This is a genomic window from Vibrio sp. AIC-3 (assembly GCF_013114515.1).
Classification (GTDB): Bacteria; Pseudomonadota; Gammaproteobacteria; order Enterobacterales; family Vibrionaceae; genus Vibrio; species Vibrio crassostreae_C.
The window spans coordinates 1-57,671 of the sequence record NZ_VTXG01000002.1 but is presented as its reverse complement, the minus strand read 5'-3'; the positions used below and the strand labels follow the sequence as shown (position 1 = coordinate 57,671).

The 57,671-nt window shown below is 43.1% G+C and carries 46 protein-coding genes and 4 pseudogenes; 29 read left to right on the top strand and 21 right to left on the bottom strand.

All coding sequences use genetic code 11. The features are described 5' to 3' along the window. Nucleotides 1-55 precede the first annotated feature (55 nt). Together hrpA and F0229_RS01905 are read left to right on the top strand one after the other, a co-directional pair. Entirely contained in the window at nucleotides 56-4,099 is a 4,044-nt protein-coding gene (gene hrpA, locus F0229_RS01910) for an ATP-dependent RNA helicase HrpA (RefSeq protein WP_171732125.1), read from the top strand. Nucleotides 4,100-4,242: 143 nt separating this feature from the next. Further along, nucleotides 4,243-4,737, top strand: coding sequence for an outer membrane beta-barrel protein (locus F0229_RS01905; protein WP_017065440.1), 495 nt, complete (start codon nucleotides 4,243-4,245; stop codon nucleotides 4,735-4,737). Nucleotides 4,738-4,892: 155 nt separating this feature from the next. On the opposite strand, the gene F0229_RS01900 is transcribed toward F0229_RS01905, so the two are convergent. Next, nucleotides 4,893-5,660, bottom strand: coding sequence for a hypothetical protein (locus F0229_RS01900; RefSeq protein WP_171732213.1), 768 nt, complete (start codon nucleotides 5,658-5,660; stop codon nucleotides 4,893-4,895). Beyond that, nucleotides 5,581-6,372: a hypothetical protein gene (locus F0229_RS01895; RefSeq protein WP_102321034.1), complete on the bottom strand. Its 792-nt coding sequence runs from the start codon at nucleotides 6,370-6,372 to the stop codon at nucleotides 5,581-5,583. Before F0229_RS01895 ends, F0229_RS01900 begins: the two co-directional genes overlap by 80 nt. A gap of 545 nt (nucleotides 6,373-6,917) precedes the next feature. On the opposite strand from F0229_RS01895, the gene F0229_RS01890 reads away from it, so the two are divergent. From F0229_RS01890 to F0229_RS01835, 12 genes and pseudogenes are all read left to right on the top strand, one after another. Continuing rightward, nucleotides 6,918-7,703, top strand: a complete 786-nt coding sequence (locus F0229_RS01890) for a TetR/AcrR family transcriptional regulator (protein WP_004741595.1) — start codon at nucleotides 6,918-6,920, stop codon at nucleotides 7,701-7,703. A 171-nt stretch (nucleotides 7,704-7,874) separates the two neighbouring features. Then, complete coding sequence (locus F0229_RS01885; protein ID WP_253820959.1) at nucleotides 7,875-10,337, top strand: RND family transporter; 2,463 nt, start codon at nucleotides 7,875-7,877, stop codon at nucleotides 10,335-10,337. 44 nt (nucleotides 10,338-10,381) lie between these two features. Then, nucleotides 10,382-11,188 carry an outer membrane lipoprotein-sorting protein gene (locus F0229_RS01880; protein ID WP_017060448.1) on the top strand — a complete coding sequence of 269 codons (807 nt, stop codon included), beginning with the start codon at nucleotides 10,382-10,384 and terminating at the stop codon, nucleotides 11,186-11,188. A gap of 9 nt (nucleotides 11,189-11,197) precedes the next feature. After that, the gene (locus tag F0229_RS01875) at nucleotides 11,198-12,406 is read left to right on the top strand and encodes a hypothetical protein (protein ID WP_017060449.1); all 1,209 of its coding nucleotides are present in this window, start codon (nucleotides 11,198-11,200) and stop codon (nucleotides 12,404-12,406) included. A 202-nt stretch (nucleotides 12,407-12,608) separates the two neighbouring features. After that, a complete protein-coding gene (locus F0229_RS01870) occupies nucleotides 12,609-13,718 on the top strand; it encodes a GGDEF domain-containing protein (protein WP_029235308.1) in 1,110 nt (369 codons plus the stop codon). Nucleotides 13,719-13,936: 218 nt separating this feature from the next. Continuing rightward, nucleotides 13,937-14,920, top strand: a complete 984-nt coding sequence (gene pheS, locus F0229_RS01865) for a phenylalanine--tRNA ligase subunit alpha (RefSeq protein ID WP_004734764.1) — start codon at nucleotides 13,937-13,939, stop codon at nucleotides 14,918-14,920. An 18-nt stretch (nucleotides 14,921-14,938) separates the two neighbouring features. Then, a complete protein-coding gene (gene pheT, locus F0229_RS01860; RefSeq protein ID WP_171732123.1) occupies nucleotides 14,939-17,326 on the top strand; it encodes a phenylalanine--tRNA ligase subunit beta in 2,388 nt (795 codons plus the stop codon). A 372-nt stretch (nucleotides 17,327-17,698) separates the two neighbouring features. Further along, nucleotides 17,699-18,313, top strand: a complete 615-nt coding sequence (locus F0229_RS01855; RefSeq protein WP_171732122.1) for an SLATT domain-containing protein — start codon at nucleotides 17,699-17,701, stop codon at nucleotides 18,311-18,313. Beyond that, nucleotides 18,307-19,548: an antiviral reverse transcriptase Drt3a gene (gene drt3a / locus F0229_RS01850; protein WP_171732121.1), complete on the top strand. Its 1,242-nt coding sequence runs from the start codon at nucleotides 18,307-18,309 to the stop codon at nucleotides 19,546-19,548. Before F0229_RS01855 ends, drt3a begins: the two co-directional genes overlap by 7 nt. Continuing rightward, on the top strand, nucleotides 19,545-21,524 hold the full coding sequence (drt3b, locus tag F0229_RS01845) for an antiviral reverse transcriptase Drt3b (protein WP_171732120.1): 1,980 nt from the start codon (nucleotides 19,545-19,547) through the stop codon (nucleotides 21,522-21,524). The genes drt3a and drt3b overlap by 4 nt, the downstream gene beginning before the upstream one ends. Nucleotides 21,525-21,835: 311 nt before the next feature. Then, nucleotides 21,836-22,039: pseudogene (locus F0229_RS01840) on the top strand (hypothetical protein); the annotation flags it as partial. A 325-nt stretch (nucleotides 22,040-22,364) separates the two neighbouring features. Next, nucleotides 22,365-23,291: a hypothetical protein gene (locus tag F0229_RS01835; RefSeq protein WP_171732118.1), complete on the top strand. Its 927-nt coding sequence runs from the start codon at nucleotides 22,365-22,367 to the stop codon at nucleotides 23,289-23,291. A gap of 121 nt (nucleotides 23,292-23,412) precedes the next feature. On the opposite strand, the gene F0229_RS01830 is transcribed toward F0229_RS01835, so the two are convergent. Beyond that, nucleotides 23,413-23,793 carry a hypothetical protein gene (locus F0229_RS01830; RefSeq protein ID WP_171732117.1) on the bottom strand — a complete coding sequence of 127 codons (381 nt, stop codon included), beginning with the start codon at nucleotides 23,791-23,793 and terminating at the stop codon, nucleotides 23,413-23,415. 607 nt (nucleotides 23,794-24,400) lie between these two features. On the opposite strand from F0229_RS01830, the gene F0229_RS01825 reads away from it, so the two are divergent. The 3 genes from F0229_RS01825 to F0229_RS01815 all read left to right on the top strand — a co-directional run bounded on the left by F0229_RS01825 (nucleotide 24,401) and on the right by F0229_RS01815 (nucleotide 26,539). Then, the gene (locus F0229_RS01825) at nucleotides 24,401-24,544 is read left to right on the top strand and encodes a hypothetical protein (protein WP_157938615.1); all 144 of its coding nucleotides are present in this window, start codon (nucleotides 24,401-24,403) and stop codon (nucleotides 24,542-24,544) included. Nucleotides 24,545-24,619: 75 nt separating this feature from the next. Then, entirely contained in the window at nucleotides 24,620-25,351 is a 732-nt protein-coding gene (locus F0229_RS01820; RefSeq protein ID WP_065583531.1) for a GTPase, read from the top strand. Nucleotides 25,352-25,396: 45 nt separating this feature from the next. Then, nucleotides 25,397-26,539, top strand: coding sequence for an MFS transporter (locus F0229_RS01815; protein ID WP_171732116.1), 1,143 nt, complete (start codon nucleotides 25,397-25,399; stop codon nucleotides 26,537-26,539). Nucleotides 26,540-26,635: 96 nt separating this feature from the next. On the opposite strand, the gene F0229_RS01810 is transcribed toward F0229_RS01815, so the two are convergent. Continuing rightward, nucleotides 26,636-28,144 carry a DUF3360 domain-containing protein gene (locus F0229_RS01810; RefSeq protein WP_171732115.1) on the bottom strand — a complete coding sequence of 503 codons (1,509 nt, stop codon included), beginning with the start codon at nucleotides 28,142-28,144 and terminating at the stop codon, nucleotides 26,636-26,638. Nucleotides 28,145-28,461: 317 nt separating this feature from the next. On the opposite strand from F0229_RS01810, the gene F0229_RS01805 reads away from it, so the two are divergent. The 3 genes from F0229_RS01805 (at nucleotide 28,462) to F0229_RS01795 (ending at nucleotide 30,140) form a co-directional block, all read left to right on the top strand. Beyond that, nucleotides 28,462-28,800 (top strand): hypothetical protein, encoded by a 339-nt coding sequence (locus tag F0229_RS01805; protein ID WP_017059071.1) that lies wholly within the window; start codon nucleotides 28,462-28,464, stop codon nucleotides 28,798-28,800. A gap of 83 nt (nucleotides 28,801-28,883) precedes the next feature. After that, complete coding sequence (locus F0229_RS01800) at nucleotides 28,884-29,756, top strand: patatin-like phospholipase family protein (protein WP_017070388.1); 873 nt, start codon at nucleotides 28,884-28,886, stop codon at nucleotides 29,754-29,756. A gap of 15 nt (nucleotides 29,757-29,771) precedes the next feature. Next, the gene (locus tag F0229_RS01795) at nucleotides 29,772-30,140 is read left to right on the top strand and encodes a hypothetical protein (protein ID WP_171732114.1); all 369 of its coding nucleotides are present in this window, start codon (nucleotides 29,772-29,774) and stop codon (nucleotides 30,138-30,140) included. A gap of 184 nt (nucleotides 30,141-30,324) precedes the next feature. Here F0229_RS01795 and F0229_RS01790 read toward each other — a convergent pair whose 3' ends face one another. From F0229_RS01790 to F0229_RS01780, 3 genes and pseudogenes are all read right to left on the bottom strand, one after another. Continuing rightward, nucleotides 30,325-31,005, bottom strand: coding sequence for a haloacid dehalogenase type II (locus F0229_RS01790; RefSeq protein WP_171732113.1), 681 nt, complete (start codon nucleotides 31,003-31,005; stop codon nucleotides 30,325-30,327). A gap of 197 nt (nucleotides 31,006-31,202) precedes the next feature. Further along, nucleotides 31,203-32,006 (bottom strand): annotated as a pseudogene (locus F0229_RS01785) (MetQ/NlpA family ABC transporter substrate-binding protein). A 331-nt stretch (nucleotides 32,007-32,337) separates the two neighbouring features. Then, nucleotides 32,338-33,246 (bottom strand): dienelactone hydrolase family protein, encoded by a 909-nt coding sequence (locus F0229_RS01780; protein ID WP_017059076.1) that lies wholly within the window; start codon nucleotides 33,244-33,246, stop codon nucleotides 32,338-32,340. Nucleotides 33,247-33,654: 408 nt separating this feature from the next. Between F0229_RS01780 and F0229_RS01775 the strand changes: the two genes are divergently transcribed. Next, nucleotides 33,655-34,281, top strand: a complete 627-nt coding sequence (locus F0229_RS01775; protein ID WP_171732112.1) for a type II secretion system protein — start codon at nucleotides 33,655-33,657, stop codon at nucleotides 34,279-34,281. Between the two features lie 11 nt (nucleotides 34,282-34,292). Here F0229_RS01775 and F0229_RS01770 read toward each other — a convergent pair whose 3' ends face one another. Further along, nucleotides 34,293-34,748, bottom strand: a complete 456-nt coding sequence (locus F0229_RS01770) for an Lrp/AsnC family transcriptional regulator (protein ID WP_017059083.1) — start codon at nucleotides 34,746-34,748, stop codon at nucleotides 34,293-34,295. Between the two features lie 142 nt (nucleotides 34,749-34,890). On the opposite strand from F0229_RS01770, the gene F0229_RS01765 reads away from it, so the two are divergent. Beyond that, nucleotides 34,891-36,702, top strand: coding sequence for a PLP-dependent transferase (locus F0229_RS01765; RefSeq protein WP_017065908.1), 1,812 nt, complete (start codon nucleotides 34,891-34,893; stop codon nucleotides 36,700-36,702). A gap of 300 nt (nucleotides 36,703-37,002) precedes the next feature. On the opposite strand, the gene F0229_RS01760 is transcribed toward F0229_RS01765, so the two are convergent. The 7 genes and pseudogenes from F0229_RS01760 to F0229_RS01730 form a co-directional block, all read right to left on the bottom strand. Next, nucleotides 37,003-37,566, bottom strand: a complete 564-nt coding sequence (locus F0229_RS01760) for a LysR substrate-binding domain-containing protein (RefSeq protein WP_253820958.1) — start codon at nucleotides 37,564-37,566, stop codon at nucleotides 37,003-37,005. A gap of 104 nt (nucleotides 37,567-37,670) precedes the next feature. After that, nucleotides 37,671-40,742, bottom strand: coding sequence for an HD domain-containing phosphohydrolase (locus tag F0229_RS01755; RefSeq protein WP_171732111.1), 3,072 nt, complete (start codon nucleotides 40,740-40,742; stop codon nucleotides 37,671-37,673). A gap of 814 nt (nucleotides 40,743-41,556) precedes the next feature. Beyond that, nucleotides 41,557-42,051 carry a YcxB family protein gene (locus F0229_RS01750; RefSeq protein ID WP_017059097.1) on the bottom strand — a complete coding sequence of 165 codons (495 nt, stop codon included), beginning with the start codon at nucleotides 42,049-42,051 and terminating at the stop codon, nucleotides 41,557-41,559. A 469-nt stretch (nucleotides 42,052-42,520) separates the two neighbouring features. Further along, on the bottom strand, nucleotides 42,521-44,527 hold the full coding sequence (locus tag F0229_RS01745) for a choice-of-anchor X domain-containing protein (protein WP_171732110.1): 2,007 nt from the start codon (nucleotides 44,525-44,527) through the stop codon (nucleotides 42,521-42,523). Nucleotides 44,528-44,539: 12 nt separating this feature from the next. Then, nucleotides 44,540-46,057, bottom strand: a complete 1,518-nt coding sequence (locus F0229_RS01740) for a triacylglycerol lipase (RefSeq protein WP_171732109.1) — start codon at nucleotides 46,055-46,057, stop codon at nucleotides 44,540-44,542. A gap of 489 nt (nucleotides 46,058-46,546) precedes the next feature. Continuing rightward, the gene (locus F0229_RS01735) at nucleotides 46,547-47,644 is read right to left on the bottom strand and encodes a nickel/cobalt transporter (RefSeq protein ID WP_171732108.1); all 1,098 of its coding nucleotides are present in this window, start codon (nucleotides 47,642-47,644) and stop codon (nucleotides 46,547-46,549) included. 94 nt (nucleotides 47,645-47,738) lie between these two features. Further along, nucleotides 47,739-48,461, bottom strand: a pseudogene (locus F0229_RS01730) (DUF1007 family protein). A 474-nt stretch (nucleotides 48,462-48,935) separates the two neighbouring features. Between F0229_RS01730 and F0229_RS01725 the strand changes: the two are divergent. Then, the gene (locus F0229_RS01725) at nucleotides 48,936-49,382 is read left to right on the top strand and encodes a NifB/NifX family molybdenum-iron cluster-binding protein (protein WP_171732107.1); all 447 of its coding nucleotides are present in this window, start codon (nucleotides 48,936-48,938) and stop codon (nucleotides 49,380-49,382) included. Next, on the top strand, nucleotides 49,379-49,576 hold the full coding sequence (gene nqrM / locus F0229_RS01720; RefSeq protein ID WP_171732106.1) for a (Na+)-NQR maturation NqrM: 198 nt from the start codon (nucleotides 49,379-49,381) through the stop codon (nucleotides 49,574-49,576). The genes F0229_RS01725 and nqrM overlap by 4 nt, the downstream gene beginning before the upstream one ends. A 63-nt stretch (nucleotides 49,577-49,639) precedes the next feature. Here the strand turns inward: nqrM and F0229_RS01715 are convergent, their stop codons facing one another. Continuing rightward, nucleotides 49,640-49,918, bottom strand: a complete 279-nt coding sequence (locus F0229_RS01715) for a DUF134 domain-containing protein (protein WP_029235478.1) — start codon at nucleotides 49,916-49,918, stop codon at nucleotides 49,640-49,642. Between the two features lie 34 nt (nucleotides 49,919-49,952). Between F0229_RS01715 and F0229_RS01710 the strand changes: the two genes are divergently transcribed. After that, nucleotides 49,953-50,402 carry a PaaI family thioesterase gene (locus F0229_RS01710; protein WP_017065470.1) on the top strand — a complete coding sequence of 150 codons (450 nt, stop codon included), beginning with the start codon at nucleotides 49,953-49,955 and terminating at the stop codon, nucleotides 50,400-50,402. 7 nt (nucleotides 50,403-50,409) lie between these two features. After that, nucleotides 50,410-50,565 (top strand): annotated as a pseudogene (locus F0229_RS21815) (ABC transporter substrate-binding protein); the annotation flags it as partial. A gap of 42 nt (nucleotides 50,566-50,607) precedes the next feature. Here the strand turns inward: F0229_RS21815 and F0229_RS01705 are convergent. After that, complete coding sequence (locus F0229_RS01705; protein WP_017059106.1) at nucleotides 50,608-50,811, bottom strand: hypothetical protein; 204 nt, start codon at nucleotides 50,809-50,811, stop codon at nucleotides 50,608-50,610. 364 nt (nucleotides 50,812-51,175) lie between these two features. Between F0229_RS01705 and pnuC the strand changes: the two genes are divergently transcribed. The 3 genes from pnuC (at nucleotide 51,176) to F0229_RS01690 (ending at nucleotide 53,453) form a co-directional block, all read left to right on the top strand. After that, the gene (gene pnuC / locus F0229_RS01700; protein WP_017069647.1) at nucleotides 51,176-51,910 is read left to right on the top strand and encodes a nicotinamide riboside transporter PnuC; all 735 of its coding nucleotides are present in this window, start codon (nucleotides 51,176-51,178) and stop codon (nucleotides 51,908-51,910) included. An 8-nt stretch (nucleotides 51,911-51,918) separates the two neighbouring features. Then, the gene (locus F0229_RS01695) at nucleotides 51,919-52,647 is read left to right on the top strand and encodes a nucleoside phosphorylase (RefSeq protein WP_102320060.1); all 729 of its coding nucleotides are present in this window, start codon (nucleotides 51,919-51,921) and stop codon (nucleotides 52,645-52,647) included. Nucleotides 52,648-52,772: 125 nt separating this feature from the next. Further along, on the top strand, nucleotides 52,773-53,453 hold the full coding sequence (locus tag F0229_RS01690) for a Crp/Fnr family transcriptional regulator (RefSeq protein WP_017072032.1): 681 nt from the start codon (nucleotides 52,773-52,775) through the stop codon (nucleotides 53,451-53,453). Nucleotides 53,454-53,605: 152 nt separating this feature from the next. Here the strand turns inward: F0229_RS01690 and F0229_RS01685 are convergent, their stop codons facing one another. From F0229_RS01685 to F0229_RS01670, 4 genes are all read right to left on the bottom strand, one after another. Further along, the gene (locus F0229_RS01685) at nucleotides 53,606-55,309 is read right to left on the bottom strand and encodes an FAD-dependent oxidoreductase (RefSeq protein WP_017069644.1); all 1,704 of its coding nucleotides are present in this window, start codon (nucleotides 55,307-55,309) and stop codon (nucleotides 53,606-53,608) included. A gap of 268 nt (nucleotides 55,310-55,577) precedes the next feature. Next, on the bottom strand, nucleotides 55,578-56,480 hold the full coding sequence (locus F0229_RS01680) for a VirK/YbjX family protein (protein WP_133151375.1): 903 nt from the start codon (nucleotides 56,478-56,480) through the stop codon (nucleotides 55,578-55,580). 320 nt (nucleotides 56,481-56,800) lie between these two features. After that, entirely contained in the window at nucleotides 56,801-56,944 is a 144-nt protein-coding gene (locus tag F0229_RS01675) for a hypothetical protein (protein ID WP_017059112.1), read from the bottom strand. Nucleotides 56,945-56,969: 25 nt separating this feature from the next. Next, nucleotides 56,970-57,245 carry an HU family DNA-binding protein gene (locus tag F0229_RS01670; RefSeq protein WP_017059113.1) on the bottom strand — a complete coding sequence of 92 codons (276 nt, stop codon included), beginning with the start codon at nucleotides 57,243-57,245 and terminating at the stop codon, nucleotides 56,970-56,972. Nucleotides 57,246-57,671: the final 426 nt, after the last annotated feature.

Genomic DNA, 57,671 nt, shown 5'->3' with positions numbered 1-57,671 from the left:
AGCTCACTTGTGATATAATCGCGCGAGTTTAATAAGTACAAGAATAGGACACGCTTTGACTTCGTCTCCGGAAAAAGCAGATAACAACAAGAATGCAGCACAGCCAAGTTCTTCACAGAGCAAAGCGAAACCAAACCAAGCTGCATCGAAAAAATCTGCTGAACAATCAGCGACAAACAACAAATCATCTCAGAATAGCCCAGCCTCTCTTCGTAAAGCGCTCAACGAATGTATGATGCGCGATCGCTTCCGTTTGAGTAAGCGAATTGCTGGTGCGAGTAAAATTAAGAACGAACAAGCTAAGCACGCTGTCTTTGATGAGATTGCGTTAGACATTGCTAAGTCGATGATGACGGCAACTCAGCGTGCGGCACAGAAACCAACGATTGAATACCCAGAAATTCTCCCGGTTAGCCAAAAGCGCGAAGACATCGCGAAAGCCATCGCTGAAAACCAAGTGGTTATCGTGGCGGGTGAAACGGGTTCGGGTAAAACCACTCAGCTACCAAAAATCTGTTCTGAGCTTGGCCGCGGCCGCTTTGGCTTAATTGGTCACACTCAGCCCCGTCGTCTTGCGGCGCGTTCGGTTGCGAACCGTATTGCTGAAGAGATGGAAACACAGCTGGGTGAGTTCGTTGGTTATAAGGTTCGATTCAACGACCAGATTTCTGACAATACCCAAATCAAACTGATGACCGACGGTATTCTACTGGCGGAGATTCAACACGACCGTTTCTTAAATCAGTACGACACCATCATTATCGATGAAGCGCACGAACGTAGCCTGAACATCGATTTCATCATGGGTTACCTGAAAGAGTTACTGCCAAAGCGTCCTGATCTGAAAGTGATCATCACGTCGGCAACCATCGATCCAGAGCGTTTCTCTAAGCACTTTAACAATGCACCGATCATTGAAGTGTCTGGTCGTACTTACCCAGTTGATACGCGTTACCGCCCATTAGGTGGTGATGAAAGTGATTCAGACCGCGACCAAATCGAAGGCATCTTTGAAGCCGTTGATGAGCTGTGTGATGAAGGCCTTGGCGATATCTTGATCTTCATGAACGGTGAGCGAGAAATTCGTGATACCGCAGATGCATTAAGTAAACGCAACCTTCGTGATACCGAAATTGTCCCGCTTTACGCGCGTCTATCGGCGGGTGAGCAGAACCGTATCTTCCAGTCTCATACTGGTCGACGCATCGTTCTGGCAACCAACGTGGCAGAAACCTCGTTAACCGTTCCGGGCATCAAGTATGTTATCGACCCGGGTACGGCGCGTATTAGCCGCTACAGCTACCGAACTAAAGTACAACGCCTACCGATTGAACCAGTATCTCAAGCGAGTGCTAACCAGCGTAAAGGTCGTTGTGGTCGTGTTGCGGAAGGTATCTGTATTCGTCTGTACTCAGAGGAAGATTTCGAATCACGCCCAGAGTTTACTGACCCAGAAATCCTTCGTACTAACCTAGCGTCTGTAATTCTTCAGATGACAGCGCTTGGTCTAGGCGACATTCAAGCGTTCCCATTTGTTGAAGCGCCCGATAAGCGCAACATTCAAGATGGTGTAAGGCTGCTTGAAGAGCTTGGTGCGATCGCCACCGTTGAACCGTCAGCGAACAAAAACAAGAACCACGGCGACGACAAGAAGAAGCTAACCGCGATTGGTCGTAAGTTGGCAAAACTGCCTATCGATCCACGTTTAGCGCGTATGGTAATTGAAGCGCCACGTAACCGATGCCTACACGAAGTGATGGTGATCGCGTCTGCGTTGTCGATTCAAGATCCGCGTGAGCGTCCATCTGATAAGCAACAATCGTCTGATGACAAGCACAAGCGTTTCTTCGATAAAGAGTCTGACTTCATCACGTTTGTGAACTTATGGGATTACATCAAGCAGCAGCAAAAAGCATTGTCGAGTAACCAGTTCCGCAAACAGTGTAAGCAAGATTACCTCAACTATTTACGTATCCGTGAATGGCAAGATGTGTACTTCCAAATTCACCAAGCAATGCGTGAACTGGATACTAAGTTGAATACAGAACCGGGCAGCTACGATGGCATTCACATGTCACTGCTATCAGGTCTGCTTTCGCACATCGGTATGAAAGATCAAGAGAAGAATGAGTATCAAGGTGCACGTAATGCACGCTTCCATATCTTCCCTGCGTCTGGCTTATTTAAGAAACAGCCTAAGTGGATCATGTCTGCGGAGCTGGTAGAAACCTCAAAACTTTGGGGGCGCGTTATCGCGAAGATTCAACCGGAATGGATTGAACCGCTAGCGAAACACCTGATTAAACGTAGTTACAGCGAACCACATTGGTCGAAGAAGCAAGCGGCAGTAATGGCACACGAAAAAGTGATGCTTTACGGAATCCCAATCATTCCAAAACGCTTAGTTAACTACGGTGCGATTGATGCCACTGTCAGCCGTGAATTGTTTGTACGCAGTGCATTGGTTGAAGGTGAGTGGGAAACCAAACATACGTTCTTCAAACAGAACCGCAAGCTCCTGCAAGAAGTGGAAGAGCTTGAGCATAAATCGCGTCGTCGCGACATCTTGATCGATGATGATGAACTGTTCGACTTCTATGATCAACGTGTTGGCGAAGAGGCAGTGTCAGGCCGTCATTTTGATACGTGGTGGAAGAAGACCAGTCAGAAAACTCCTGAGCTGCTTAACTTTGAAAAGTCGATGCTGTTCCGAGGCGATGCTAGCCACGTTACTGATTTGGATTATCCGAACTTCTGGCACCAAAACGGTATTAAGTTGAAACTGAGCTACCAATTTGAACCAGGTGACGACAACGATGGTGTAACGGTACACATTCCGCTGCCTATCTTGAACCAAATTGACCAAAACGGTTTTGATTGGCAGATCCCAGGCCTGCGTCAGGAACTGGTGATTAGCCTAATTAAGTCACTACCTAAAACGCTACGCCGTAACTTTGTACCTGCGCCAAACTACGCAGATGCATTCTTGGCACGTGTGACACCGCTTGAAGCACCGTTACTGGATTCTCTTGAGAAAGAGCTACGCCGCATGACGGGTGTGGAAGTGGTACGTGATGACTGGAAGTTAGACCAGATTCCAGAGCACTTAAAGGTAACATTCCGCGCTGTAGATCATCGCAAGCGTAAGCTGAAAGAACAGAAAGATCTGCATGAGTTGAAAGAGAGCCTGAAAGACAAGGTTCAAGAAACGCTTTCTAAAGTGGCAGACGACGATATCGAGCAGCAGAACCTGCACACGTGGAGCTTTGGTGAGTTACCAAAAGTTTATCAGCAGAAACGCGGCGGCTACGATGTTAAAGCCTTCCCAGCGCTGGTGGATTCTAAAGACAGCGTAGAGATCAAACTGTTCGAAACCGAACAAGAGCAGATCTCGGCAATGAAATCGGGTCAGCGTCGTTTAATCCTGTTGAACGTGCCATCGCCGATCAAATACCTGCACTCTAACTTGCCGAACAAATCTAAGTTAGGCTTATACTTCAACCCATACGGACAAGTACTCGATCTTATCGATGACTGTATCGCTTGTGGTATTGATAAGCTAATTGAAGAGAAGGGCGGTTTGGTTTGGGAACCAGAGCAGTTTGAAGCACTGAAAGAACACGTACGTGCAGAGTTAGGCGATACGGTTGTTGAGATTGCTCAACAAGTAGAAACTATTCTAACTACGGCGTTCAGTATCAGTAAGAAGCTGAAAGGACGCGTGGATCTTTCTATGGCATTCGCACTTTCTGACATAAAAGCTCAAGTAGAAGGTTTGATTTTTAAGGGTTTTGCCACAGAATGTGGGTGGAAACGCTTGCCGGATATTCTACGCTATATGAGAGCGATTGAACGCCGCATGGAAAAACTGCCAATTGACCCGAACAAAGATCGTCTTCACATGATCAAAGTTGAGTCAGTAATGAATGATTACAAAGAACTGCTGAATAAAATTCCAAAAGGGATCGCGGTTCCAGAAAATGTAAAAGAGGTGCGTTGGATGATAGAAGAGCTTCGTGTAAGCTTCTTCGCACAGCAGCTCGGTACGCCTTACCCAGTATCAGATAAGCGTGTTAAAAACGCGATTGATGCTTGCTAAAGGAATAAAGCTAGACGCAATGGCAAGGTTTGGGTATAAATCTTGCTTATTGCATTACTAATTGAATAGTTATTACATACAGGGCGACTTGGTGGCAATTTATTACCACTCAAGGCCTGCCACTAGGACGAAAAAGGTCGAATATGAAAAAAACATTATTGGCACTAGCACTACTAGGTGCATCTTCAACAGCAATGGCTGATTCTTGGTTGTACGGCGGTGTAATGGGTGGTCAAAACTCATTCGCTGGTGAAGATGAAAACGCGGTGGGCATCCACGTAGGTACAGGTATCCTTCCACTAATCGGTGTTGAAGCGGGTTACTGGGATCTAGGTTCTTTCGGCAGCGTTAATTACGGCAACCGCGATCTTAAGAATTTAGACGCAAGCACTGCTTACCTAGCGATTAAACCAAGCATCGATTTTGGTCCTCTTCACGTATACGCGAAGGGTGGTCTTCACTCTTACGAGCTTAAAGCTGATGGCTTCAAGCAAGACGATGTTGATATCATGTACGGTGTAGGCGCTGAATACTTCATCTTTGGTCCACTATCTGTAGGCGCTAGCTACCAAAACTTCAAAATGAAAGATGACGACTCTGGCGTATTCACGCTAAACGCAACTATCCACCTACTGTAATTACTTGCAGTCAGTGACAGACGTACCGTTGGTCACGGATATTTGTAGAGTTCGTAAGAATTCGTAAAAAATGCCAGCTTGATAGCTGGCATTTTTGTATCTGTTAACCGTGTAATCGCTACTCTGTTTTCTTATAACAGATAGCAAGCGGATGGTTATTTTTTACTGTTCAGAATACGCTGAATTCTTGGGTTAATCGATTTACCGTGTTTACTTTCGTACTCTTCACGTTTTAAATCGTTCAGGTTCTTTACAGAGTTAGCGGCAAGAAGGAATTCTGGTAACTCAGTTTCAAGCATGCCTTTCTCATCTAAACGTTTCGCTTCCAAGTAATACTTCTTGAACAGGCCATCGAGTTTGTTTTCAGCCGTGCGCTTTAAATCGTACAGTTTATTCTGGATTAACCATTGCTCAATCTTATTATCTGCAGAGCGTGACAACACTCGAATACGGCTATCCAACAACTCTTCTTCAGTCAAAGAATCTTTCAGGATCCAAAGCTCACCCATTTGCGGCGGCCAACTGTTGCCAAGTTGAATACGTTCATGACAGTGCATTAGCACGCGGTTAAGGCCGTCTGAATCGACTGAGTTAGCAAATTCAATAAACTTACCGCTCGGCTCGCTACCGTATTGGTATTCCCATTGTGTTTCGTACACGCTTAAGAAAGAACCAAACACATGGATACACCAATCAGTCAGCTCTAACTCTGCCGGATCTTGATCGACAACAGGCACTTTTTGAGACGAGCCTGCGTCGGTAGCGTTAGGTGTCGCTACATTAACTTCAGTGCTTTTTGCTTCAATTATTTCAGATCGTGCAGGAACGTCAGATACAACAGGCTCAGAAGGTTGGCTTTTTGCCTTTTTGAATGAGCTGCTGCCTGAAGCGTTCAGATGGGCTAAGCTTTTGTCTATACCCATTTCCTTGAGCTTGTCCTGCATTTCCTGAATATTGAGAGGTCTTCTGCTGTTGTTGTCTTTCATTTTGCTTCTCGTTAACTAGCCAGTACTGCAGCTTGGATTCAATCCGAGATAATGGCATTAATTCATTGGCTTTGGCTTTATACCAGAGGACAAATTTCTTCCATACTAAACTATGGTCACCGGTCAAACCGGAGAATTTAAACGCACGTTCTGCCCATGATGGTATCTCTTCTTCGTTGAGATCATGAGTAGAGACGGTGTTGCTGTTCATTGAGCCTCGACCTTGTGGGCGAGGGGCCTGCTGCATGTGTTGCATTGGTGCCGGAGCAGGCTGAAACTTAGGTGCAGGTGCAGGTGCAGGTGCAGGTGCAGGTGCAGGTGCCGTAGAGTAGACCGGAATACTATTGGTCGGTTGAACCTCAACGTGCGCCGCAGTTTGCTCTTGCTCAATGAGCATTTTGAAAACGTGAATCTCTTTTTTATCCCGATAATCTACTTTTACCTTATCGAGAAAACCTTGGTCGACTAAACACTTAAGACAGTCGGCTAAACCAAACGTAGAGAGAGCACAAAGTTGACCTGCTGTTTGTAGGCACACATTGGTGTAGCCGAATTCGTCAGCACCGTCTGCAAGCATCAATAAAACCAGCTTTTCTGCAGGGCTAGAAGTATTCACTTGCCAAGCTAAATAAGAATATTTGGCGCTCAATATCGTGTTCTCAAAAAAGGTAAGTCGTTGTCACTATTGTAAGTCACCCCTTACCGAATTTATAGCAACTTAACAGAAAACGGCATTAGTAAGCCAAATATTGACCATAAGGAGACGTCTGCCCCATAAAGTAAGCCTACAGTCATTCATTCTTGTGGTTTAAGCTAGGAATCATTGGGCATGAATACGCATAGCAGCTTAAAGTGCCTACATTCTTTGTTAGGTTAAGAATGCCCAATTCGCGTCCACATTCTGTTGGTCACAATACAGGTCTTCTTTTAAAGTCTTCTCTTTAGGTCAACTATTGATGATTTTCTTAGCTATATCCCATTCATTCTCTTTCCATTCACAAAATGTATTTAATTTATAAAACCCCTTGATATGATCAATACTTGCGCTATTATGACGATAAGTCAGAAATGACGAAGCGTCACAAAATGGTTAACTACATGAATTTACTATTCGTGTTAATATATTGGATAGGAGTGTTTTAAATACTGGCGAAGCTTAGATAACGGCTAAGCTCATATACGGACTAAAAAATTATGTTTGGCTTTGGTTGTAAAGGCGATAAACAAGGTATCTTTGGTTGCAAAGGCGTGTTGTCTAAAAAGCAGCAGTCTATTGCAGACCGAGAAGTAGAGTTGATGTTGTTAGCAAAAGATCTGGTTCGAGAACAAGGGTTCGGAAACCTCACGATGGACAAGCTAACGGCAGCGAGCTCTTATTCTAAAGGTACGATATACAATCACTTTTGCAGCAAAGAAGACGTCGTTTTAGCGTTATGTATTCACTCTCTCAAGACAGAAGCAATGATGTTTGCTCGCTCTGGAGAGTTTGAAGGCAACACACGTGAAAAGATCGTCGCATTGCACGTTGCTTACCGAATCTATGCTCGCATGGAACCGGTACTATCAACCTGTGCGATCATGGCTAAAAGCCCGTGGGTACTAGAGAAAGCGTCTAGTGCACGCGTCGCCGAGATGAATGAACTGGAAGAGTTGGTGATTGAACAATGCGACTCTATGGTTAACCAAGCGGTAGAAGCGGGTGACCTAAAGTTCTCTTCTGGCGTTGGCTCAGATGCCATCGTTTTTGCTAACTGGTCAATCGCATTTGGTTCAAATGCCTTGTCACAGAACGCATCAAACAGTCATTGTATTAAGCGGTTACAAGACCCGTATTCAGTATTACACAACGCGAACATGATTCTAGACGGCCTAAATTGGCAGCCCCTTTCTAGTGACTGGGATTACCGCAAGACTTGGCGTCGTGTAGAACAAGAACTGTTCAGTGAAGAGATCGCTTACTTAGAGTCTGTAGGTCGATAGCTTCCGTTAAGCCCACACATGTGGGTTTATTAATAACCATTTTTGACGATTCGTCACAAACTTGAGACTGACCGACTGTGGTTGCTGTTTTCTTGAGTGTTTGACTAAGCATTGTGTCTTTTGTCAGCTTCGGCTGGCTTTTTATGACACAAATATGACGAATCGTCACAAATGGAGACTGTGATGAAACATGACAGCCAGAAGCCCACGTTCGATCAGCAAAACCGAGATAACCCTAATGCCGATAGCGCAAACACAGATCTAAACAGTTGGCACTCAATACCTACCAAGCGTTCGTTTATCGTTCTGCTGGTGGTGTTTTCAATCATCATTCTCTCTGCATTAGGGGCTAAGAACCTCTACTTTAGAGGGGACTACAACATCTTCTTCGAAGGCACCAACAAGCAGTTGATGGCGTTCGATGAAATCCAAACCACCTTTGCAAAAACCGACAACCTTGCGATTGTTGTCGCACCTGAAGATGGCAATGTCTTCACCCCTGAAACTCTCACCCTGATTCAAAATCTCACGGTTGATGCGTGGCAGATCCCGTATTCAAGCCGTGTCGATTCCCTTGCTAATTATCAGCACACCGAAGCCATTGAAGATGATCTTTTGGTAGAAGACTTGCTGTATGAAGAGTACGAACACACACCAGAACGCATCGCCAAAGTAAAACAGATCGCCCTTAACGAGCCGTTGCTTAAGAATGCCTTGGTGTCGGCCTCTGGCGATGTGACGATTGTGAACGTCACCGTGCAACTGCCAGAAATGGACAAAACCGCAGAAGTGCAAGAGGTGATTGCGGCAATCAATACCATGATCGGCAAGTACCAAGCTCAGTATCCTAATGTCGAATTCCATAAAGCGGGCATCATAGCCATGAACAACGCATTTATGACTTCGGCTCAAGAAGACAGCTCAACGCTCGTTCCCTTAATGCTGTTGGTGGTACTGGTGTTCCTGACCTTTATGCTGCGCTCGTTCTTTAGTGTGGTGGCGACGCTCATTGTGATCATCTCTTCGATTGTTGCCACCATGGGATTGTCTGGTTGGGCAGGGATGTTCTTGAGTACCGCAACCGTGAATGTGCCAACCTTGGTTTTAACTTTGGCGGTGGCTGATTGTGTTCACGTGATTGTGACCATGAGACAAGCGATGCAGCGCGGTATGGAGAAAGCACAAGCCATTCAATACAGCATCAAGCTCAATGCGATGCCGATTCTGATCACCTCGGTGACCACTGCGATTGGTTTCCTGATGATGAACATGTCGGACTCACCAGTGCTGCGTGATTTCGGTAACTTATCGGCACTGGGTGTACTTATTGCGTGCTTCTTGTCTGTGACTATGTTGCCAGCGTTGCTAAAACTGCTGCCAGTCAAACGTCTACCTGCCAACCCTAAGGCGGCAGACAAAGTCACCTTCATGGATAAGCTGGGCGATTTTGTCGTAACTAACCGTAAAGCACTGCTGCCGATTTCTACGCTAGTGATTGTTGGCGCTGCCGCGTTAATTCCGCTCAACAAAGTCAATGATGAATCGGTGAAGTATTTCGATACCTCAAGTGAATTCAGACAAGCGGCTGACTTCATGGAAGAGACCGTAAGCGGCATGACAACCCTCAGTATCGCAGTGAAAACTAACGAGTCTCAAGCGATTGCTGATCCTGTGTTCTTGCAAGCAATTGGTGACTTTACTAAGTGGCTACGCGTTCAACCAGAAACTGACCATGTGGCAACGCTTTCTGATGTTTATATGCGTTTGAACAAGAATATGCATGCCGACGACGACAGCTACTACAAGCTACCGCTGAACCGTGAACTTGCCGCGCAATATCTGCTGCTTTACGAAATGTCTCTGCCGTACGGCTTGGACTTGAACAACCAGATCAACGTCGATAAATCATCGATCAAAATGGTACTCACCGTCGATAACCTTGGCAGCGTTGAGCTAGTCGAACTCGAAGAGCGCATTTACTCATGGTTTGCAGCCAATGCACCGCAATATGAAGTGGTGGCTTCGAGCCCGTCACTGATGTTTGCTCATATTGGCGAAACCAACATGGCGAGCATGCTATCAACTTTGCCTATCACCCTAGTGCTTATCTCTGGCTTGATGATCTTTGCATTGCGCTCGGTTCGCTTAGGCATGATCAGCCTAGTGCCCAACATTGCGCCTGCGATCATTGGCTTTGGTTTATGGGCGCTTATCTCAGGTGAAATCAACCTCGGTTTGTCAGTCGTGGTCACGCTCACGTTGGGTATCGTGGTTGATGATGCGGTGCACTTCTTGAGTAAATACCAGCGCGCAAGAATCGAAGGGAAATCAGCAGAAGAAGCGGTTCGATACGCTTTCCACACCGTAGGTCGCGCTTTGTGGATCACCACTGTTGTGCTAGTGGCCGGTTTCTCTGTACTGGCGATGTCGAGCTTCAGACTCAACTCCGACATGGGCTTACTCAGCGCGATTGTGATTTTCATTGCGCTGGTGGTCGATTTCATCTTGCTACCAAGCTTACTGATGATCTTCGACAAACAGACCCACTATTCAGCTAAAACTCAGCACGAATCAAAGCCAGATACCAAGTCGCAGCCTAGATCGACAGCCGAACTGACTACTTCGACCAAATAAGGAAACGTCGGCCTGCTGCGGTGGGCTGACTCAAGGAGATATTTATGAAAAGCGTTAAACAAACATTCGCTACTACATTACTTACTGTTAGCTCGTTGGCACTGAGCACATTCGCCGCTTTCCCAGCGTTAGCAGACCCTGCGAAAGGCTTAGAAATTGCCGAGCAACGTAAAGCGGTCGATGTCGGGTGGGGCGATTCTGTCGCAACCATGGAAATGCTACTTCGCAACAAGCAGGGCGAAAGCAGTACACGTCTGATGCGATTGAAATCTTTGGAAGTCGATGACGATGGCGACAAAGGCTTAACCATTTTTGATGAACCACGCGACGTAAAAGGCACGGCTTTCCTAAACCATTCGCACATCACCAAATCCGATGACCAGTGGTTGTATCTTCCTGCACTCAAGCGTGTAAAACGCATCTCTTCACGCAACAAATCTGGCCCGTTTATGGGCAGTGAATTTGCGTATGAGGACTTAAGCTCGTTTGAACTTGAAAAGTACACCTTCAACTACATTGAAGACGCGAAACTGGAAGGCGTAGACACCTTTGTTTTAGAGCAAGTACCGACCGATAAAAACTCAGGCTACACCATGCAAAAGGTATGGCTAGACCAACAGCACTACCGCCCAATGAAAGTCGAGTTTTACGACCGCAAAGGCGCACTGCTTAAAACTCTATCGTTCCAAGATTACAAACAGTACCTAAACCAATACTGGCGCGCACACACCATGGCGATGCAAAACCATCAAACAGGCAAAAGCACCGTATTAACCACGACAGATTTAGTGTTCCAGACCGGTCTTAAAGACAAGGATTTCCAAAAGAACACACTAAAACGTGCGAAATAAGGCAGGAATATGAAAAGGATTGTGGCAACAGGAACCCAATTATCCTTAACCTTGGCGGCGACCGTCGGGCTTATGCAGGTGTCGTTGCCTTGTGTGGCGGCAGGCTTTAGTCCTGATATCGCAGGGCAGGTTAACCTTGAACATAGGCAGTTCTTTAGCGACGGCTTACAAGGGCAAGACAAAGGACAAAGCTCACTGGTGTTGCAGCCAGAGTTTTACTGGGAGCAACAAGAGGGCAACGGCAGCATTACCTTCACCCCGTTTTATCGCCTAGACAGTGAAGACGATGAACGAACTCATGGTGATATTCGCGAAGCCTTGTATTTAACCTATTGGGATGATTACGAACTGCGAGCGGGTGTTGGAAAGGTATTTTGGGGCGTAACCGAATCGGCGCATTTAGTGGATGTGGTAAACCAGACCGATGCCATTGAATCGGTCGATGGCGAATCCAAGTTAGGTCAGCCTATGGTGCACTTCACCTCGATAAAAGAGTGGGGCACCATAGACGCCATGTTACTGCCGTATTTTCGTGAGCGTACCTTCGCCGGGGAAGACGGTCGATTAAGACCAACGGTACCTGTTTCGGACGATGCGCTTTACGAATCTTCGCGAGAAGAAAAGCACGTCGATGTGGCATTGCGTTATAGCCAAATGTACGGCGATTGGGATGTCGGTTTAAGTTATTTAGGTGGTACGAACCGTGACCCTTATTACCGTGTGGAAGGCAATCAACTCAAGCCGTATTACGCGCAAATGCAGCACTTCGGACTCGATGTTCAAGGCATTATCGGTGACTGGTTATGGAAGCTGGAAAGCATTTATCGCGACAGCTACGACAACCATACCGGCGTGGCGACAGGCTTTGAATACACTTGGGTAGGGGCGCTTGAATCGTACTGGGACATCGGCTTCATCGCTGAATACCTGTATGACAGCCGAGGCAACAATGCCCAAACCATCGGCCAAAATGATGTGTTCCTTGGCGCCCGTTTCGCTTTGAACGATGAAGACGGCACCGAAGTGCTTACTGGTATCACTCAAGACTTAGATAACAGTGATGTCTACAGTGCCAAGCTAGAGGCATCGAGCCGTATTAACAACAATCTCAAGTGGCGACTGAATGCTTGGTTGTTTGAGAACGAAACCCCAGAGGACTTGTTGTTCTTCGCACGCAAGGATGACTTTGTTGAGATGGCGTTGGAATATTATTTCTAATGTTAGCTTCGTGGGGCGTTCCTGTTGGGGGGGACGTCTCAAATTTAAGATGAGCCATATTTAGAATGTTCAAAGTCGTCTTTTTATAAAGTGGATCAAACAATCGAATAAACCTACAGGTAAAATGGTTATATTTTTTCAGTATCTATAACCTCCGAATATGCATGTAAATCGTGCTGGTGGTATCGGCCTTAAGGGATTTATGAATTCATTTAATTGGGATAAAAACTTTGAAACAGGCATTGGTGTTGTAGATGAACAGCATCAATATCTTGTTGGTATTATCAACCACTACGGAAATCTGTTGTCAGAGAACACTATCTCTATCGACGACATAAACGTCGCTTTACTCGATCTCACATGCTATGCCGAATTTCACTTTAAAGAAGAAGAATCTTTGATGAGAGATTGCGGTGTGTATGAGCGACACATTGAAGAGCATATCAAAGTGCATCGTGTATTTATGCAAGATATCTACAGTATGCAAGCTTTCATCATGGAAGAAGATCAGTCGTCAGCACGGCAGTTACTTGATTTATTGATCCACTGGCTTGCTTACCACATCCTCGGCATCGACCAAAACATGGCGCGACAAATGACCGCGATAGAAGAGGGCGCGACACCTCTGCAAGCCTTTGAAGCGGAAGAAAAGCAGCAAGATTCTGCGACTGTCCCGCTGTTGGCTGCGCTTAACGGCCTGTTTGAACAAGTCTCTGAACGAAACAAACAGTTGTTACGCTTCAACCAGTTACTCGAAGATAAAGTTGAGGAACGTACGGCAGAATTAAAACGAGCGAATAAGAGACTTGAAGAACTGTCATTAACCGACTCTCTTACTAATTTGCATAACCGTCGTAGTGCTTTTAAACAGTTAGCGCTGCATTGGCAAGACTCCAAAGAACTGGGCATGCCTTTAGTGTGTATTATGATTGATGCCGACCACTTCAAGCGCATTAATGACACCAGCGGCCATGATGCAGGCGACTTGGTGCTACAAACCCTCTCGCGTGAACTGAAAAACACGTTCCGTAATGATGATATTGTTTGCCGGTTAGGTGGCGATGAGTTCTTGGTTATTTGCCCAAACACCGACCTTAAAGGTGGGATGTACATCGCGGAAACCGCTCGACAGAAAGTGTCTGAATTAGAGGTTGAAACCAGTCATCAAGTTTGGATTGGCAGTATTAGTGTCGGTGTCGCTGAAATGACCCAAGAATTCGAAACCATGAACGAATTGATTAAAGCCGCCGATGAGTCCGTCTATTTAGCGAAAAACGCAGGCAAAAACAGCGTTTGTTCTATTCAGATCTAGCCTTCAGGTCATTTCCAAATTAAGAAGTGGAACCTGTAATTGTTCCACTTCTTCCTATTCCTCATTAATATCCTGTTAAATTTGCCGTGTTTTTAGTCAATAACTTGCTCTTTTAGCGATTCAATTTGGCATTGGTAGCGTGTTTGATTACTATGTGTAGCTATCTAAAAAAACTAATCATCCGATACGGACACTACCAACTGGTAGATGAGGAAATGATGCAACATCTAGAAGAGATCATTGCTAATGCAACGACTGCTATTGATACAGCAGATTCGTTAGTCGCACTTGATGAAGTGCGAGTTCAGTATTTAGGTAAGAAGGGTGAACTAACTCTTCAACTACAAAGCCTAGGTAAACTTCCACCTGAAGAGCGTCGCACTGCTGGTCAAGAGATCAACAAAGCGAAAGGTGCTGTTCAACAAGCGATCGCAGCTCGCAAAGACGCACTACAACGTGCAGAGCTTGAAGCGAAACTAGCTGAAGAAACTATCGATGTGAGCCTACCAGGTCGTCGCATTGAGAACGGTGGTCTTCACCCAGTTACTCGCACTGTTGAGCGTATCGAACAGTTCTTTGGTGAGCTTGGCTTTAGCACTGAGTCTGGCCCTGAGATCGAAGATGCATTCCACAACTTTGATGCACTAAACATCGCAGACGATCACCCAGCTCGTACTGATCACGATACTTTCTTCTTCAACCCTGATCTAATGCTACGTACGCACACTTCTGGTGTTCAAATCCGTACGATGGAAAACGGCAAACCGCCATTCCGCTTCATTGCTCCGGGTCGTGTTTACCGTAACGACTACGATCAAACTCACACGCCAATGTTCCACCAAGTGGAAGGTATGTTAGTTGATGAGAACGTAAACTTCGCACAACTTAAAGGCATTCTTAACGATTTCCTTTGTAACTTCTTTGAAGAAGAAGTTGAAGTGCGTTTCCGTCCTTCATTCTTCCCGTTCACAGAGCCTTCAGCTGAAGTTGACGTGAAACGTAAAGATGGCAAATGGCTAGAAGTTCTAGGCTGTGGCATGGTTCACCCTAACGTACTTCGCTCTGTTGGCATCGACCCTGAGAAATACTCTGGTTTTGCATTCGGTATGGGTGTAGAGCGTCTAACGATGCTTCGTTACGGCGTAAATGACCTTCGTGCGTTCTTCGAGAACGACCTTCGTTTCCTTAAACAATTCAAGTAATCCGGGGCAGTCGAAACTATGAAATTCAGTGAATCTTGGCTACGCGAGTGGGTTAAACCTGCAATTAACAGCGAAGAGCTAGCTCACCAAATCACTATGGCTGGTTTGGAAGTTGACGATGTAGAACCTGTTGCGGGTGTTTTCACCGGCGTTAAAGTAGGTAAAGTGGTTGAGTGCGGTCAGCACCCAGACGCAGACAAACTACAAGTAACTAAAATTGATATCGGCGAAGAAGAGCTGTTAGACATCGTATGTGGTGCATCTAACTGTCGTCTTGGCCTAACTGTAGCAGTAGCAACAGTTGGCGCAGTACTGCCTGGTAACTTCAAAATCAAGAAAGCAAAACTACGTGGCGTTCCATCGCACGGCATGCTTTGTTCTTTCTCTGAGCTAGGTATCGACGTAGAGTCTGACGGCATCCTTGAGCTGCCAGAAGGCACAACGCTAGGTATGGACGTACGTGAGCTTCTTGAGCTTAACGACGTAACTATCGATGTAGACTTAACAGCAAACCGCGCAGACTGCTTCAGCATCCGTGGCCTTGCTCGTGAAGTTGGCGTACTAAACCGCGCAGACGTTACAGAGCCAACAGTTGAAGCTGTTGCAACAAGCATTGAAGACACAGTATCTGTTGAAATTAAAGCAACTGATGCTTGTCCACGTTACCTTGGCCGTGTGGTTAAGAACGTAAACGTGAAAGCGGAAACACCAATCTGGATGCAAGAAAAACTGCGCCGTTGTGGTATCCGTTCAATCGACCCAGTTGTAGACATCACAAACTACGTGATGCTAGAGCAAGGCCAACCAATGCACGCATTTGATCTCGCTAAGATCGAAGGCGGTATCGTGGTTCGTCTAGCAGAGCAGGGCGAAAAGCTAACACTTCTAGATGGCAACGAAGCTGAACTAAACAGCAACACACTTGTTATCGCAGACCACAACAAAGCACTAGCAATCGCTGGTATCTTTGGCGGTCAAGATTCAGGTGTTACGACTGAAACAACAGACGTACTTCTTGAAGCTGCATTCTTCGCACCGGATCACATCCGTGGTCGCGCACGTGCTTACGGCCTTCACACAGATTCTTCTCTACGTTTCGAACGTGGTGTTGATTCAACACTTCAAGCAGCAGCAATGGAGCGTGCAACACAGCTTCTAGTTGAAATCTGCGGTGGTGAAGTTGCGCCAGTAAACGGCAGCGAATCTGAAGCCTCACTTCCTAAAGCAAACGTAGTTGCTCTACGTCGCGCTAAGCTAGACAGCCTACTAGGTCACGAAATCCCATCTACAGACGTAGTGGAAATTCTTACTCGCCTAGGTTGTGAAGTTGAAAGCACTGATGGTGGTTGGACGGCAACGTCTCCATCTTGGCGTTTTGATATCGCAATCGAGCAAGACCTAATTGAAGAAGTAGGTCGTATCTATGGTTACGATAACATTCCAAACCAAGCGCCTAAAGCGGCACTTAAAATGAATGACCACAAAGAAGCTAACCAACCGCTTAAGCGCGTTCGTGACCTTCTTGTAGACCGTGGCTACCACGAAGCAATCACATACAGCTTCGTAGAACCAGAACAGCAAAAATTGGTTGTTCCTGGTGTTGAGCCGCTAATCCTGCCATTCCCAATCTCTGCGGACATGTCAGCAATGCGTCTTGGCCTAATCCAAGGTCTACTAAACACAGTTGTTCACAACCAGAAGCGTCAACAGTCTCGCGTTCGTCTATTCGAATCAGGCCTACGTTTCATCCCTGAAGCAACGGCTGAAAACGGCATGCGCCAAGAAATGATGCTTGCGGGCGTTATCTCTGGTACTCGTGGCGAAGAGCACTGGGACATTGCAACTAACACTGTAGATTTCTTCGATCTTAAAGGTGACCTAGAAGCCGTTCTTGAGCTTTCTGCAAACGAAATCGCATACAGCTTCAAAGCAGCTAAGCACCCAGCACTTCACCCAGGTCAAACTGCGGCTATCGTCGTAGACGGCAAAGAAGTGGGTATCATTGGTACTGTTCACCCAGAACTAGAGCGTAAGTTTGGTCTAAACGGCCGCACTATCGTATTCGAAATCGAATGGGCAGCTATCAACACTCGCGTGCTTCCAGAAGCAGTAGCCGTATCTAAGTTCCCTGCAAACCGTCGTGATATCGCAGTAGTTGTTGACGAAGCAGTTGCTTCTGGCGACATCGTAGCAGCGTGTATCGCAGCTGGTGGTGAATTCCTAACAGGCGCTAAACTGTTCGACGTATACGTTGGTCAAGGCGTTGAAGAAGGTAAGAAGAGCCTAGCAATCGCACTTAGCCTACAGTCTGTAGAGCGCACACTTGAAGATGCAGACATCGCTGGTTCAGTAGATGCTATCGTAGCTTCAATCTCAGAGAAATTCGGCGCTGCACTTCGCGACTAATCTCTTCTGATAGATAGAAAACCAAAGGCCTCGCATTGCGAGGCCTTTTTTGTTTTTTACATTATATGGTTTGGGGTAGTGAACCATTAAAATTGAAGCTTCAAACAAATTTCTTAGGGAAAATTCAGTACAGAATTATCGAGATTGACCACCAAATTAGGTGTTTAGTTGAAACGATTATTGATGAGGAAAAACAAGGTTGATTTGAATCAGTGCATGAAACTTAGACTAAGCATGTACTAGTTAGTGAGCGTCAAAACATTTTTCGCAGATCATTCTAGTTGAACTGTCAAAACTAGATAATAAAACTAGCGGCTGAGTAATGGGACTGGTAGCATACATCCAAATTTATAATCTTTAAATCAAGACTTTATGACGGAAAATCTTTTTGAACGCTTACACAAAGACACAAAAATTGTGGCGAATGCTAGGTTCAACAACAGCAAAAGGTTAGCTAAAAAAACGTGGTGGTCATTGTTTTCGATATCATCGATCTCAATTGCGCTCATATTGTTAACTATTGCTGAGAACACGGTAGGATTAAAATTTGTCGAACCTATAATATTGGTTGATTTAAGTGTGCCAAACTGGATATTTACGACACTTTCATCGATCATAATACTTGCATTATCTATTGCGATATCATCTGCAAGACTTGATGTTCAATACGAAAAAATGCATGACTCTGCAATCCGTATTAACAATGTGGCAAGACAGATTGAAGCAAGGAAAGAGTCTGAACAGTTTAACTTATATACACACTCGCTAAACGAATATCAAAGAATTATATCTGAGAACCCAGTAAATCATGAAGATATTGATTTCCTAATTGCAAAGTCTGAAGTTAATAAAAAAATGGGTAATAGATATTTATTTAGGAAACATATAACCCAAAAATTCTGTCTAATTCCTTACTATTTAATAACTTTGGTTTCTCTTAATGTAATAATATCGATACTTAGCAAGGTAACTTTAAGAATATGTTAAGGCAAGACTTTACTGTTAACTCTTTACTAAGAGTTACGACTAAAAATGAAATAATAAAGTTTGATCTTGGTCGTGATAAAGATGAGTATAAAGAAAATTTGGAACAATACTCAAGTTCAATAAACAGTTCTTCGTTTAAAATTGAAAACGTTAAAATAACAAAGATCAATTCAAAACCTGTTTTTTATACTGACTTACCTGAAGAACATTACTGTATTAAAAAAATCTCTTCTGATATGAAGAGGTTATATAAAATTAGAACTATAAATCGAGATGACATATCAGAACAAGTATTGAGGATTCTTGAAACTTCATCTGATTATGGAATAATTAGAGTTGATATTAAATCATTTTATGAATCAATAAGTTATGAGAGTATTCTTGGTAAATTGAAATCAGATAAGTTGCTAGCATCGAAATCCTTAGGATTTTTAAATGACTTATTAGCGTTGAAATCTCAGGGGTTACCAAGAGGCTTGTCTGTTAGTCCTATATTATCTGAGATATTCATGAGAAGTATAGATTTCAAAATAAGAGAAATACCTGGGGTTTATTATTACTCGCGCTATGTTGATGATATATTTATTTTCACAAGTAAAGAGTATTCTTTAGTCGAAGAGAAGTTGATAAATTTACTGCGAGAATATGACTTAAAAACAAACAATAAAACATTCGTTCATAATATACCTAGAGTTTGTGTTTCATCAAAATTTGAAGTTAGCTTCGATTATCTTGGTTATAAATATATCGTTACGTCTAATATGTATGATAAAAAACGTGTTGTTAGCGTGGTTTTATCTGATGATAAAGTGAGAAAAATAAAAACCAGAATAGTTCACTCCCTAATAGATAGGGCTATGACAAAAAACTCCACGACTTATCATAAAGACCTCCTTGAGAAAAGGCTTGATGTTCTCTCTGGTAATTATCCTATCTCAAGTAGTAAAGGGAGAACAGGGGAACTAAAAGGGGGTATATTTTATAGTAACAGATTGGTAAATAAATCAGGCGTTTTTGAAGAATTTAATGATTTTCTAAGACGATCATTATATAGCAAGAAGAATAATTTCTTTGGAAGGGCTATGAGGAGTATCCCCTCTTCGGAGAAATTGAACTTAAGAAATATTTGTTTTAAAAATGGATTTGTAAATAAAAAATACATTTCTCTTACAGATAAAGAAATGAGCACTATCAAGCGGTGCTGGGAAAACAAAAATCATAAGAAAAAAGTATGACTAAGACGAAGATTCCATTAGAAAAAAGAGATTTTTCCAGAGCAATATTGACAGATTCTCTACCTTATGAAGTTCCTTTCATTTTAACTAATGAAGGGTTCTATAAAACAGTGAAGGAAAAATCACTAATAGAGAGTAATCGTTTTCTTAAAGGGATATTGCATAATGAAAGTGATGTTGGTACTAACCCATTAGTTTATAAAATCACAAAAGATAGTGAGTCGGAAAGAAGTTTATTTCTGGTTCATCCAAGTACGCAGATAAAAGTCTCTAGATTATACAAAGATTATAATCAACTAATTACTCACCTATGTACAAGAAGTACATTTTCTTTAAGATACCCTTCAAAAATAGCACATGCATACTATAGTAAAGAAAAAAAAGATGATGTGGTTCCTGAAGAAAAATTTAAAGATGAAGGTGTTGGTATCGATGGCGACAAGGAACCAGTATATGCTAGTACATTCTTTGAATACAAAGACGTAAGTTTTTTATATAAATTTTATGACTCTTATCAATTTCATCGCATAGAAAAGAAATTTGATAAGCTATTTAAATTTGATATAGCAAAGTGTTTTTCATCTATTTCAACTTTCCAACTTTCTAAATCTATTAGGGACATTGAAAGTTTTAATAAATCTAGAAATCACCACAGTTTCGAATCTGTGTTTGAAAGTTTGATGAATACGTCAAATCTTGGGAACTCACATGGAATAGTTGTAGGTCCTGAATTTTCGCGTATATTTTCCGAAATATTACTTCAATCAATAGATGTAGAGATAAAAAGCAAATTAGCATTCAATAGCAACTTAGAAGAAAAGTTAATTGAAAATAGCGATTATGTTATTAAGAGATACGTTGACGATTATTTCCTTTTTTATAATGATGAAAAGGTAAGAAGAAAAGTTTACGACACTGTAATTTGTGAACTTGAAAAATATAAACTTTATTGTAATGAGTCAAAAAACAAAAAGTTTAATGTCCCATTTATTACAGGCGTTACAATAGCCAAACAACAATATAATAAATTAATTAGCGACCTGTTCTCTAAATTTGATTACCTAGATGGTGAGCCAAAGCTAAAAGGTATATCTTTGCCTATGAATAGATATTATCAAATAGCTAACCAAATAATCACAGATATTAAATGCATTGTTTACAACAATAATATATCTTACTCTAGTATTACAGGTTATTATTTTACATTGGCAAGAATTAAGGTTTCAGAAATAGATGAGCACATTTCTGATTTCAAAGATTCCAAAGAGCAATGTGACAAAATTACAAACTTTCTACTGATTATCATAGAGTTGTCATTCTTTGTTCATTCAATGGATTTTAGGGTGAGGAGTACTTATCTCATATCTCAAATTATCATAATCATTAATAGGATTTCATTGAGTTTAGGAGGTTCTAATTCTGAGCTAATAAAGAAAAAGATTTATGATGAATCTTATTTAGCTATTAAGTCCTCAATTAAGAAGCAAACATTAAAAGATATAGAATGTTTGAATTTACTAATTGCTATCCGAGATATTGATATTGAATATCAGCTTGCAAAAAATGTCGTTGAAGAAATTATCAGGTTAAATGTGCCGAGTAACACAAACTATTTTAGTTTGATGACATGTTTATTTTATATACAAAACAAGAAAGAATATCTATCTACACGAAAGAAAGTTTTTGAATGTATAATTGATAAACTTAGTAACGACTATTTTACAGTTATAAATGACTCAGAGCTTGCACATATATTTCTTGATTCACTGAGATGTCCATTTCTTACAGATAACATGAAACTACTGATAGCTAAGGAAGCTCTGAATTGTTTCAACGATGTTTCAGAAGAAGAGATTGTTGAAATTGTAAGCATTGTCTCATCAAGAAACTGGTTTATTGATTGGGATAAGTCGACATCTGAATCAATAGAAAGGCTTTTGATGAAAAAGGAATTGAAATCTCCTTACGGACATTGATACAATCACTATGCGCGCATTGCAATACCTCTGATTTATTCAGTTGATTTCACACACGAAATAACAACAATGCGCGCACTACTTTTCCCCTTTCTCATAAGCAATTACAATATCTGAATTAATCATTTTGGTATCATACCTGTTTGGTAATTTTTCCTTAATATAAATAGTAATTATTCATCTGATATATCAGTTTTAGATTCTATTATAGCTCTAACTCTTGACCCGTCTACAACTTCACACTTTATAGTGACTATATTGATTGAGAGGAGAGCTTTCTATGCTTCCTCCAAAGTAAGTAGAGAGACACTATGAAACGTTTAATTCTAAACATCACACTCTTGGTATTTATGGCACTTGGTAGTTTTAATGCGATGGCTAATGATTCAACGCTTAAGTATGGTATCGCGATATCTCACGATGGTGAGCAAATTGCGTATGGCAAAAGTGGAGGTGGTGATACAGCGCTGATCTTCATTCACGGCTGGAGTTTAGACAGCAATTCAATACAACATTGACGAAAGCGGTTAAGTCAGTGAAGTAGGGCGTTGTAGTTATTAAAGGGTAGTTAGCCGTTAGATAGATAAAACGAAGGCCTCGCGTGTGTGAGGCCTTTTGTTATTTGGAGGTTTTGCTAGATACATTCATTTCAATTTGTGAGTAATGTTCGCATCGTTCATTCTTTTATGGTCCTTAAACGACGGCCTCATAGTTATATAAATGCTCTATCAACCACCTCTAGATACGTAATTAGTATCACTGTTATTAGTAAGGGCTGACCGAATCTAGTGGTGCTTTCTAATGATAATAATTTTAACTATGTGTTTAGGACGTTCTGCTATGGCTAAGAAAATAATATTCATTCATGGTCGCGCTCAAAAGCCCGATAAAGATTCCCTTCAAGCACTTTGGTATGAGGCTATAGAACATGGCTTGCAGCGAGATTGTGGAGACTCAAGTTCATTACAAGCTTTTAAAGATGTCGATAAACGGTTTGTCTACTACGGTGAACTATCAAACACATTGTTAGAGAAACCAACGGAAGACCCTACAAGTCGACAGCAAGCGCTGTCTGAACTAAAAAAGTACAAGACAAGCCAGTTCAATAAAACAACGTATAACAAGGTATCTAAAATTGGTTTTCTAAAAGAGGCGTTAGCAGATACTTTTTCATCGCTCTTTGGAACGCTAGGTGTGGCCGAGACACTCATAACTAAGGTCGCGCCGGACATGGCGCACTATTGGAATGAAGATACCTATTTTGGCAGTGATGTTAGGCATAGGCTAATGGTTGAACTGAAGGAAGCGCTTGATAATCAGGATGATGTGATGATTGTAGCGCACAGCCTTGGGTCGATGATCAGTTATGACGTGTTATGGAAGCTGTCTCATTACGGAGAGTATAGACACGACTATGGTGCGGATAAGAAGGTCAATTTATTGCTTACGCTTGGGTCACCGTTAGGAGATGAAAACGTAAAAGACCGGCTAAAAGGGAGCCGCTTGAAAGATGAGAAGAAGTACCCTTTAAACATTCAGCAATGGATAAACATATCGGCAGAGGATGATTTTATCTCTCATGACAGCAAAATTAAAAATGACTTCAAGGATATGCTCAAACTGGATCTGATACCCGGCGGAATGAAAGATATCCATCCAGTTTATAACCTCAATATTCGTAACGGAAAAAGCAATCCGCACGCTTCCATCGGTTATCTCATTAATCCTAAATTCATCAAAGTATTGGATGAATGGCTCTCTAGTTGATTTGGTTTACCATCTCAAATTGCTTCGCTGCTTGTTCGTTGGAACGCAGATAAAACAAGGCCTTGCGTGTGCGAGGCCTTTTTGTTTGAACTGTCGAAGCAACTGACTTGGACAATATTAACTACTCTGTGTAGATCGCTATTCCATTCACCGTCTGTTCTGAAACAGGGATTAAGTACTGGTAGTCTGTGCCAACACCTCCCAAAACTACAGAGTTGTTGCTTCCTGTCGCTTGAAGTAAGACCCCATTAGCTCCTAATTTAGCCGCCTGATTTTTTAACTCTTCGATTGCATAGTCGATAGAGCCTTGTTTCGTTACACCTGCATCACTAGATGCATCAACCAAAGCTATTTTTTCATAGTTCTCAGGCGCTTCAAGATAAAGCGTAACCTCTTGAGGTGTAATTGGGTCTCTGGCTTCACCGACTAATATTGCTGAACCAGATGCACAGCCAACTAAAAATAGCGTTATAGAAAGAGCTAAGGCTTTAAAGATATTCATTGGTATTAGGTCTGTTTCTGGAATTAGGCGCGGAGTATAGCGAAATAAGACCATCTTTTAATTGTGTGTATTGTAACAAGTTGCGTTATTGCTTGTGAATCAGATGCATATGAGACTTGACCTATAATCCCCTCCTAACCTCCCCTTGGTTTACATCTCCAATTTCTTGTTGGTAGCGGGAAAGGGGAGGAACTGAATACAGATCGCTACATGTGCAGCGCCAAAGAATGTTCTCCCCCTCGGACGTATATCTAATGAGATCGGTGAACTCCATTTGAGGGGGAGCTAGAGGGGGGAGGTTTGGGTTTAATTGAACCGTTCCACGGAATTTCATTAACTGCGACAAGTCTGTGACTTTGTTTTACTTATTATTCAATCCAACTGGCACAGACCTGATTTGTACATCATCGTCAGCGACAAATAATAATCTCCAATGAATTTATCAAAGAAGTAAAAGCTCCCTGAATACTTATCAATCCCAAAAAATAACATTCTAAAAATGATCGTGTAACAATTTGTTAACGAGTTGTATTGTCTCTGTGTTCTTTGTCTTAGTTGCATATCGTTACCAAGCTCAGAACATACCATTATTTTTGAGGATCTGAATATGAACGGAAAACTAATAGCGGCTTTATCGTTAAAACTTAAGAAGCAAGATATCTCTAGCCAACCTCCAAGACTGGTACGCTCAAATGCTGCTTTTGAACCGAATCCAGCCCCGTCAGAACACCACAAAAAAGAGTCTCGCTAATTAGCTTGCTCCCTCTTAATAAGGCACTCGAGAGAGTGTCTTATTGAAGATGTGTGCTGAGGAAAGGAATGGTTTATGAATAATATACAAAACAGTCTCTATAGTTTATTTGACACCCAAGGTGTGAGTCTTTCAAAAGAATACAAGGATTGCATTGAGAAATATTTAGTATCTGATTTGTCTTTCACTTCTGAGATGATGAATGGTTTGGCTCGAACTATTTTTCAAAATAAAAAGATGATGGCTTACTACCTTTTACACAATGCAATCGATGAGGCTAAAGGTGCGGCAAGGTTACGAATGATCGCAGAGCGGTATGCAGATGATGAATTAAGGCCGCTTATGTTGCGTCATTATAACGATGAGATGAATCATTCTACGTTGTTTGCCAGCCTTATCCCTTTTACTGGGTACGAGACAGAAACGCATGAACATGAAGTTCAATATGAGTTAGATAAAGTCATGAACTTTGACGATGAGCTTAAGACATTCCTGTTTAGGGTTCACTCTATTGAAATACGTTCATGGCGTTTACTGTTACTGCATTTGGCGATCATCGATGAGTCTGACGATGATTACATGAAACAAATGCGTCCAACGATTCAAAAAATCTTAGAAGATGAAATGCAGCATGTGTGTTACACCGGGAAATATGTCAGTCGTTGGTTACATGCTGAGCCACACTTAAGCAAAGTTTTTGTTGAGTGCATTACCCACACGAATAAAGAAACATGGGAAGACCTCTCTTCGATGGCTTTATTCATGCGCGATCATATTCATGATTTTCTTTTAGAATCGGCGGTTTAAATGACTCTCTGGCTTAGGCTTTTAACATCGCGGAGCTCATTCGCGATGTTGGTTATCATCGCTATCGCGTCAGTGATAGCGAATACTGGATGGCGAGTCGTGATGAATAACTTCGCTGTCGACACTGTTGGTATGACCGGGGCTGATGTGGGTGTATTGCAGAGTGTCAGGGAAATCCCAGGCTTGCTCTCATTTACCGTTTTGTTTCTGTTGTTCATCGCTTCAGAACAAAGAGTCGCTGTACTGTCGGTTGCAATATTAGGGCTAGGCGTTGCCGTGACGGGGTATCTGCCTTCGATTTATGGCTTCTATTTCAGCACGACGATCATGTCTATTGGTTTCCATTATTTAGAAGCGGTGAACAAATCACTCTCAACACAGTTGTTAGCGACTGAGAACTTTAGTGAATCAATGGGAAAGATTCGCTCTGCCGCCTCATTCTTCTCGATGGTGACTTTTCTATGCATTATGGTCGCGAGCTATCTTTTTGACGTTTCAGATAAGGCCATTTTCTTTACTTGTGGAGCAATATGTTTCTGGCTAGCGATGTACTTGGTCACGTTTAAAAATACTCATACAGAGGTTAAACAACACACTAAACTCATTGTCCGACGTGAATACACGACCTATTACATTCTTACCTTTTTGAGTGGAGCAAGAAGACAGATCTTTGTGGCATTTGCTGGCTTACTTATGGTGACAAAGTTCCATTATACGATTGCGATGATGGCCGCTTTATTTATGGTATCCAGCTTAGCAGCAACTCTTGCTCTACCTTATGTTGGGAGATTTATCGACCGAGTCGGAGAGAGGCTAGCTTTGATCATTGAGTATGCCGCGTTAGTGTTGGTGTTCCTATCTTACGCATTTGTGGATGATCATTATGCGGCAGCGGGGTTGTATGTTGTCGACAGTATCATTTTTAGTTTTGCGATCGCTTTGAACACCTACTTTAAAAAGACAATTCGGGAAGATGAAGTGGCTTCAACGGCGAGTTTGTCATTCACCATCAACCATATTGCAGCGGTGTTCCTACCATTTCTGTTGGGAATCATCTGGATGTCTGGTTATCAATGGGTGTTTGTTTCTGGAGCAGTGATTGCTTTGATTAGTCTGTTGGTTTCGTTGACTATGGGAACGCAGCTTCATCAGCGAATTAATGGATTCGATAAGCTACAGAAACAATAGCGACACTCATTTATCTCACTGGTTTGATAGATAAAACAAGGCCTCGCGATTGCGAGGCCTTTTTGCGTTCTTACTAAAACTAAATATTAATCGAGCTTAACGAAAACTCGGGATAATCGCTGGTATGCCCGGTAGAAGGCCAACCAGCGCCATTACACCACTTAGCACAATAAACATAATGCCAGGCAATACCCAGCGGCTCATTTTACTCAGTTCACTACTACGTTCTTTACAACCGACTAAGCCTAAGTTGTCCAACAGCATGGTGAGAGCCCAACCAAATGCAGGGTTAACGAGCGCTGAAGAAAATACAACAATCGCTGCCGACTGTGTGGTTTTTCCTTCACGCGTCATTTCCATTCCAGCTTCTAGCAATGGCACAAATACCCCAACAATCAGCGCCACACACAGTACAGGTTGCCAGATAGCTAAATCCATCGGGTAACCCCAAACTGCGGCGATGATACAGAACAGAGCTGTGAGCAGCGCGCCAGCAGGAATAGGGCGTTTAGCTATCGCCGCGGGTACGATGTAAGTACCCCATGAAGATGTAAAGTTAGTACCACCGAGCAGAGAACCGAACGTTTGACGAATTGAAGCCGTGGTCATGGTGTCGTCGATGTTCATATGTACTTTTTCGGTACGCTCTGGGTAGCTGATCTTTTGGAATACTTGATGGCCTAAGAAATCTGGCGACCACATCGCCACGGCTAGAATCGCAAACGGCAATACCACCATGAAGTGTTCAATCGTCGGTAAGCCAAGCATCCAGCCTGTATCTTCTCCCCACCAATACATAGGGTTCATGTTAGGTAAGCCTGGCTCAGTGTGGAAAGCGAATGGGGCACCCATGGCAAATGCAATCGTACCGCCTAGCAAGCAGCTAAGAGGGACAGCTAGCCAACGCTTACGGAAATGTTCCAATAATGCGTACAAAATAATGGTGCAAAAGATCACGACAAAAGCAATGTGGCTCATACCGATTCCTTCAGCCCAAGCGAAAAGCTTTTTCACTTGAGAGGCGGTTCCAACAAAGCCGAGGTAGAGCAATAAGCCGCCACACACGCCTTTACTGGTGAGGTTGGCCAACATGCTGCCACCTTTACTGATGGCTAAGATGAGGCCAAAAGCGCCAATCAACAGGCCAAACGCCATCGGGTGTCCACCTGCTGCAACCACAATCGGAATCAAAGGGATAAGTGGGCCGTGGGTCCCTGCGAGGTTTGCAGTCGGCAATAAAAAGCCAGAGAAAATAATAATGAAAACAGAGGCGATGAGGAGTTCATAACGAACGTTTTCTAGAATGAAGTCTTCATTTAATCCGAGAGCCCCAGCAAAGGTGGCTGCAATAGCGCCCACCATAACCACTTTACCAATGGTCGCCGCCATCGCTGGGATGGTGTCTTCTATCTCAAATCGATAATCTTTAAACGGCAAATTTGGACGCCAGCGCTTAGGCGACATGATTTGCAATTCGTGTTCTAGATACTGTTCTCGGGACTCAAACTCTGAGCTTGGTTTATGTTGTTGTTCATAGGTGACTTCATCCTCATTGGCTTGAGGCTTCTCAGTTTTTATATGTGCGGACTCTAAAGTAGTGCTCATTTTGATTCCTTTCGTTCACACTCTTAGGTGTGTTATTCCAACAAACGTTGTTGACTCACGGTATGAAGTGCAAACAATGCGTCAACTTATAATTAAAAACTCATTAACATTTAGTTGTTAGTACCTTATACCAAACCCAAAAAAACAAATAGACTCAGTCGGTTAGACATTAGTCGTAGAGTCGGACGACGAGTATTAGACCCTGTAGATAGTATGTGTCTGGTTATTTGTAGTCCCTTAATTTCTCCCACGTTCTGCACTTGATAGTGATAGAATCTCCGCATTAGAGTTATCGAGAAACTAGGTATTTATAAACAATGTTTATCCATCACGTAAATGGCATCGACTGGCTGGTAATTACAGCCTTTGAAGAACTGAAAACTATGTTTATCGAAGATGCAGGCCCAATCCCAGCTTGCTTTTCTACCGCCAGCGAGTTGAGCCTGATTGATCAAGCCAAACGCAGTTATGGATTTTTGCCTAAACTCCGCGGTGTGATCACCGATACCGGCACTTTTCAAAGTAGAGATATTGAAGAAGATTTGAACCCACAGCTTGCGTGTATCGTTGAAGGGCGTGGTCGGGTTTTTATCTATCACGGCGACTACGTGGCTTTTGTCGATGACGAGCAAACCTTCATTACCCGTATGGACTGAGAGTGATTCAGTGAGTTGAGATCGGCGAATTGGTAAATCGGCGAGTTAGCCCACCTAGAATTTAAAACTAAAGGATTAATATGATGGCAAAAACGATCTCATTGGTACTTGGCAGTGGTGGCGCAAGAGGCTTGGTTCACGTTGGAGTCATCCGCTGGTTAATTGAGCATGGCTATCAGATAAAATCCATTTCTGGCTGTTCAATTGGCGCACTTATCGGTGGTGTCTACGCTGCGGGCAAGTTGGATGAATTTGAAGAGTGGGTCACCAGTATCGACCAAGGTGATATGGCGATGTTGTTGGACTTTTCATGGCAGTCGAGTGGTATGTTCAAAGGGGACAAGATCATCGACACTCTGCGTGGACTGATCGGCGAGATTTCAATTGAAGATCTGCCCATCCCTTATACCGCAGTTGCCGCTAACGTCGCCGATGAAAAAGAGGTTTGGCTGCAATCAGGTTCTCTGTTTGATGCCATTCGCGCCTCTATCTCTTTGCCACTGTTCTTGACCCCTCACGTTATCAATGGAGAAGTGCTGATTGATGGCGGCGTTCTTAATCCCGTACCGATTGCGCCTACCTTTGGTGATAATACAGACTTTACACTGGCTGTGAATTTAGGTGGTGAACCTGAAATGGTTAAACAGGAAGTGATACCGGTTTCCCTGCCGACAAAAGAGAGCAACCTGCATGAGAAGGTTGTGCATTTTATCGATAACCTCGGTAGCAGTGTAAAAAGCAAAATGAGCTTCAACTTTGCTTTTTACGATATTGCCAACCAAGCATTTGATGCGATGCAATCGACCATTGCTCGCCAAAAGTTGGCCGCTTACCCCGCCGATATCACGCTTGAGATCCCACGCAATGCTTGTGGCACCCTAGAGTTTGATCGCTCACAAGAGATGATCGACAGAGGCTACCACTTAGCACAGGCTAAACTGGGCAATCGACTTTAATGTATTTGCTGCTGAATGAGGGTAACTATGGAAACTGAACTCAAACTATCTGAACTCAAAGAATTGGTCACAACAAAAGATGTCATCGTGCTCACCAGCATAGAAGAGCCTGCTGTATCTTGGTTGATAGATTGCTATCAAGAGAATGCTGATATCCAAATTATCGAGAACGCACATCAACTCGATACTGAAGCGATTTTGGCGCAATGCCGAAACAGCCTGAGTGAAAGTAAAAAGGTCATACTTACTGCGCAGTTTCGTAGTCAACTGCCTATCATCAATATCGCTTCACTGTGTAATGAGCAGCGCAAATCATTGATCAATATTGAGCTATCAGGCTGGGATGAAGACAAACGCGTTCCTCATTCTTACAGTAGTTTCTAGCTTATATTTGTTGCTAGCTTATATTTGTTGCTAGGTAACTGCAGTTTTTAGGTAACCGACAGCGTCTCTATAACCAGAGCAGTTCAACACAAGGTTGATCAAAGCGGTTAAGTCAGTGTCCGGAATTTGTTGACCACTACAGGGTGGTTGTATCGAATCAGGAGTAGAAAAGTCTCTTGAGATTTTACTTGTCTAAATTGTGCTTAATTATTTGTTCCACCACACCATTCATCGTCTTTGAGCTAATCTCCGGTTTCAAATACAAGGAATGATACTCAACTCCTGTTCGGTCTATATAGGCTGCTTGTAAGCCAGCGGATAGCGCACCATGAGTGTCCCAATCATGAGTAGCGACAAGACGAAGGTTTTCGACAGGCTCTTTTAAAGTTTCGGCTGCAAAGTTATACACATCTGAATTGGGTTTGAAACTGCCTGTTTCTTCAACGGAAATGACGGTGTCGAAATAATCTTCTAAGCCTGAGTTCTTGATTTGAGAAGTGATGAGATCGAGGGATGAGTTGGAAAAAGCGACGGTTTTAAACCCGTTCTCGCGCAATTTGAGCAAAGACGCTTTGATATCTGTGTGCGGTGGTAGATTGGCAAAAGAAGTTAACAAGGCACCTTTGCTTTCCGCCGTTAAATCACACTTGTACCGTTGTGCAATAGCGTTGAGCGCTGCATTCGCTAATTCAGAAAAAGTAGATTTTACGTTTGTTGCGATGCAAACCGTTGAAGAGTGTAAAAGCTTTGAAAACCAAAGTGATAATGCATCCTCCTTTCCAAACACCGCTTTAAATTTAGGCTGTAATGACTCCAAATTTAAAACCGTTTCGTTTATATCAAAAAGTATCACTTCTTTTTTCATGCAAAGCCCCCAGATTTAATTGAATTTTATGCTTACATAATCTGCTCTGACGATATGGTTTTCAACCTCCATTCAAGTAACTAAAGCTTTGCTCTCTAATTTGAAAAGAAGCTGGAATGCGTCAACGACAACCCGCCAACTCAAATCTGGCGTTGCTTTATGAGTATCATGCAACGCCAAATCTGAAACGATTTAGCTTAATTTGCGGCTTCGATGGTGCCTTTGAAAGTGCTGTCTAAAAAGTCATTGATCTCTTGTGAGTGGTAAATTGAGATAATCTTTTTATACGTTTCATTATTTTTGTCTTCTTCTCACGCCGCAACAACCATCACTGCTAAAGGTGCGTCTTTTTTCTCTAAGTAAATGCCTTGTTTCTTAGGGTCGAGTCCAGCCGACATTACATAGTTCATGGTGATTGCAGCAGCATCTACATCGTCAAGAGAGCGGGGTAGCTGCGCGGCATCCACTTCAACAAATCGAATGTTCTTCGGGTTGCTAACAATATCGTTTAAAGACGCGTTGAAACCAGCGTTGTCTTTTAATGAGATCAGCCCTGCATCTTCAAGCAGTAATAGTCCACGCCCGCCATTCGTTGGATCGTTTGGAATCGCGATTCGAGCGTTTTCGGGAATAGAATCAAGCGAAGTGTACTTGTTCGAGTAAACGCCCATACGCATCAAAATTGAACGTCCGATAGAAACTAACTGGCTATCGTGATTGGCATTAAAGTTATCGAGGAATGGCTGATGCTGGTAACTGTTCAGTTGGATACTTCCATCATCTAATGCTGCGTTAGGGGTGATATAGTCTGAGAACTCGACGAGTTCAATGTTTATCCCTTGCTTTGCTGCTTCTTTGGCAACAGTTTGTACAACTTGTGCATGTGGGCCAACTGTCGCCCCAATCTTGATGACAGCCTCGTCTTTTTTTCCACATCCTGTTACACCGAATACGAAAGCTAATGCCAACAGGGATGCTGTGATTTTTTTGTAGCTGTTCATGATAACTCCATTTAATAAATAAAAGACATGTAGACGTCTAGCTATCTATATTATCTATTTGCGCGATCGGGTCAATAGGTTTGTTTGAAGCGAAGTTACATTGATGAGCGGTTAAGTCAGTGAATCAACGAGGCTTCTGTACGTGAGACTCGACCGACAATCCCCTTCTAACCCCCTTGGTTTACATCTCAAACCTATTGTTGGTAATGGGAAAAGGGAGGAACTGATTACCGACCAACAAAGGCCTCGCGAGTGCGAGGCCTTTTGGGTTTTGTAGGGAATAGGGCAGTCACTCGGAATCTAAAGAAAACGGGTTCAGTAAAGCTAACTATTAAGAAAGCTTTTGGTTAAAGAACTCAAGTGTACGTTTCCAAGCTAACTCTGCTTCTTCTTCAGCATAGCGGCCAGTTGAATCGTTATGGAAGCCATGGTTCACGCCGTCATAGATGTAAGCTGTGTAGTCTGCTTCGTTCTCTTTGAGTTCGGCTTCATAATCTGGCCAAGTCGCATTCACGCGTTTATCGATTCCCGCAAATTGGATGAGCAAGGGGCCTTTTACATTTTTTCTTAAATCTGGTGCGGCAGGAGTACCATAAAATGGAACGCCTGCATCGAGTTGCTCTGGCATGACAGCGGCCAACATATTCACGATATAGCCACCGAAGCAGAAACCGACTGCGCCTAGCTTACCGTTACTTTTTTCATGGGACTTCAAGAAGTTTGCCGCTGCGATAAAGTCTTCTTCGATTTTCTCTTTTGATAGCGACTTCTGCATCGTTCGACCTTCATCATCATTACCTGGATACCCGCCAAGCGAATAGAGTGCATCAGGTGCAAACGCAATAAACCCCGCCGCTGCGAGTCGTCTTGCCACATCCTTTATGTATGGATTGAGGCCTCTATTTTCATGAATGACCAATACAACAGGCGCATTGCCCTCTAACTCTTTGGGTACAACCAAGTAACCATAGCCTTCGCCGTGTCCTTTAGGTGAAGGAAACTTCTCGTAGGTTGCTTTGATGGAAGGGTCATTGAAAGAGACTTGCTCTGCCTGCGCATAATTAGGAATCAGTGCAGAAGTTAGCGTCGTCATGGTTAAGCCAAGTACAGCTAGCCCAGATAGACGAGCCATAAACTCTCTGCGATCAATCAGGCCGTGTGCATATTCGTCGTACCAATCAAATGCTTCTTGAGGGATAGATCGAGTCGGCGTTGATTGAGATTCGGTATTTGGATTCATAACTTTTCCTTGTTGTGAGTTGTTTGACCAATCAACTATAGTGGAAAATTTGATATAATTGAACGATCGCTCAACAACTTTTGAGCTATTTGTTATATCAAAGTACAAAAATTAGATGACAGTCCGATAAAACGATCACTTCGAATCGATTTCCATCGCTTTGGTTTGTTTTACGGAGCAATTCAATACAAGGTTGATTTGAGGGTTAAGTCAGTGAAGTCGGGTGTGATGATTGTTTGTTTTTAGGGAGGCTCTAAATCGAAGTTGGGCACATTAGAGCTAGGCGTATTTTCCGCAGACATGGACAAGTAAGTTTCAATGCAAAAAGCTTGATTTTACTCTGGTATAATCTTTCTCATAGGGACGACCTTAGCGTTATCAGAACCTTCTTGATGAGAGATAAAATAGATGTTGAAACTTCTGCGTCAGATAAAAAAATGGAAACTTGTAACGTTTGGCTTACTGATGCTCATTGCCGCTTTTTTTATCTACAACCAGTTCGGGAACCGTATGTCCCGTGTCGACGAGGCAAAATTTCTAATCGGCCAACTGAATACTGTTTTGGATGCCGCTGAGCAATATTCTCGTGATAATGGCTCTCTGCCTCCTATTGCTTCTGATACCGATACGAACTTCGGCTACTTAAACATCAATCACTTAATTGCAAATCCGGGCTTATCCACATGGAAAGGGCCGTACCTACCTTATGATGATACATGGATAGGTGGCGATCAGTACATCGACCACCCAGATTACATAGCAACGCAATTACTGCTTAAGGAAAAGGATAGTCTTTGGATAAGAGGAAGCTCCGAGACAGGTTGCGAATCGTCATCATCCACTTGCTCTGTTGCAGCTTGTATCTGGTTGGTACCAACAAAAGTCGCACAAGAAATTAATAAGATTGTGGACGGCAGTTCGAGTATAGAAAGCTCAGATGCGACAGGAAAAATACGTTACGAAAAAGCTTTTGGTGGCGCTCTTATCTGTATGATTGGAGATGATTATCCAATGCCTTCAGCACAGACAAATTAAGTCGTTTCTAATTACCTCACTGGCAACTTGGTCTTAGTTTTTACCTGACCGAAGGCGAAGCTGGATTCAATAGAAGCAATATTAGGCAGGCGAGTTAGTTGTTTACGGATGAACTGCTCGTAGCTTTTTAGCGATTCACTGACTACATGCAATAGGTAGTCGTGATTGCCCGTCATCAGAAAACACTCTAACACCTCGTCAATCACTTCAATGTGCTGCTCAAAGTCTCGCATGTTCTCTTCTGTCGGCTTTTCAAGTTTCACCAACACAAACACATTGACTGGCAGGCCACACGCTTCTTGGTCGACACTGGCGTGGTAACCACGAATTATCCCTTGTTTCTCTAATGCTCGAACTCGGCGTAAGCAAGGAGAGGGCGACAGTGCCACTCGATCGGCCAACTCTTGATTAGACAGCCGAGCGTTGTTTTGCAGTTCAGCCAGTATTTTCTTGTCGATCTCATCCATTAGCATATTCCATCAATATTGAGTTTAGTTTGGCAATATTATTGCTCAAAGTGTATGTCTTACTTCGCAAATAGCAATTTTTAACATCTGCCCAAAACTAAAATTAAAGGAGGAACAACAAGCATGGAATGACTTAGGAATTATGAATACTTCAACTCAACTTAGCCCGCTGCGTAAAACGACCAAACACGAACAAGCAGAAGCCCTTGCGATTGAGCAAGCAAAACATTTTGGTATCGACCCAAACAGTGATTACGGCGTCACGCTTATCGAACTGGCGACGACGCTGTACAAAGCCAATACCAAGACACACGACCTTTGGGCACTGACGGTTGATGGACTTTCAGAACTCGACAAGAGTGACCGAATCGCTTGGTTTAACGCCAAACGCTTCTTGTCATTCCAGATAGCTAAGATCCTCGATAATCTGCAAAACCCAATGCGCGCCACTTACCAGTCTATTGCCACCAATAATGGTAATTTTGCGTCTAAAGGTGCGTATCCAATTTTCGATAATGTCGCTGCTATATTTTCTGCAAGCCCTGTGATTACACGTACCGCGACCTATTTGTTTGCGTGTACAGAATGGATTGAAGATGCGTTTAACGGTAAAGAGCCGTTGCACGATATATATTCTCGACTGCTTAACCCTACATCGATTTCACTGGCTAACCATATGGTTGATATCGAGGCAGGCTCTAGAGCCAACGAATACCTCGCATGGAACTTTAACTCGGGTATGGCGGCTATTGATGGGTTGTTGAGCCATTTGCTCGGGCATGAAGATATAGTCTTAGCTTCACGTAATATCTACGGCGGTTCTTACCAGTTGTTGGAAGATTGGTTTGGGAAACCGTCTAACCTAAATGTCGCGGTGGAGTGGGTGGATGGTTACTCAGGTGATGAGTTTGCGACTCGCCTAGATGAGGTTGCCGATAAATACGCAGATCGCATCGCTGCAGGTAAGAAAATCTACGTTTACCTAGAGTCACCGTGTAACCCGCATGGATACGTGTTGGATGTTGCTAGCATCAGTAAAGCTGGTCACTCTCGTGGTTGGGATGTGATTGTTGACTCAACAGTGGGTACACCATTGTTGCACCCAGTACTAAAACGTGACGATGTGATGGAAAGACCAGATTATGTGATTCACTCCTACACCAAAGAACTGGCGGGTTCTGGCACCACAACTGCTGGGGTTGTGATTGGTCGCAATGAGACTATGTTTGTGCCAAAAGGAGAGGAGGTCACTTTCACCAAGCCCAACGGTGATGAGGCCAAAATCCTATGGAACGAAACGCTGTTTTGGAATGTGTACTACATTAAGGGTGCATTCCTAGATGCAGATAAAGCGTTTGAAGTGCTCAATGGTATGAAAACGTATGAGATGCGAGTGGTGCAGAAAACGATTAACACCCTGACTCTGGCAAAGATCTTTGATGCTCACCCTGACATCAATGTGTCGTGTCCTGCTTTGCCAGATAGTGATAACTATGAACACTGCCAGAACAACATGTACTTGGGGCTACCAGCGGCGCTTTTCACTATCGATATGGAAGGCAATGGCGACCGTGCGCCAATCAATCGAGATGGCTTCAAACAGTTCTTCGACATGCTTGAGCCCGCTATCGGCATGCAAGTAAGTTTAGGGCAAACCAATACAGTGGCGCTGTGTCCAGCACTGACTACGCACTCAGAACTCAGTGATGAAGCGCTCAATGAAGCCGGTATCAAACCGACGACAATGCGTATCTCTATCGGCTTGGAAGATCCTCGAATGTTCATTGCTCATATTGTCGAGGCGGCTAAATTGTCGATTGACCGCAACCACGTAGATTTCTCATCCAGCTTCCCGAGTGGTGACAATATCGATGAAATCTATATGCAAACTTATATGGATGTACACCAGAAGTTTGTGAAAAGCTTGCCGAAGTTCAGTCAGCTGAGTCAGTAACTTAGGTCAGTAAGGAAAGCTAACAAGAGAAGTCAGCGAAGTAGGTTAGCTGTAAACGTTAAATGAAAAACGTAAGGCCTCGCATGTACGAGGCCTTTTGGTTTTCGAGTAATAACATAAACCAATCTAGAATAAATCTTAGAAAAATGCATCGATGAATCACCTAATAGCCTTTAACTCGTAGAATATGGGTAATTCATTTCTTATAACATAAGGCAAATATGAGTGGAAAAAGTAGTTTTTTGGACAACACTGATGTTGAGCACTTTTTCCACTCAATGAAGCTGCAATTAACGTTGGCTAGGGTCCTTTAATTAAAGACGCTATCGCCCCAAAACTCGGCGCACTAGCCACGATTTTTCTCTTCACTCCTCGTTTTTTAAGTATTGTGTCTATCTCGGTTTGGTGAGAATGCTCAAAAGACATGATGGCGTGAGGTTTGGAACAATATTGCTCTATCGTTGTTGGCGGTGTTTGCTTTTGAGGATTGTAAAAACAGACCTCTTGGTCAGAAAACAACTTAGTTTGAATTAAATCCGACTCGTTACTCATTAGTTCAGGTGACAAAACAAAATCTACATCGCCAGACCTAAGTAATGAAGCCCACTGAAGTTGAGTTCTGGCTGGAGCTATGTGCAGCGAACTCATCGGCGCTGCTTTCTGGAAAGCATGAAACATAGGTTTTATAACGGTTTCTATTTCATAGTCGTTAGCCGCGATGGAAAAAACTTTATCATCTATTAGTGGGTTGTATTGTTGTGAGCTTGCGAAGGCTTGCATCGCTATTACGATTTCTCTGGCTTTTTCAATAAGTTCTCCCGCCTTTGGCGTAGGCGCGATGCCTCTTCCTGAAGTGACAAACAATTCATCTTTTATGGATCAGGTCGCTGCTTTAAGTATTGCGCTGATTATACATCACCTTTGAATTGGGTAGCTAAATTTACTATGCCACTAGAAACCTTTTCGGTTTAGTCAGATCGATATTTTTGAATGTCGACCTCGTCAACATGTGCTTCCGGCATAAATTTCTTCGCGTAGTCGAGGTACACTCCGCTCTCCAAGAACAGTAAGAATAAGTCCATATCCAAATGCTCATCCACTGCCATTTGATACATTATATCGATAGCGATACTCACAGGCTTCGCTTTCTTGTATGGCCGGTCTCCTGCGGTTAACGCTTCAAATATGTCTGCAATCACCAATATACGTTCTGGTATCGATAAATCCTCGGCATTCAATTTCCGTGGATAACCGTTACCTTTGAGTGTTTCATGGTGCGTGGAAGCATAGCGCGGTACATTGCTCAGTTCAGGTGGAAATGGCAAAGCTTCAAGCATTCTTATCCCACTAATCATATGCTCATTGATTTTGAAACGATCCTCAGGTGTCAAAGTCCCACGTGAAATCGTTAGATTGTATACCTCACCCATGTTGTATTGATGCTCAGGAACTTGCATTTGGATGCCATGCTCAGGTTCGAATTCGACGGGTCGCACACGTCTAATGATGTGCTCAGGTTTATCTTCTAGCAGTTTTTCCATGACTGGTAGAGACGAATCCTGTTCGGGTTTGTTCATTTCTTCAAATGGCGACAAACCCAAGCGATCGTCAAAGTAACGTAACCATGTTTTCTCAGCAATTTGCTTAATTCGGGCAACTTTATCTTCACTCATGAATTCACCACCGATGTTAGCCTTGGCAAGGAACTCAAAGTCATCGTTCAACTGGCGTACTTTTTCTTTAAACTCGGCATTTGCTTTATCCTTACTTACCTCACTGTGCAATAACACGTTTAAGTAATCGATTTCTGCATCTCTCCGTAGGACTTCAAACCGAGTTCGAATTTCATTGATTCGGTTGTAGTTCGCTTCAAGTTTAGTGCCCTTATCAACAATATGTTCTGGCGTCGTAATTTTTCCGCAGTCATGCAACCAGGCAGCAATACGAAACTCTCTTCGTTCGGCATCATTTTGGAAAGCAAAGTCTTTGAACTTACCGCTTTGGCATTTCTCAGCTGCACTTGCCAGCATCATGCCAATTTCTGGAACGCGATTACAGTGTCCTGCTGTGTACGGTGACTTATCATCGATCGCTTGAGCAATAAGGCGAATAAACGCTTCGATGAATTCTTCTTGTTGTTTTTCGTGCAATTGAATCTCAGCCATCATTTCCATCATGGCTTCGGAAAGTTCATCAATTTCTTTGACTCTGGTTGTCATTGGCCAAACTTGATCAAAGTTGCGTGCACGAATCTTCTTAGTTCTTGCTTTAAGTGCATAGATTGATCGAGTCATCGGTTTACCCAGTCGCCACGCGAGAGGAAAAAGACCTAACATCAACAATGTACTAATGAATAAAGAGTTGAACAAACGTTTGTTGACGGCACTGGTTATGATTTTTTCTGGGATAATGACGGAAAAGTAATCGTCACTACCGACTGAGCTCGATATAGGTGTTATGTAAGCAAAATAGTTTTTCCCTTCAATACTTTGTCTCACAATAGTATTGTAGTTGGACGTATCTTTCACCAGCTGAAGCACTTCTGGGTAGGGTACGAATGTGCCACGCAAGTGATTAGATTCTAGCCATTTTTGTTCTAACGCATCTCGTTGAACAGGCGTAATAGACTCTATGGCAAGATTGAGTACATCTAATAATCCAGCATATTTTTGGCTTATGTACATGTGATAAGAAGCCGGGGGAGCATCCAACTTTCTTACCGTTATTGCTGATGTGTTGTCTAAACTATTAAGCTCATCTAGCGTTAGGAATGAATCGACCAAGTATGGCACTTCGCCTTTCTCTAACGCATCTTTTGCGTCGCTTAAGCTTTTGAATTCAACAATGTTCAAGCCTGAATAATTAGCTTGCAACCACTCTTTCATACCAAACCCGAAAACTACTCCCACTTTGGCTGTAACGTTTTCCAGTGAAACAGGCATGGAACGCTGTTTTTTACCTGCAATCGCTAATTTCGTTGAGTACATTGGTGCACTTCGCTCGCCATATAGCGGCACTTCACCAGACACCGAGTGCAAAACATCGATAGTGCCTCTTAAGTATCTTTCGGACAGCGAGTTCGATTCAAAACCATTAATAAAATCGAATTTTAAACCAGTTTTTTGCGACAAAATTTCAATTAAATCAATAGCAAAACCTTGCGGTTCACCAGCTTGAGAAAAATCGTAAGGTCCCCAGTCATTTTGGTTAGAAACCAATAAGGCTGGAGTGTTCATTACTAGCGCACGTTGTGGTTCGGTAAGAGTTAACGGTGCAGATTCAGGAATTTCAATATCGCGCTCTAGGTAAATATTTGACGCAACCACTTCACCTTTATGATTGAAAATAAACGATTCAACACCACTCTCTAAACTCATTCCTAATGCGGTTGCTGCGATTTTCTCATTGAGTGTCGAAAGCTTAACATCAATTCCGATAACATCCTCGCCGCTACGAATCGAATAACTTTGGCCTGTCACCTTCATATTCTTGAACAGGTAAGGTTCCGTTTTATTAACTTGGGTTTCAACTGCTTCGACAAACCATGGTCTTCGAGTAGGGTAAAAGGACGTTTTGCTTACTACCGTTCGATTAACCTTAAAGTCGCTATCAACATAGGAAACGAGCATCTGTCGATCAGTGCCGGTGCCTTTCGCTTTTGCGATAGCCCAACGGTCATTGCTATCCGCACTCATTTTGTTTCGGATGGTGACTGAATTTTTGAGGTTAATGATCTGAAAGAAGTCTTCGTTCTCACTGCCCACATACAAGCTTTGGATAAAAGGATTTTCGCTCAGAATTTGCGCAAACAACTGTAGAATTTCTTTCTCTGAAAAGTCATGATCAGACATAGAAAGGAAGCTCTTTAGCATTTTTGTACTACTGATCGCATTGCTGTCGACTTGGTGAATATATTCACTCACATCTGCAGTTGCTACGCTCAACCTTGAGATGACGTGCTCCTGAGACATTTTCTGCCCAAAATAATGCATCATAACCATGGCAAAAATCGCTGTAAGCGCAGTTACTAACATGAACATGCTGCTCACTATAAACTTGATTGAGTATGTGCTTTTTAGCGAAGCGCTACGTTTCATTTTTATGCCCCAGCGTGGTCATTTACTATCAAATTGTATATTACCATCTTCTAAATAAGGCGGCTTTATGTGCCCCCTAAAAGGGGAGGTTTGTTCAGTCTCGCGCTAGTTGTTACTGCTTTACGCATTGTTACTTGTATTTATGGTGGACATAACGTCGAATGATGTCTTCGTTAAGTCATACGAAATCAACAAAATTACTTCGCTGCCAAAAGCGGTTGTTAGATGGGCGACTCTCGTTACCAAGTGACGCCTCCCAGGGAACTGATCTTCAAACTTTCACTTCACTAGGATCAAGTTTAGACAAAGGTATCGTTCAATACCCAGCAACTTATAAAGCAGCTTGAGTAGCTTCGTTCCCTGAGTTACTAGCTAGCCTTTTGGTTTCCCTTGGCCAAATATTCTTGGTTTGAGAATTAGATAGTGTGCATTTCAGGTTTTCACGCTAGACATCATTTATGCGTGGAGTGACCTCAAATTCTTTGATGTATTATTCATCAATAAACCTTCAGCAACTCCCTCTTAATATATGCTCTAGTTTATATTAGTCTCAACAGTGGGGGGGGATGCACATGAACAAGGGTTTTCATGAATAGGGGCAATCGATGGAAGGGGCAATTTCGAGAAGGAAATTGCCCCTAGTTAAAGTGTAACCTGCATGCATATCGGCAAATAAGCGCTCACATACGCTATATAACAATGTTCCGTATTTAGCTTTCTCGATTATGCCTGCTAAGTCAGCAGGCATTTATTGGTGTTATTTCGCTTTTGATGCGGCGTGGTGTTCAATCATGAAGGCAATAGCTTCATCGTTTAAACAAGATTTACTCACATATTGGCGCTGTTTACCGATATGCAGGATAAAACCAAGATCGGTCTGCTCAAGTTGGTCGATGTCACTCCACGCGATGGTGTTGGTCGCTTTGTGGTTTTTGTAACTTACTCCGTTAGCGTCACCTTGAAAGACAATTTTGCTGCCTGCGCCTGAGCTGATCTTTTGTCGCCATAACCACCAGGTTCTTTTGCAGTACACACTGAATGCTTCAATCACACTCAAAACGATAAAGAACCAGCCAACATAGCCGTTAGGTAATAGTTCAAACTCCAGCAGAACCACACCAAAAATAAGAAACAGTATTCCTTTTAAGTAGGCTTTTGGAAATTGAGTCGGAAGGCTAGTTTGATCATAACACTCCGCGAAAAACGTCTTGTCGAGTTTGTATTCTGTAGTGAAACCGGGTTCTTTAGACATGTGAGGCTACTTTATGGTTCTCTGTGAATGGGCTGTCAGTGGGCAGGTGTCCCACGCTGCAATTTTGCAACTTGATTATTGTATCGCTTCTCACTGTTTTTATTTAGATATTTTGGCTCTGTTTTGTAAATCGATGATACTTAACGGGTCTATTCTAACTTTAGCTATCAGACTAGTGTAGGGGCATCTTTAAAGTCACCTAAAAAATTGGTGATGGGATGGATAGACCTGTGGAGTCACCCGGTTGTTGGGACTACTGGCATTTTTGGATAAAACTTCGATCTCATTTTGTTGGTTGATGGAGTCTATAGTGATTAGTGTGCTTTATCACTGCTGTTGAGGGTGCTCTAACAGAATAAATATATGAAGCTTGCAAAGTTCATCACCGTTCACTCTGAGAGGCCATACCCAAAGCGATACCTTGGGCATGGCCTTATTCTATTTCAGTTTTAGGATCCCAGTTTTAGGATCAGTACTCGATGAATAATGACACCTGCTTAACGTTAATGAAGAAACTTCTTTCATAGGGAGAAGAGGTAAGAGCAATATCTAGTTTGTTCAACCCAGACACTCTCTTCTCATTTAATGCTTCTAATAGTTTAGAGTTGGTAAACCTAAGCGTTTGACCGGCTTCTACGTTGTTGAATGTAGTGAGTGGATTACTCCATGCTGCACATATTGTAAAAGACTCACAGAACGTGTCGTAATCCAGTGTGTTTGGAGACCAAGTTTGATTAACGATATGCGCAGTTACATTGTTGAATGGAAATTGAAGAGTTGAATCTCCGAAATCAACAATAAGCGTTGCCTGTTTAATTTTCCCTCGAACCTCACTTAAGTCAAAACTCGCTAGTGTTTCGTAGTCGTATGGGATTGAAGCCCCCGCTCTTAAGTAACCACCGATACGATGTTGCGTGACATGTGTTGCCGGGGTTGCTTGCCAGTTTTCTCTTTCCAAACCGAATAGGTTAGAGGGGAGGGTCACATTCACTGGCGGACTGAAATCAGAGGCTTGGTATGGTGGAGTTTGACCGAGAACTCCTTGTCGATAGGAGTCAACGCCACTGTAGATTAGCAGTGCGTTCAGTTCATAAGGACCATCGGCTTGCTTAAACGTGTCACCAGGAACGGTAAACTTGATGGTGTTTTCGCCAGCCTCAAGCGGTTCTTGGAAACTCACTAGCTCTAAATACTCTCCGGCTGCACCAACGATATTTACCGAACCTGTGTAAGTTCCACTGCGCGTAACATGGATAGGAAACTCAAAACTCAGCGAATCAATGTAGGTTCCATCTTGCGACATAGTCGGTGTGGTGACTAAACTCCCCGTGACTTCAATCGGTTCGCGGCAACGCTCAAAAGATGCTAAATCAATAAATTCTTCAAACTGAATTCGAGGGGCTGAAATTCGTATGTCATCTTGAGTGATTGCGTAGATGATCGTCGGGTTGGAGGTCAAAGTAGACGCTGAATCAAACGCGCCAAAAATATCTTCAGTTGAGTACTGTAGAGTGACGATTTGCTTCGCAGGTTTGAGTTGCAGACGTTTGCTTGTGTTCAGCTCGTCAATTCCATCGGTGAGGTAACCATGAATGGCAAAATCCCCCGCGGATTTAACATCAAGTTCCAAGCGCTGATCTAAGGCAATAACACAGCCTTCAGAGGAAAACAGTGGAGCGAGTGAGAGGCTGACAAATTCAATGTCAGAGGGTAGTACGTGGATTTTTTTACTTGTCTGGCGAGTGATAGTTGTTCCATATTCTTCAAAAGACGTTATGCCTTCAATTAGATAATCCCCTTCAGCGGGTGGAACGAAAATATTGCTGTAGACACCATCTTTAGCAATAGCATCGAAATTGACACCCTCATCTTTAAGCGTCAGGCGTGTTTTTATTCCAGCTTCATCAATGATCACTGCGCTGGTTTGGGCACCTGTGATTGGATTCCCTTTGTTTGTCAGTAATGCAGAAACGGGAACTGGTTCACCGACCACAAATTGGTTTGCAGCTATCGCCATGCCAAACGCAATAGGGGATTGGATCGCAACCTGAGCAATAATTACTGTGTTGTAACTTGGGTTTGGAAAATCAACGACGATCTTCCATTCGCCAGGTTCAGGGTTAGTTACTTCAGGCAAAAATAAATAGCTGCCCGGTAGCGGCGGACTTTGTGTGTCACCTGAAAGTATGTTCGCTTGCACATCATTGGATGATGTTGCGACTTGCCCGTTAGGCTTGACTAAATATACGGTTGCATCATCCAACGGCACGATGATTTCTGCTTTTAGGGCTTCCGCTTTGTCGATGGTAAATAGCATTGTGACTTCGTTATCGTTATCGTTATCGTTACTAGTCACTGGTTGAGATAGTGTCGTGCTTGTACTCATCCCAACGGGTATTGCATTACTGGCAATAGCCGGTGTGATGAAGGTACAGAAAAGACTGAACACCATCACTAATTGCTTGATGAATTTCATTGTGGCCACTCCTTAGCGCATTGAAATAATTTGTTGTAGAAAACGTTCAACGTTTTGTCCCGTTTTCATTGTTGAGTGGTTAGCCAATACGTTACCCAATGCATTGGTATAACTTGGGTTAGCGCTTGCCAAGGTCACAACAACATCATTTTCTTGCGGTACTGTTTGAATGGCTTGGTAACTGACTATGGTGATTGGATGAGCTTGTGGTCCATGCACACTTGGCATTGTGACCGATTGAGTTTGAGTATCGAGGTAGGCCGCAGAACTAAAGCTTCTTAGCGCCTGCCAAGCGTTAACGCCTGCCCAACGCGATCCCCATGGGAATAGGCCAACGATATCAGGATCTTTCTCAATAACACCGTCTTGGTTGAGATCGGCATTTGCCCCAATAGAAAATGTATTTGCAATATTGCCGCGAGTACGCATTTGGATCGCGTTTGATGCTGTATCCGTTGTTAGATCACGGATACCAGGCATTTTAGGACCCGCAAACGGAATATTTGGGAGTTGCATGTACTTGCCAGCGTAATTATTTGGATCGGTACTGACGTTACTGTAGATATCGGCGTAGTGGTCCATTTTTATCACCGACAAATCTGCTGCGACGCTACCAAGGTGAGGTGTGGAGAAAGTAGAAAGGGAGGTTATCTCAAAGGAAGGGCTAAGTGCTTTGAGGTTTTGGGTATCTAGCCCGCCTTTACTGTGTGCAATGACGTGAACTTTGTCGGATTTCAACTCATCGAGAAAACCCTGAATTTTGTTGTTCAAGATATTAGCGTTAGTCGCTGTGGTTCCATTTTTGTCAGCAGAGAAACGAGTATAACGAATGCCATAGTCATCAAGTGTAGAAAGCACGCCTGGAGCCGTATCATCATCCCAAGTGTCTGATTGTGCAGCAATGCCATGAGCAAGAATCACAGGAATGGCAACATCAAACTCGATTGAGACCCAATCGACAGACATACACCAGTTGTCTCCCGTATTGCCAGTATCAATATCGACGCGAATCTCATTGTTTTGGCCGAACTTGATATCACTGATATCGACTTGAAGGTTAGTATCCGTCCAGCGGTTATCAGAGCCTTGCAGCGTACCTAAAGACTTTCCGTTAAAAGATACGACATCTATTTCTGGAGCAATATTACTGACGTTGGCATTGGAGTCTATGTCGAAGACCGGCATGCTAATCCTTGCGTTAGAACCGAGAACGCCTTTTTGCTGCATATCGCCCAGTTTACTTGGGGCAATTCTCCCGTCACTTTGTAAAACGTTGGGGCTGACAACCATAGGAACAGGTAAAGAGATAAGTAGAGGTCCGCCAGAAGCATAGGTACAACCGGTATCCAGACCAGGACCAGAATTGACAACATAAACGCCGAGTACTTCTTGCGGTGGGGCTATCCCAGAGCTTTGTGAACGCATCGAGAAATTACGCAATTCGTGTGAATCAGGTATATCTTCGGCACTCGCGAAACTCGGAGAAAGTAACAAAACACTGAGCGTGGCGCTCGGAATGTATAGTTTCATTTGTTTACCTTTGAGTATAGGTTATCCAAGAATTTGGTTGAAGAAAGCTCTATCTGTAGTTGTAAGGTAAAGGCTTGGAGTTTGATGTGAAATTTATTGGGTATAATTTCGGCTTGTTACTCAATTGATAAAACTGCTGCTCTATTTTTTTTCAAAATAGGAAGAGTGCGATCGTAGTTTCTGGGTTGCGGAAGATATGTCCTTATTTTCAAAAGGAGGGGGATAGTGCTCTAATATTGTTAGAACAATCTAAGTTAGTTTATGAAAGAGTAGCTAAGAATAGGAAAATCAAAGTTGGATGTAGGTTTGTTACAGAACTACATAGAGCGCGCTGTTCTGAATGGCTGACTACTAACCTAACTGGCTGTGCAAAGTTAGGTTAGTAGAAATTATGTGGCTGTTAATTCAGATTTGAGAGATAAGGGCTAGTGTTTTTTAGTAAAAATGGTAAAGGTCGCAATAAACTGAGGTTTGTTATTACATCGTTCGCTACATAGTGAAAACAGGCGACATACCGCTGTCTTGTCCACTCATTAGCAACAAGCCAATTAAGACAAGTAAAACACCACCGAATAGCTGTAAATAATGACCTGCGGCTTTTAGTGAAGCACTGTTATTCTTGTTACCTGCTGCCAAATAGCATTTTACCAAGTTCTTGCCTGTTAGTGTCATTATAGCAATCGTCGAGGTTGTGAAAGCAGTACCAATCGCCATGGCAAAAGCACTGACAACACCCATCCAATATAGGCCAACCATGTTTGCGAAAAGCAGTACCATGATGGCTCCGGTGCACGGTCTTACGCCAATCGTCACTATAATTCCAGCATATTCTCGGAGCGTTGAGGCTTTGTTGATTGCGTCTGCATCGGCTACATGCTGGTGGCTGCACCCACAGTCGGCATGAGAATGATCTGCATGAGTGTTAGCTGCGGCTTGCATTGTGCTAGTAGCGTCGATTATCGGAGAAGGGGCTGATATTGATGAACGAAGTGCCATTGGCGAACGCGCTGAAATTGTCGCAGCTGTGTCTGTTGCGAGTGTAGTGATGGCTTTCACTTTCAGCTTAGGCTTACGCATAGCGGTGTAGATGTTTTTCAAAGCCTTCCAACATATAAGCGCGCCGACGACCGCGACTAAGGCAAAGCTTAATGAAACAAACATATTCGCTTTGTCATTCACTACTCGCATGGAAGCACTAAAGCCCCACAGCAACACGCTTACTAGTAAGATTGCGACCAATGCTTGTAAAAAAGCGGAGACGACCGTAAGCACTAAACTCGCCTTGGCTTTGGTTGGGTGAGTCGCTAAGTAAGTCGACACGATAACTTTGCCGTGCCCAGGCCCCAAAGAATGAAGCATGCCATAGATAAAGCTGAACCCGATAAGGTAACTGCCTGCGCCCCATGGGTTGGATTTAGCTTCATAGAGCAGGTCTGCAAGTTCTGAATTGACTTCTCTTTGCCATTGAATGCTAGAGATAACTAACGATGGCCACATGGACCACAGTTGATACGCACCAATAGCAATAAGCACGAACGCGCCAGCACCAATGAGGTAGTGATTGATTTTGGATTGATTTTTCTTCATTTAACAAGAACCTATATCTGAAATCTTTCTGTTAATTAGTTGCCATGCTTAATCAGCTAGACGCTGACTTAAAGGCTGAAACGAACCACTGCGACTAAGAAGCGGGAACCGCCGCACAATGAAGCTCAACCGATTGTGTAAACAGTTGGCCTAGCGTGTTATCTGGATCTGCATCGACAGGTAAAGACATTGCATAACTCATTTGCTCTGGCGTCGGGTTAGGCTCGATTAATTCTAAATGGCATTGTCTTGCTAGTTAAGGTGACAATGTCACGTCGCTGTTGGATAGCCACGACATGTCGACAAAGTAACTAGGGTCAAAAATCAATACGCGAAGCGAGTTTCGTGTCACAGGCTTAGGTTTAGAAAGTGGTAGGTCAAATGTTAGAACCATCTTGGCTTTATCACGCTCAAACTTTGCGTTCTCAACCACCTGATATTTGATGGGCTCTTCACCATCATAAAAGTACGTGAAGTAGTGCTCGTACATCATGTTTTCGATTACAGACGCAGCGAGCTTTTTGAATGTTTCAGTTTCTGTATCGGCAGAGACGTCTTCTCCATCCAACATGTACATCGAGGTCATTGCATCAAAAGACCACTCCATAGAGAGACCGGTGATCATGCCATTCTCTCCCTCAATATGAGTTTTCATCTCTATCCAAGAGTGAGGGTGGGCATATAGATTTGGCGCAAAACACAATAATGCTAGGCCAACAGTCAAGCCCTTGAGAGAGCGAAAGCATGTCGAGAAACGGCTTACATAGCGTGTGGAGAGGCGATTGATGACATCGATTAGAATAAATGGCTGTTTCATGAGAAATGATGGTAATTTAGTGTGATGTTATATTATAACAACCCGATGCGTTGTTCACTTCAAATTATAAGCTTGTTTACATTGAAGCCGACTGCAATTCTTGATTTTCAATCCAACCTATTTTTCCTATAAACATCTTTGATTGGTCCCTAATTCGACATTATTCAGACTAGTGTGTGACGTTGAATAGTCGATTAAGCTCTCGGTTGTGCGAGGCCTTTTTGTAATGGGTTTGAGCTTGGCTCTTGATAACAGGCATTAACAACGCAAAAATACCCCCAGTAAAAATACTACCCCCTAGTATATATGGTTATTTGAAAGGTAACTGAGATAGGCTGAAGATGACGGTAAGTTTGGGTGCTTGTGATCTTAGTTATCGATCCAGTAAATCTTATTTTTCACATGATAGTTACTGGCATATGCCAATAATGGGGCGTATGCTGAACTCCTGATCATCAATAACAGGAAGTTACTATGTTATACGCAGTACCTTGTCGCGACCTTCATGTTGGCAACCACTTTGCTCGTTCCCCACAGATCGCGATTGTCGATGAACAACGACAGATAAAACAGATTGTTCCTTTGATTGACTCCGACACCTCTTGCAATAAAAAGAAGCAATGGATTTCGGTTCTCCGTTCTTACGATGTGAAATCTGTGGTGGTTCGTTATATTGGTAAGAAGATGCTGGCGCACTTGTTCAATAACGATATTCGAGTCTTGGTATCGACAGGTAAGGCAGAAATCGGGGCTTTGGATTTCGACAATCTACGGGAAGTGACCGATCTCGATTATGGTCGCGAGCCGAGAAATAGTGGGTGTGGCAATAAAACGTGCGGCGAAAACGGGCACAAAAAACAAGCTTCGATTCTAATGGTACAGCCTAATCAGCTGGGTGCTATTCGAGGGTTCCGACAATGACCTTTTTGTTGACGCTATTGGGGTTTGTCGGAGTCGTTACATTGATGGCGATAGGCGTGATTTTTTCGCGCAAGCCAATCAAAGGCAGCTGTGGAGGATTGGCGCAGTTAGATATTGAGCGTGAATGCAATTGCAAGGGTGTGTGTGAAGGGCAAAGCAAAAAGCTGTATCAGATTACTGAGCCATCAAGCTAAGTATCGAAGTAAGCATCAGAGTTCTCGCTCACTGAGTTAAATAACTTCTGGCTAACACGTTAATTAACTACTTTGAATCACCAACGCGTGACCATTGACGATGCACTTGGCGACTTTAGCTCGTGCACGCTTGATAATGTTGCCGAACGTTTGGCGAGACACCTGCATTTGTTCAGCGGCTTCAAGCTGGCTCAGGCCTTCTTGATCAGCCAAGCGCAAGGCTTCGAGCTCTTCCAATAGCAATTCTTCTTTATGAAGCTCGTCCATAGGAACACCATTGGGCTTAAAACAAGAGTAAGCCGTACGGGTACACAACTGGCGATGTTTTTTTGGTCGAGCCATATCAATCTCTAGCAATCTATGGGTAAAGGTAAGTATGAAGGTTTTCATTCCACACAATCATCGGCGTTGCCAAGTGTGCAGCCAAGGTTTTTTCAACGACAGCGCCATTTGTTTTGAAGCTATTGGCGAGCATGACACTTTAACTAAGCATGAGGCAGTAGCTAAATATAAAACCAGAGCCAAGATTGTACCAACAGATAAAGCTGAGGGCTACGATGGCATCATGCAAGGTGGCATTGTCACTACACTGCATGACAGCGCGATGTTGCATTGTCTATTTCAGAATGATATCAAGGCGATGACGGTGAGTTTAACCTCTCGTTTTCATCATCCGATTTTGATTGGTCAAGAACTGGAAGTTCGTGCCCAGTGGGTGAAAAGTAGACGTAATATCTACTTCCTAGAAAGCCAGATTACTCAGTGCGGAAAGTTATGTTCGTCGGCACAAAGTCAGTTTATGTCAGTTTCTAGCTATCAAACTTAAGCTTGGTATAGCGGTGTTGTTTTATCAGTTATAAAAGTCCAACTACGGTTTCATAATCACTGAAAATAACGTGTACGAAGAAGAGATTAACCGCGCCCTGTTGAAGATTCGTGAGTCACGAAAGTGGCGTAAAATCTTGGTCGATTATTTCGCAGATCAGTAATCGAAATTAGAGGCTTATTCAAAAGCTTTTGGACTTTCGCCGTTACAGTTGATCTGAGTCTGAGGCCTTGATCTTTTTGAAGTATTTAAATGCACTCCAAACTGCGTAAGCCGCAACCCCTACAATCAATGCCGAGCGAAGGAGAATAGGCGCATCATGCTCAAGTTGACCAACATGAGGAACAATACTGGCAAACAATCGACTGGTAAAAAGCAGCCCCATTACTAACATAATTACTTTATTCATGTGACCTGCCATTCAATTGAGTACGTTGCACAGAACGAGTTTTGGGGCGATTACACGGTTAACACGCCAGACAACGATTCTGCTCAAGATAAAATCATGCGCTTCTCAAACGTAACCGTCAATGCGATATCGGCGTTAAGCCAGTAAGCTAAAATTTCGTTTTTGGAAGGGGGCTGTTCTGGTGCTGGAGTTTCGAGTTCGAGACTGTGGGAGGGCTATGACATCTTCCCGTGAAATTGATTTTCCGGATTTAATATTCTGATTTATGATCGCATGCATTCTAGGGGGGACAAATGTCCTCCTTTTTATTTGGAGAGGCGCAATAAAATAGGTGCCACTAAAACAAATAATAAAGGACACATCTATGGACCTATTCGCTCTACTTGATATCAACAATACTTTAGTCAATATCCCAATAGGGGATGGCTACGCAATGAGCTGGATTGAAGCATTCGGCACCGTGTTTGGTCTGTTGTGTATTTGGTTTGCAAGCCAAGAAAAAACCATTAACTACCTGTTCGGATTGCTGAATGTCACCTTATTCGCGGTTATCTTTTTCCAAATTCAGTTATACGGACTGTTACTTCTACAACTCTTTTTCTTTTGCGCCAACATTTACGGTTGGTACGCATGGACACGTCCTAATGAGCAAGGTGAAACGCTAGAAGTTCGTTGGTTGAGCCAAAATAAACTAGTAGCAACGGCCGTAGCGTGTGCGATTTCTATTGCTTTGTTAACTATGTACATCGACCCATTCTTTTTTGCGCTAGCAAACATCGCGGTAGATAGCCTGAATCTATTTGGTGCGGATTTAGCGGAGCCAGTGCTTGAACCGGATGCGTTCCCATTCTGGGATGCCACGATGACCATTCTATCTATTGTTGCTCAAGTTCTTATGACACGTAAGTATGTTGAAAACTGGATACTGTGGATTGTGATTAACATTATCAGCGTTGGTATTTATGCGACGCAGGGTGTGTACGCAATGTCTGTTCAATACGCAATCTTAATGTTTATTGCGGCAAACGGTACTCGTGAGTGGGCACGCACAGCTAAACGAAACAGTGATAAATCGTTAACTCAAGCAACGGCTTCTTAGGAGTGAAGATGGCAAAGCAACCTCATATCTGCGTTGATGAAACGCAAATTGCTCCGTTAGTTATTGTTTGTGGTGAGCCAGATAGAGCGAATCGAATCGCTAACTTGCTTGAACATGCTGAACTGGTCTCTGAAAACCGTGAATATCGAATCTTCACTGGTCAATATCAAGGTAAAGCGATATCGGTTTGCAGCACTGGTATTGGCGCACCTTCAATGATCATTGCGGTAGAAGAACTTAAGTTTTGTGGTGTGACTCATATCATCAGAGTAGGGTCTGCAGGTGCGATGCAGTCACATATCGGGCTTGGTGAGCTAATTATTGCAGAGGGCGCGGTTCGCGATGAGGGTGGTTCTACCGCTTACGTTAAGCCGTCGTATCCCGCCTATGCAAGCTTCTCTCTGCTTAAAGAGCTAGACAAGTTCTTGCAGCAGCAAACAACACCTTACTATTTGGGCACGGTACGCTCACACGACAGTTTTTATACCGATGACGAGAAGGCGCTTTGTCAGTACTGGAATGGCAAAGGCATTTTAGGTGCAGACATGGAAACATCCGCGCTGTTTACCGTGGGACGCTTGAGAGGGCTTAATGTCGCTTCTATCTTGAACAATGTTGTCTTGTACGAACAAGATGTAAAGGAGGGCGTTGGGCAATATGTCGATGAGGCAGAGGTAATGATGCAAGGAGAGCGGCTAGCGTCATTAGCGGCACTGGAAGCATTAATTACTCAATAAGAGCCTGAATAAATGCAAGACGAAAGCGATGGGAGACCGTCGCTTTTTTATTGGGTTCTCTCCTGTGGTTTAAGTGGTTACAATCGTTTGAATATAAACAGCAGTAATGCAATGAGAGAGTAAGTATGAAGATTGCACCATACTCAAGCGGACGCTTTAAAAACTACTTAGAACAAAAAAGCTCTGAATTTAGAGATCTCATCTACCAACACCAAGTTAACTCTCGTTACTTCAATCAAAATGATGAAATCCTACGTCAAGGTGAGCAGCTTCAGTATCTTTATGTAGTGCCCGCTGGAAGAGTCTCTATGAGTATTTCGGCGGCTAATGGGCGACGCTTTCAATTGGGCGAAGTGAATTGTGATTATCATATCTTCGGTGAGATGGAGTTTTTCACGCAGACCCCTTGTCAGTGGAACGTAGTGGCTGATGAACACATGCAAGTTGATGTTATTTGTATCCAGAAACTATCAGAAGCGCTACATGAAAATCCGGAGATGATGTTCTTTTTCGCCTCTGCATTAGCGGAAGATTATCAAGACTCTATGGGCATTTACACTAATCGTCTTTTACACTCAATTACCTACAACATTGCCTACGACTTATTGGTTCAAAGTCAGACAAATACTGTGTTAGGCGGTTTCGATAAAGTGAATCAAGAAGCGGAACGTTTTGGCACATCGAGCAGAGTGTATCGAAGAGCGGTTAAAGACCTATTAGACAAGGGTTTCATCAGAAAAGGAGATCAAGGGTTAGAAATTGTCGATCAGCGAGCACTGCAAGCTTTTATTGACTCCTACGAATAATAAAAGAGCTTGGCACTTACTTAAATGCCAAGCTCGGTTTTTCAATGTTTACTATTAACTACTCGCATCTATTTATGAGCGACTTTCTCTCAGCAACTAGCAACTAGCCCGTAAGTGTCCGCGCACCATTACCGGCGACTAAGTATTAATCCTTAAGCTTTTGCATACATGAGTGTTCTATAACCACCGATTAAGTTGCGTGCTTTAAAGCCGTTGTTGACGAGTTGGCGATAAGCCACGTTACCACGTAACCCGACTTGGCAGTAGATTACAATCTCTTTGTCTGCTGGGAGCTCACTCATTCGATCACGCAGTTGGTCGACAGGAATGTTGATTGCGCCTTCAATAAAGCCACCATTTTCTAGTTCGCTAGGGTTACGAACATCGAGTAGGAGTTGGTTGTCGCTTAATGTTGCAATCTCATCGAAATGAATAGGTGTCGCGTCACCTTTAATAATATTGTTGGCAACAAATGCGGCTTGGTTGATCACATCTTTGGCACTCCCGTAAGGTGGTGCATAGGTTAATTCAAGGTGTTGAAGCTGATCAACGGTCATACCTGCACGTTGAGCTACTGCCATAACATCAATGCGTTTATCAACGCCATCTTTACCGACGGCTTGCGCACCTAGTATTTTCCCTGTCTTAGGGGCGAATAACATCTTGAACGAGACAATCTCAGCGCCAGGATAGTAGCTAGCGTGACTTGCGGTATGCACATAGACTTTTTCATAGTCGACGCCTTCACGCTTCAACTGTTTTTCATTTTTCCCTGTTGAGGCAACGGCGAGGTCAAAAATCTTACAGATAGCCGTGCCTTGTGTACCTTGATAGGTTTCACTGCGTCCAAGCATATTGTCGGCAGCCATACGACCTTGACGGTTAGCAGGGCCAGCAAGCGGAACTAGAGTTTGTGCACCTGTTACAAAGTCTTTTTCTTCCACCGCATCACCCACAGCGTAGATGCTAGAATCGCTGGTCTGCATCATTTCATTGGTGTAGATACCACCTAGTTCACCAATTTGAAGTCCTGCTTCTTTGGCCAACTTAGTCTCAGGGCGCACACCGATAGCCATGATTAAGATATCAGTGGTTAGCGATTCACCATTGCTGAGAGTAAGATTTAGTTCACCTTCAATATGCTGATGTTCAGTATCTTCACCAGAGCCGATGCTGGCTATCTGCTCATTCGGCATGTACTCGATCGCTTGAAGAGCAACGCCTAGTTTAAGGTCAATACCTTTCTCGCGAATTTCAGCGTGAGCAAAACCAGCCATTTCACGGTCGACAGGTGTCATCACCTGATCTGCCATCTCAATTAGCGTGGTTTTAATTCCCAATTGGTGGAAGGCTTCCATCATTTCTAGACCGATGAATCCACCACCGACAACCGTTGCGTGTTCTGGCTTGTTCATCTGGATCGTTTGAATGATACGATCCATGTCTGGAATGTTACGTAGCGAATGGGTTAGTGGGTTATCAATACCAGGGATTGGCGGTACGATAGGACCTGCGCCTGGGCTAAGGAGCAAGAAGTCGTAGCTTTCAGTATACTCGCTATTATCCAATAGGTTCTTAACAGTAACCTGCTTGTTGTGTCGATCAATGGAGATGACTTCGTTCATCACACGAACATCAACGTTAAATCGAGCTAAGAAGCTTTCCGGAGTTTGCAGGAGGAGCTTGCTTCTGTCCTTAATGTCGCCACCTATGTGGTATGGCAAGCCGCAATTGGCGAACGAGACGAAACTTCCTCTTTCGAACATGATGATTTCGGCATCTTCATTCAAGCGACGAGCCCGCGCGGCGGCGGATGCACCTCCAGCTACGCCACCGATGATTACAATTTTAGTCATACGTTTACCTATTACTGTCTCTAAGTTTAACTATACAAATTGCCGAGCATAGAGCTTGTATCTTCTTAATGATCAGTACTGGCTGGTCGCCGGCGATTGAGTAGTTTTCGAAATACCTAGATACTATAAAGATGTAAATTAGCATTGTCTAATATTTATTTTAAAGCTATCACCTCGGGATTGAGCGTTTGGTCCAAGGGCTGTGATTAGACTAAAGCACGCTAGTAAAGGTAATACGCGTTAGCGAGTCGAGTACAGGTTAGCCAAATTAACTGTCATGAGCATAATGAACAGGATCATGGATGTGCTGACTGATTACGTTCTTCAGATCTTGTTCATACAGATCTAGCCAGGCATAACGCTCGCGATACAACTTACGCTTTTGACGTTTTAGAGCTTCAAGATCTTTCCTGTTCGGGTTTGTCGGGAGACGATAGAAATAGTTATCATGCACCTGTCCATCGTGCTCTTCCCACAGACTGTCGTATTTAAGGCTGATGTCTTTGTTTTTCTTACCGTAGCGTAATGAGTTCGAGACATGACCAGACTCTTTTACCGCATAGATATTGTCGATACCCAAGTTAATAGCGAGCAGTCGTAGTGTTTCTACCATGAAGGATTTAGGTCTTAAACCGTAAAAAGCTTTGGTGAATGTGCGGCTAAATCCATTGTCATTGGCGCCACCCTGTATACCGCCGATGTAGATGTTGTTGTCGAAAACAGTAAACGAAATGGTATACATTTTTTCGAGTTGAGAGTTGGTCAATGAAATTGTCAGTTCACCTTCTTTTCTCGCGTTTCTTTCGAAGCTGAGATTAACCAGATAAACGTTGTCATCTATCTCAAGTTTTAAAAGATTGAGCCTTTCGTTATAGATTTGGTGTCTAGCTTCTGTTGCGAAGGTGTTTTCAAACCAGTCGTAGTGTTTGGATAAGATATCGATCTTTTCTTTATTGCTAAAGCCAGTACATAAGTAGGGAGTCACAAATTTAGAAAGGAAGTTGGGTTGCTTGATAAATAATAACTTTCTCTCTTCAGAGTTGAAATTATTACTCATTTTTCGAGTAGCTGAATAATAAAACAGGGCTCGAATAGTAAACTTAACTATCGCTTTGTACTTACCCTTATTTTTATGGGTATTTGCTTCAATCCCCATGCGAACGACATTCATAATCACCTCAAAGAAGAAGGATTGCTCGAACATAGTCGTGTCATGAACCCTTCCAATAATCTCACCAATAACAAGAAAATGATGATAGTGAAAAAGGTGATTTGGGTAAGTATGGATATGTATAGCTATGTAACTCAATCAGTTACTTAGCGTTCAGATTTTGGACAGATGTGTTTGTCGCTTTAGTGGGGAGGGGTATCAATGTTATTTATTAGAGGCGCTTGCTCCTAAATCAAAAATGCCACTACAAATCTGCAGTGGCATTAGAACGATAACAAACTATCACCTTGCTTAAACCTAAATTTTAGTTCTTATATAAATTAAAGTTCTAACAGTTTAGCCAGTTCACGCTCTTCGAGAAGCTCTTCAATGCGTTGACGAGTCTTAGGCGTTTCGGCTTGCGCTTTAGTCGACTTGCCTGCTTTTTTGCTTCGGCTCGTTTTCGCTTTTTCCTTAGTCGTCATCGTAATCTTCCTTGTGTTTTTTGTGTTACAGGTTGCACGTCTCTTTTAGTGCCTTGCCCGCTTTAAATGCTGGCGTCTTTGATGCGGCAATCTGAATCTCTTCTCCGGTTCGCGGGTTACGACCAGTGCGAGCAGCTCGAGAGTTAACTTTAAAGCTACCAAATCCAAGGATCGATACGTCATCACCGTTCGCAAGCGAAGTAGAGATACCTTCAACTAGCGCATTTAGTGCTGTGCCTGCTTGGTCTTTTGAGATGTCTGCAGAAGTCGCGATGTGTTCAACTAATTGAGATTTGTTCATAATCTATATTCCTTATTGAGTACGGCTGGCGTCTACCTTTAGCACCTAGCTTATGCGATCTTATCAACAGCAATTGAAATAATGTCAGTGAGCGGGTAGAGCTTTGTAAAGTAACCAACAGAATTGACTATAAAAGCATCTGTCGGTTCAATCAATGCAATTCATTGATTATTATTGGTTTATAGACATGTTGCCCAAATTTACTTGAGAAAAGAGCATTAGGGTTGCCCGTTCGATTCATAATCCAAATCGAAGCTGTCATCTATCACGTTGATAACGAAAGAGTAAAAACAAAGAAGCCCAGCTTAATTGCTGGGCTTCATGTTGGTGCGCCGAGCATGGCGTTGATCTAGGAGGTGAAAGTCCTCTACGGGCTCAGTCGAGCGAGAACCGTTAGCCTATGCAAGGGTGTTCACCGTGAGGTGA

What these genes read in the sequence shown, in the direction of transcription:
- F0229_RS01710 (WP_017065470.1), top strand. Translation starts at nt 49,953, where the DNA reads ATGAAGGTTTTCATTCCACACAATCATCGGCGTTGCCAAGTGTGCAGC.
- F0229_RS01890 (WP_004741595.1), top strand. Translation starts at nt 6,918, where the DNA reads ATGTTTGGCTTTGGTTGTAAAGGCGATAAACAAGGTATCTTTGGTTGC.
- F0229_RS01770 (WP_017059083.1), bottom strand. Translation starts at nt 34,748, where the DNA reads ATGGATGAGATCGACAAGAAAATACTGGCTGAACTGCAAAACAACGCT.
- pheS (WP_004734764.1), top strand. Translation starts at nt 13,937, where the DNA reads ATGCAACATCTAGAAGAGATCATTGCTAATGCAACGACTGCTATTGAT.
- F0229_RS01855 (WP_171732122.1), top strand. Translation starts at nt 17,699, where the DNA reads ATGACGGAAAATCTTTTTGAACGCTTACACAAAGACACAAAAATTGTG.
- F0229_RS01750 (WP_017059097.1), bottom strand. Translation starts at nt 42,051, where the DNA reads ATGTCTAAAGAACCCGGTTTCACTACAGAATACAAACTCGACAAGACG.
- F0229_RS01905 (WP_017065440.1), top strand. Translation starts at nt 4,243, where the DNA reads ATGAAAAAAACATTATTGGCACTAGCACTACTAGGTGCATCTTCAACA.
- F0229_RS01795 (WP_171732114.1), top strand. Translation starts at nt 29,772, where the DNA reads ATGAGGGTAACTATGGAAACTGAACTCAAACTATCTGAACTCAAAGAA.
- F0229_RS01735 (WP_171732108.1), bottom strand. Translation starts at nt 47,644, where the DNA reads ATGAAGAAAAATCAATCCAAAATCAATCACTACCTCATTGGTGCTGGC.
- F0229_RS01815 (WP_171732116.1), top strand. Translation starts at nt 25,397, where the DNA reads ATGTTGGTTATCATCGCTATCGCGTCAGTGATAGCGAATACTGGATGG.
- F0229_RS01825 (WP_157938615.1), top strand. Translation starts at nt 24,401, where the DNA reads ATGAACGGAAAACTAATAGCGGCTTTATCGTTAAAACTTAAGAAGCAA.
- F0229_RS01830 (WP_171732117.1), bottom strand. Translation starts at nt 23,793, where the DNA reads ATGAATATCTTTAAAGCCTTAGCTCTTTCTATAACGCTATTTTTAGTT.
- F0229_RS01725 (WP_171732107.1), top strand. Translation starts at nt 48,936, where the DNA reads ATGTTATACGCAGTACCTTGTCGCGACCTTCATGTTGGCAACCACTTT.
- drt3b (WP_171732120.1), top strand. Translation starts at nt 19,545, where the DNA reads ATGACTAAGACGAAGATTCCATTAGAAAAAAGAGATTTTTCCAGAGCA.
- F0229_RS01800 (WP_017070388.1), top strand. Translation starts at nt 28,884, where the DNA reads ATGGCAAAAACGATCTCATTGGTACTTGGCAGTGGTGGCGCAAGAGGC.
- F0229_RS01690 (WP_017072032.1), top strand. Translation starts at nt 52,773, where the DNA reads ATGAAGATTGCACCATACTCAAGCGGACGCTTTAAAAACTACTTAGAA.
- pheT (WP_171732123.1), top strand. Translation starts at nt 14,939, where the DNA reads ATGAAATTCAGTGAATCTTGGCTACGCGAGTGGGTTAAACCTGCAATT.
- F0229_RS01680 (WP_133151375.1), bottom strand. Translation starts at nt 56,480, where the DNA reads ATGAATGTCGTTCGCATGGGGATTGAAGCAAATACCCATAAAAATAAG.
- F0229_RS01790 (WP_171732113.1), bottom strand. Translation starts at nt 31,005, where the DNA reads ATGAAAAAAGAAGTGATACTTTTTGATATAAACGAAACGGTTTTAAAT.
- F0229_RS01875 (WP_017060449.1), top strand. Translation starts at nt 11,198, where the DNA reads ATGAAAAGGATTGTGGCAACAGGAACCCAATTATCCTTAACCTTGGCG.
- F0229_RS01880 (WP_017060448.1), top strand. Translation starts at nt 10,382, where the DNA reads ATGAAAAGCGTTAAACAAACATTCGCTACTACATTACTTACTGTTAGC.
- F0229_RS01810 (WP_171732115.1), bottom strand. Translation starts at nt 28,144, where the DNA reads ATGAGCACTACTTTAGAGTCCGCACATATAAAAACTGAGAAGCCTCAA.
- F0229_RS01900 (WP_171732213.1), bottom strand. Translation starts at nt 5,660, where the DNA reads ATGGGTATAGACAAAAGCTTAGCCCATCTGAACGCTTCAGGCAGCAGC.
- F0229_RS01755 (WP_171732111.1), bottom strand. Translation starts at nt 40,742, where the DNA reads ATGTTCATGTTAGTAACTGCGCTTACAGCGATTTTTGCCATGGTTATG.
- F0229_RS01835 (WP_171732118.1), top strand. Translation starts at nt 22,365, where the DNA reads ATGGCTAAGAAAATAATATTCATTCATGGTCGCGCTCAAAAGCCCGAT.
- F0229_RS01705 (WP_017059106.1), bottom strand. Translation starts at nt 50,811, where the DNA reads ATGAATAAAGTAATTATGTTAGTAATGGGGCTGCTTTTTACCAGTCGA.
- F0229_RS01820 (WP_065583531.1), top strand. Translation starts at nt 24,620, where the DNA reads ATGAATAATATACAAAACAGTCTCTATAGTTTATTTGACACCCAAGGT.
- nqrM (WP_171732106.1), top strand. Translation starts at nt 49,379, where the DNA reads ATGACCTTTTTGTTGACGCTATTGGGGTTTGTCGGAGTCGTTACATTG.
- F0229_RS01670 (WP_017059113.1), bottom strand. Translation starts at nt 57,245, where the DNA reads ATGAACAAATCTCAATTAGTTGAACACATCGCGACTTCTGCAGACATC.
- pnuC (WP_017069647.1), top strand. Translation starts at nt 51,176, where the DNA reads ATGGACCTATTCGCTCTACTTGATATCAACAATACTTTAGTCAATATC.
- F0229_RS01870 (WP_029235308.1), top strand. Translation starts at nt 12,609, where the DNA reads ATGAATTCATTTAATTGGGATAAAAACTTTGAAACAGGCATTGGTGTT.
- F0229_RS01685 (WP_017069644.1), bottom strand. Translation starts at nt 55,309, where the DNA reads ATGACTAAAATTGTAATCATCGGTGGCGTAGCTGGAGGTGCATCCGCC.
- F0229_RS01675 (WP_017059112.1), bottom strand. Translation starts at nt 56,944, where the DNA reads ATGACGACTAAGGAAAAAGCGAAAACGAGCCGAAGCAAAAAAGCAGGC.
- F0229_RS01775 (WP_171732112.1), top strand. Translation starts at nt 33,655, where the DNA reads ATGTTGAAACTTCTGCGTCAGATAAAAAAATGGAAACTTGTAACGTTT.
- F0229_RS01805 (WP_017059071.1), top strand. Translation starts at nt 28,462, where the DNA reads ATGTTTATCCATCACGTAAATGGCATCGACTGGCTGGTAATTACAGCC.
- F0229_RS01885 (WP_253820959.1), top strand. Translation starts at nt 7,875, where the DNA reads ATGGAGACTGTGATGAAACATGACAGCCAGAAGCCCACGTTCGATCAG.
- F0229_RS01715 (WP_029235478.1), bottom strand. Translation starts at nt 49,918, where the DNA reads ATGGCTCGACCAAAAAAACATCGCCAGTTGTGTACCCGTACGGCTTAC.
- F0229_RS01695 (WP_102320060.1), top strand. Translation starts at nt 51,919, where the DNA reads ATGGCAAAGCAACCTCATATCTGCGTTGATGAAACGCAAATTGCTCCG.
- F0229_RS01740 (WP_171732109.1), bottom strand. Translation starts at nt 46,057, where the DNA reads ATGAAACTATACATTCCGAGCGCCACGCTCAGTGTTTTGTTACTTTCT.
- F0229_RS01780 (WP_017059076.1), bottom strand. Translation starts at nt 33,246, where the DNA reads ATGAATCCAAATACCGAATCTCAATCAACGCCGACTCGATCTATCCCT.
- F0229_RS01745 (WP_171732110.1), bottom strand. Translation starts at nt 44,527, where the DNA reads ATGAAATTCATCAAGCAATTAGTGATGGTGTTCAGTCTTTTCTGTACC.
- drt3a (WP_171732121.1), top strand. Translation starts at nt 18,307, where the DNA reads ATGTTAAGGCAAGACTTTACTGTTAACTCTTTACTAAGAGTTACGACT.
- F0229_RS01765 (WP_017065908.1), top strand. Translation starts at nt 34,891, where the DNA reads ATGAATACTTCAACTCAACTTAGCCCGCTGCGTAAAACGACCAAACAC.